A 54,011-nucleotide genomic window follows, 5' to 3' on the forward strand; every position below is an offset into this window, starting at 1 on the left:
GAGAATTTCCCGATCCTGAAGTCGCGGTTCGACGCCGCCGGCCTGCGTTATCAGGACATCACCGAGAACGAGATCCTGTCCAACCTGATCATCTGACGGTTGCCGAGCTGGAAGGCAAAGCCGGAGTGCCAACTCGACACTTTGGCTTTGACAGCTTTCGCCGTCGCGTCTAAGTCTTGCTCATGGCATCATTTTTCTCAAAACTGTTCGGCCGTTCCGGCTCTACCGAAAACGAAGCTCAAGGCGCGTCGGGAAAAACCGAAGCCTATGCGGAGTGCACGATCCGTGCGACGCCGATGCGCGAAGGCTCGCAGTTCCGCCTGGCAGGCAGCATCGAGAAGACTGTCGGCGAAGACGGCGTGCGCGTACGCAGCTTCATCCGCGCTGACCTGTTCACCTCCGAGCAGGATGCGATTGACGCGACGTTCCGCAAGGGGCGCCAGATCATCGACCAGACCGGACCGTCGCTTTTCGCCGACGACGCCTCTTCGCGACAGGTCTGATTCCAAGCTGTCGCCCGTTGGCCTTTCTTCCTGAGAATTGAAGACAATACAGTCTGTTGTCGCTGATAGATCATGTTGATCGTGAGCGTGACGGCTCATTGGCGCCGGATGGCCGTTCGCCGCTCCGGCTCGCCTGTTGACGCGTTCCGCCAACAGCGAAACGCCGATTTCGCGCTGGTGAGAATGTGCCCCCGTCTTGCGGGGGCACGATGGTTCAGAGCTTGATGCGGAAACGGGCAAACCCGTCGGCGGCTTCGCCGGCATCCTCGATCGTCACGCCCTTGACCTCCGACAGAAACTGCCGTGCCTTCGGGCCACTGTCGAAGGTGACGCTGGTATTGGCGAGCGGGACGAAGGTCCAGTTGGCATCTGCCGCCGGATTGATGGTTCCCTGGTCGATGATGTAGCGCACCACGACGTCGCGGTTGGTGTCCGGGGCCACGAAGACCACCTTGTCGGTTGCGATGTCGGGGAAATGGCCGCCGCCACCCGCACGGTAATTGTTTGTCGCAACGACAAATTTCTGCGCTGGGTCAATTGGTTGCCCGTTGAAGCTCAAGTTTTTGATGCGTTTGGCTGACGGGTTGATCGCATTACCGTCCTTGTCGAACTTCGGCGGCTCGGAAAGGTCAATCTGATAGGTGACGCCGTCGATGACATCGAAGTTATAGGATGGGAAGTCGCCGTTGATCAGGGCGACATCGGAGGCCCCGGCCTTGACCTGGTTGAAGATGCCTGCGGACATTTCCAGCCAGTTGCGCACCTGCTCGCCGGTGATGACGACGGCCTGGACCGTGTTGGGATAAAGATAGAGGTCGGCCACGTTCTTGATGGCAATGTCGCCCGCCGGAACGTCGGTGTAGTAGTCGGCACCGCCGCGGCCACCGGCCTTGAACGGCGCTGCCGCCGAAAGCACGGGCAGGTCCTTATGCTCCGTGTCCTTCAGCATGTCCTTGATGTACCAGGTCTGCGCCTGACTGACGACCTGGACCGACGGGTCGTCAGCGACCAGAGCGAAGTAGGAATAGAGCGGCACTGAACTTTTGCCGACGGGGGTGCGGACATAGGCAAGTGTTGCCTCGTGCTCCTTTTGCGCCGCCGCCAGAACTTCAGGCTTGTCGGCGACCTCGGCGATCACTTTCTTGTCTTCGCGCCGATAGATCGGGCGCGCTTCACTGGTGGAACTGACGACGCGCCAGGCGCCGCCTTCGCGCTCGATGAGCAGATCGATCAGCCCGAGATGCGAGCCCCAGAATCCGCCCATGACGCCGGGCTTGCCCGAGATCAATCCCTTGGCATTGTCGACGCCGGCAATCTTGTCGAACTTCGGACCGGGGAAGTCGAGATGGCTATGGCCAGTCACGATCGCGTCGATGCCCGCGACCGCAGCGAGCGGTACGGAGGCGTTTTCGAGATTCTCAGCGTAGTCCTGCTGGCCGATGCCGGAGTGGGAAAGCGCGATGACGATATCGGCACCTTCCTCGCGCATCTGCGGAACCCAGGCTTGTGCTGCCTTGACGATATCGCGGGCATTGGCCTTGCCCTCGAGGTGCTTGGTATCCCAGCTCATGATCTGCGGCGGCACGAAACCGATGAGCCCGACCCGGATCGCATGTTCAGTGCCTGCGCCGTCCTTCACCTTGCGGTCGAGAATGACATAGGGTTTGAGGAACAGTTCATCCTGGCGGGCATCGGCTGCGAGTGCGCCCTTCGTCAGGTTGGCGCACACGAGCGGGAAGTTGGCGCCGTTCAGCACCTTGAACATGAAGTCGAGGCCATAATTGAATTCGTGGTTGCCGAGCGTGCCGCAGTCATAGCCGAGCACGTTCATCGCCGCGATAACAGGGTGAATGTCTCCATCCTTCATGCCGCGCTGATAGGCGATATAGTCGCCCATCGGATTTCCCTGCAGGAAGTCACCGTTATCGACGAGGATGGAGTTGGTTGCTTCGGCCCGGATGGCGTCAACGATGGAAGCCGTGCGTGCAAGCCCCAGCGTGTCGTTCGGCTTATCGCCGTAGTAGTCGTAGGGGAAGACGTGAACGTGGAGGTCCGTCGTTTCCATTATGCGCAGGTGCGCCTGGTTGGCCGCTGCGCGCGCCGAGAAGGGGTGAAGCATCACGAGGGCCGAGGAGGCCACGACGCCCGACAGAAGCGAGCGGCGCGAGAGGTGGAACGGGGATGTCGTCGATTGCATGCTTGCCCTCCATTGATTGGATGTCATTGCAGTTCGGTTGATTGCAATCCGCGGTTTCGTCATTTGAAGGCGAACCACGGTGGGTTGGTCGCGACTATGCCGCAAAGGCAACACTTCGCAAAGCAGTTGATTCTCGCATGTCAATTCCGCGCCGCCGGCCGCCAAGGTAAAGTTTTCTTTAAGCTTTCCGCCTAACGGTTCGCGTGGCGAAACCGGAAATTTTCCTCACGAGCATGCCCAACGCCAATCTCATTCTTTTCGTCGGCGAAGCACTGGTCTACGTCACGGCGATGATCTGGCTGTTGCAGCTTCGTGCCCGGCTGGGTCTCGGAGTCTTCGTCGCTGCACTGGGTGTGATGCATTTCATCGAGACCTATCTGGCAGCGGTGTTTTACGTGCAGTTGCCCTTCGGGATTGTCTCGCCGGGATCGGTCGTGCTTTTCTCCGGAAAGCTCATGATCATCCTGCTGCTGTATGTGAAGGAGGATGCGGCGACCGTCCGGCAGCCGATCTACGGCCTGCTTGCCGGCAACTTCCTCACGGTTGCGCTCAGCCTTCTGCTGCGCCAGCACGAAACGGTTTCGATCGTCTCCGGCCGCTCGGCCGACATCGGCTTCATCGACGAAATGGGCGTGCTGATGGTGTGGGGGACGCTGATCCTGTACCTCGACACCCTGCTGATTATCCTGCTCTACGAGCGTCTCGGCAAATGGTTGCGCCGCTTCGTAACTGTCCGCTTCCTGATCTGCGGCCTTGTGATCCTCAGTTTCGATCAACTGGCGTTCTTTGCTGCCCTGCACTGGCTGAACGATGCGCCCACTGAAGTGCTTTGGGGCGGATGGATCGCCAAGATGCTGGCCGCGACGTTCTACGCCGTCGTGATCGGCGTTTACCTCAATGTGTCGCGCCATCCTTTCCTGGCAATGTCGGACCGGCCGCTCGGCGACATCTTCAACGATCTGACCTTCCGCGAACGCTACGAAGACCTGCTCTCCCGGTCTGGCCAGGACACGCTGACCGGATGTCTCGATCGCAGCCGTTTCGATATCGAAGGACCGCAGATGCTGCGCGCCGCTGTGGCCTCAAAGGCTCCGGTCAGCCTGTTGATCATCGACGTCGATCACTTCAAAGGCGTCAACGACCGCTTCGGCCACCAGGAAGGCGACCGCATCCTGCAGAAGCTGGTGGAGGTGATGAAGGCGAACCTGCGCGAGGGCGACCGGTTGTTTCGCTACGGCGGCGAGGAGTTCGTCGTCTTGTGTCCGGGATTGTCGCATGCCGACGCGTTGAAGCATGCCGAGACTATCCGGCTGGCCGTATCCGCCGGTGTGTTCACCCCCGACAATGCGCCTGTAACCGCCAGCATCGGCTTGTCCTCCACTCCTGACGATGGCGCAGCAATCGCACACCTTTTGTCCGAGGCCGATCTCCGGCTCTATGCGGCGAAGGGACGTGGCCGCGATTGTGTCGTCGGCCGCTAGCACAATCTTCGTGGGCTATATGCCGACATTCGGCCGGTCGATGATTTCCCGCAGGGAGAAGCTGGAATTGATCTTGACCACGTGGGGCAGGGCGGAGAGCCAGTCCCGATGGATGCGCTCGTAGTCCTGTAGATCCTTGGCCGCGACCCGGAGAATATAGTCGTATTCGCCCGACATCAGGTAACAGACGAGCACATTGGGACAGAGTTTCACCGCCGCCTCGAATTCGGTCAGCGTCTTGGCAAATTGTCCTGATAGCGAAATGTGCACGATGACCATGATCTGGTAGTCGAGCGCCTTGTGAGCGAGGCGGGCATGATAGCCGCTGATGGTGCCGGATTTTTCCAGGATATCGACCCGGCGCGAGCATGCCGATGGCGACAACCCGACCTTTGCGGCGAGATCGGCGTTCGAAATCCGGCCGTTCTGCTGAAGAATGCGCAGAATCGCATGATCGATGGCATCAAGTTCACTCATTCGCGTTTTCCATCACTATCCCGCGAGCAAACGCAATCTTCTTCGAAATTGATGCCTTCGCGGAGGCATCTTTGCAAGGACATTCGTTCCGCTGCGTGTTTTGCTGAGTGGGCGTCAATGAGGCGAAATTGCCCACAACAGGAGAGGAACGCTCGATGCGTGTCGGTTGCCCGAAGGAAATCAAAAACCATGAATACCGAGTCGGCCTGACCCCCGGGTCGGTACGTGAATATGTCGCTCACGGCCACGAGGTTATCGTTGAAACCAAGGCAGGAGCGGGGATCGGCGCGGATGACGATACCTACCGCGCCGCTGGCGCGAAGATCGTCGCGACGGCAAAGGACGTGTTCGAAAAATCGGACATGATCGTCAAGGTCAAGGAGCCGCAGCCATCCGAATGGGCGCAGCTGCGCGACGGCCAAATTCTTTACACCTATCTGCACCTCGCTCCGGATCCGGAACAGACCAAGGGTCTGATCAATTCCGGCGTCACCGCGATCGCCTATGAAACCGTCACGGACGAGCGCGGTGGTTTGCCGCTTCTGGCGCCGATGTCGGAAGTCGCCGGGCGCCTCGCCATTCAGGCCGGTGCAACATCGCTACAAAAAGCCAACGGCGGCCGCGGCATTCTGCTGGGCGGCGTGCCCGGCGTGCTTCCCGCCAAGGTCGCGATCATCGGCGGCGGCGTCGTTGGCCTGCACGCAGCCAGAATGGCGGCAGGGCTTGGTGCCGATGTCAGCATTCTCGATCGCTCCATCCCGCGCCTGCGGCAGCTCGACGATATCTTTGGCGGTCGCGTTCATACGCGTTTTTCCACGATCGATGCACTTGAGGACGAAGTGTTTTCCGCCGATCTGGTCATCGGTGCCGTCCTCATTCCGGGTGCTGCCGCACCGAAACTCGTGACGCGTGAAATGCTCACCGGCATGAAGAAGGGCGCGGTCATCGTCGATGTCGCGATCGACCAGGGCGGCTGCTTCGAGACATCGCACGCAACCACCCATTCCGATCCGACCTACGAGGTCGAAGGGATCGTGCACTACTGCGTGGCCAACATGCCCGGCGCTGTCCCGGTCACATCGGCGCATGCGCTCAACAATGCAACGCTGTATTACGGCCTGCAATTGGCAGATCGCGGCCTGAAGGCCATTGCAGAAGATCGCCACCTGCGTGCGGGCCTCAACATCCACCGCGGGCGGGTGACCAACGCGCCCGTTGCCGAGGCGCTCGGCTACGACGCCTACGCGCCGGAAGCGGTGCTCAACGTCGCCTGATAGCCTTCACGGCGTCGGTCCGGCTTCGGTCGGACCGACGCTTCAGGCGCTTTCGATCCTGCACTGATAACAATTGTTCCTCGCCGATCGCACGTGTACGCTCGCGACCTCAGGCATGGCGAGCAGCGCGTGGGCGCGGGATTCGAGCTGCTCAGTAGGAACCACTCCGCCAGTGCCATAGATGATACGCTCGTTGCTGCCATAGCCGCGCAGCAGATAGTCCTTGCTCGTTGTCAGGATAGGCGGTTGTGCCCGGTCGTGATAGGCGAGGCATGCGTCGGCGTGCATGAAAACCGGACCGGTCTCCGCGTAGGGTTGCAACGAAGTGAAAGGCCGCAGCGCAAAGATCAGATAGGCGTCACCCGCCTCCACGTTGCGAAGGCAATGCCGACAAGGAACACCATCGCCATCGGATATCTGCCGTTCCGGCAGGTTGCCATAGGCATCCGTTCCGCCTTGTCTCAGGCTTTCGGCCTGATCGGTTGGCATTGAAATATAGCGCAGGGACATGGTGCATCTCCAGATCGATTGGGATCATTCGATGCACAGAGTGCTCCGACCGAGGCGGCGGCGACACCCGAAACTTGCGGTTGGGTGGACTTCAAAGGTTCTTGGCGAAGGCCAGCAACTCTTCATCCGTCAGTGGCTCAATGGTCGCTTCGCGGGTCGCGACAGGCGAGAAGCCGAATTGCTGATAGAGCTGGAGCGCGCGCGGGTGATCGAGATTGTTCGTCGTCACCGTCACTTTGCTCGGATTCAAGGTCCAGGCGGCAAACAGCGTCTGCAGCAGAAACCATTTGCCGAGGCCAAGACCAAGTGCGTGCTCCATCAGCCCGAAATGGGTAAGCTCGACGACGTCGTCCTCGGCCTGGTGAAGCTCGAAGAAGCCGGCAGGCGCGCCGTTGACATAGAGCACGGTGACACTCGTGCGTTTGTCGGCAAGCAGTGCCGCCAGCTTGTCGTCGCTCATGCGGATGCGGTCGGCCCAGTGCCAGCGTTTGCCGACGCGCAGGTAGAGGAACCGATAGTAATTGAGCGGGATGTCCGACACGCGAAGGATCGCCGTCTGGATGTTGACCGGCATCGGCAAGCTCTGCTTGGGCGGTGCGGACATCTCCAGTTCGGTGACATGGGCGGTCAATGAAGCGAGCTTGGGAGGGCGCATGATATCACTCGCTGCCGGTCACTACTGTTGTATCCGCACGTCCGCCCCATTCCGACCAGGAGCCGTCGTAGAGGGTGTTGTCGGTATGACCAAGGGATTGTAACGCCAGCGTGATGATCGCCGCGGTGACACCCGAACCGCAGGTCGTCACCACGGGCCTGGAAAGGTCGACGCCCGCGTCGGCAAATGTCTTGCGCAGTGTGTCGAGATCCTTGAACTTGCCGTTCTCGGAAAACGTGGTGGACGGCAGGCTGCGGGCGCCCGGCATGTGCCCCGAGCGCATTCCCGCGCGCGGCTCGGCCTCGACGCCAAGGAAGCGTCCGGCGCCTCTCGCATCGGCAATCTGGATCGTGCCGGACTTGACGATGTCCTGCATGCGTTCGAATGAGGTGACTGCCGAAGGGGTGAAGGTGACGTTGAACGTAACGGGTCTAGGCGAGGGAACTTCTGTCGTGACCGGGCGCCCGTCCTTCTTCCAGCCGTCCATGCCACCATCGAGCACGTAGACGTCCTTTGCACCCATGATGCGCAGCATCCACCACACGCGCGGCGCGGTCATGATGCCGGGGCCGTCATAGACGACGATCGTATCGGTCTCGCTGACACCAAGGGCACCGACCGCCTTGGCGAAGGCTTCCGGCGTCGGCAGCGTGTGGGGCAGGCCGCTTGTATGATCGGCGATCGCATCCTGGTCGAAGAATACGGCACCGGGGATATGGCCCGCGTCGTATTCCGCTTTCGGGTTTCTGTTCTGCGCCGGCAGATACCAGGCGGCATCAAGGATGCGGACGGAGGGGGCCTCGAGGCGCTGTTGCAGCCAGTCCGGAGAAACGACGAAGGCGCTTTTGGTGTTGGTCATGGTCGTATCTCCTGTTCAGATTGCCTGGCGGTCGTCTGGTGTGCCGAATCGGATGCGAAAGCGGCGGTTTTCCTTGCCCTTCTTCTCGATCTTGGCGATGTGGATTGTGCCAACTTCCTGGGTTTCGGACACATGCGTTCCGCCGCAGGGCTGGCTGTCGACCGCCGAATTTGCGCCGATGCAGACAAGACTGACGCGGCCGAGGCCGATGGGCGGGCGCACGTTCTTCGATTTGACGATACCGGGGTTGGAAGCAAGCTCCTCGTCGGTGATCCACTGCAGATAGACCGGATGGTTCTCGTCTATGAGCTTCTTCAGCGCCGCCGTCACCTCGTCCTTGTCGATTGTTTCGCTCATGTCGAAATCGACGCGGCTCTCATCTTCGCCGACCGCAGCGCCGGTGATCGGGAAGGGGCAGACGACGGAAAGCAGATGGCAGGCCGTGTGCATGCGCATCAGCCGGTAACGGCGTGGCCAGTCGATATGCAGGACGAGCTTTTCGCCGACAACAGGCGCCGGCTGCCCTTCCGCCGGCATGTGGATGATGACGTCCTTGGTGGCGCCATGGCGGGCGACCGCAATGTCGATGCGGCTGCCGTCGCTGCGCTCCAGAAAACCGCTATCGCCCGGCTGCCCACCCGATGTGGCGTAAAAGCAGGTCTGATCAAGCTCGATCCCGCCATCCTCCAGAATTCCGGTGACACTTGCTTCGCAAGTCGAGAGATAGAAATCTTCGCGGAAGAGGGCAGTCACGGTCTTGGTCATCGCAAATCTTATCCGACTGATTCGTATGGAACGGTGATGCTTGAAGATCCCTTCAACCAGGCCGGGACAGGCAGGCCCTTCGAGGCCAGGAAGTCCGGGTTGAAGAGTTTCGATTGATAGCGGTTACCATAGTCGCAAAGGATCGTCACGATCGTATGTCCCGGACCGAGCTCCTTGGCGAGCCGGACGGCACCGGCAATGTTGATGCCGGTCGATCCCCCGACGCAGATGCCCTCGCGTTCAATGAGGTCGAAGACCAGAGGCACGGCTTCGGAATCGGGGATCTGATAGGAGAAATCGGGCGTAAAGCCTTCGAGATTGGCGGTAATGCGGCCCTGGCCGATACCTTCGGTGATGGAGCTTCCGCTCGCCTTCAACTCGCCATGTGCGTAGTAATTGTAGAGCGCGGCACCATCCGGATCGGCAAGGCCGATCTTGATGGCGGGGTTTTTCGCCCGCAGCCCCTGCGCCACGCCGGCAAGCGTGCCGCCGGAACCGACCGCGCAGATGAAGCCGTCGACCTTGCCGTCCGTATCCCGCCAGATTTCGGGTGCAGTCGTCGTGATGTGCGCGTCACGGTTGGCGACATTGTCGAACTGGTTGGCCCAGATCGCGCCGTTCGGCTCGGTCTTGGCGAGCTCGGCGGCGAGGCGCCCGGAGATCTTCACGTAATTGTTCGGGTTCTTGTAGGGCACTGCCGGCACTTCGACGAGTTCGGCACCAAGAAGGCGCAGGGCATCCTTCTTCTCCTGGCTCTGGGTTTCCGGAATGACGATGACGGTCCGGTAGCCAAGCGCCTGGGCGACGAGCGCCAGGCCGATGCCGGTATTGCCAGCTGTGCCTTCGACGATGACGCCGCCCGGCTTCAATTGCCCTGCCTTCTCCGCCTCACGGATGATCCAGAGTGCAGCGCGATCCTTCACCGACTGTCCCGGGTTGAGAAACTCCGCCTTGCCGAGGATGGTGCAGCCGGTCGCGTCGGAAACGGTCTTCAGCCGGATCAGGGGCGTGTTGCCGATTGCTTCAAGGACGGACGGAAGAATGGCCATTTGCAGAACCTCGTGCTTGAGAACGGCCGCCGAAGCGGGCCGCGTTACCGAAGAAAAACGCCGAGTGGCCGGCGAACATTGAGAACGACGCCGGATCGCCGAAATATTGGCGTGTTTTCGGCTCAGCCTGCTTCCCAGGCAAGAAATAGCGTTTCACCGCTGCCCTGTCCCGAACAAAAAACGTCTTCAAGGGGAAAGCTTAGGGTTGAGGCAGCTCTGGGTGCGCGCCGGATATCGGAGGGGGTTGGTCTGGGCCGGGGTGTCAGGTTTCTCGGCCCCTTGAGTTGAGCGTGCACCGGGTGGGTGCGTGCCGAGGTATGGGCAATGAGTATGCACAAGATGAATTCCGAGCATGGGTTGGCCTGGGTAACGGGCGCGAGTTCGGGAATAGGCCGGGCGCTGGCTCTGCGTCTGGTTCGCGGCGGCTATTCGGTGGTCGTCACGTCAAGAAATCACGCCAAACTGGTTGCCTTGCAACAGGAGGCTGCTCCTGACGGTCGCATCATCGTTCTCGACGGCGATGTCACCGACCCGCAGGACATGGAGCGTGTGCTCGCATCGATCGAATACGACCACGGCGATCTGTCGCTGGCTGTATTTACTGCGGATGTGACGCTGCCCGTGCGAGGTGACGACCTGCATCGTGAGGCATTCGAGCGTAGCTTCGCGGTCAACGTCAACGGTGTCGTCAACTGTCTGTTGCCGGCCGTGGCCCACATGAAGGCGAGGGGGCATGGCCAAATCGCCATCATGTCGGGAGCGGCCGGTTACGGCGGCCTGCCGGGCAACGCCGCCTATGGTGCGACGAAGGCGGCTCTCATCAACATGGCGGAGAGCCTGAAGTTGGACCTGGACCGGATCGGTATTCGCCTGCAAGTCATCAGCCTGGGGCTTGTCGAGGCGAGCGGATCGACCCGTCCTTGGCTTGCAGCCTCCGACTTGGCCAGCGCTGACGAGGCCGCCGAGCATATCGTTGCAGGCTTGAAGTCGACACATTTCGAAATCAACGTGTCGAAACGCGCGAACGCCGTGGCAAGACTGTCACGATGGCTGCCCTACAGTGCATACTTCGCGCTGGTCGACCGGTTGACTCGCCAAGGTTCGGCGCCGGCGGTGGCGACAACGAAACACGCCAGTACCGAGAATCAGCCGCATCAGGCCGTGTGAAGCACCAGCACTGCGCCGAAGATGAGCGCGAGGCCGACCCAGCCGATCGGCTTGAGCTTCTGGCCGAAAAGCAGGCGACCGCAAATGGCTGTGCCGAAAATCCCGGTTGCGCCGAGAACGGCATAGGCAATCGCAAGCTCCATGCCCTTGACGGCTTCCGCAAGGAAGGCAAAGGCGGCAAGCACGAGAACGATGGAAAGTGCTCCCCAGCCTCGGCGCGCAAAGCCATCGGATTTAGTCGAGGCCAGATTGGCGGCGATGTCGAGAATGCCCGCGATGACGGCAAAGATGAAGTAGATGCTAGGCGCGCTCATCGAGGGCTCCTTCGGTGGCCGGTACTTCCTCTTCTCGGTGTTCGCCGGCGTTGACGAGCAGGATGCCGGCGACCGCCATCGAAAGGCCAAGCATTTCCCGGCCGGTCAGAACGTGGCCGAATACGAACACCGAAACGAGCGTGATGATCGCGACACCTGATCCCTCCCAGATGGCATAGGCGACACCGACGGAGATGGTCTTCACGGCCTTCGCCAGGAAGACGTAGGAAAGCGCGATGGAGACGTACATCACCACGTGGCCGACGTAGGAGCCACTGGCCGATGCGGCCTTCATCGCCGTCAGGCCCGCCACTTCGGTTGCGATGGCGAGCGCCAGGAAAAACCATGCAAGACGCATGAGGAACCTTCAAGAAGAGATCTGGATCGGTTGCCTCATAGGCGTTGTCGCGCGAACGGTAAAGCCTGCAGGTGGACCGGTTTACTCGAAGACGATCTGCCGGACATCGATGTTTCGCGCGCGGAAGCCCGCTTCGCAGTAGTAGAAGTAGAATTCCCACAGCCGCTTGAAGCGCAGATCGAAGCCCAGCGGCTCGATCTTGCCCCAGACAGACCAGAAGCGTTGCCGCCATTCACTGAGCGTGCGGGCATAGTCGCTACCGAACCCGAAATCGTTGATCATGCGCAGGCCGACATTGCGCCCGAGGTCGACCAGATGGTCGCGTGTCGGTAGCATCCCCCCTGGGAACACGTATTTCTGAATGAAGTCCGGATTGGATCGGTATTCCTCATAGGCTTCGGGCTTGATCGTGATGATCTGGAGTCCCGCTTTGCCGCCAGGTTTCAGGCACCGCTTCAGTTGAGAAAAATAGGTCGACCAGAATTTTTCGCCGACGGCCTCGAACATCTCGATCGACACGATCCGGTCATATCGTCCGGTTTCCTCCCGATAGTCCTGGAACTTCAGCTCGACCCGATCGGCAATTCCGGCCTTGTGCATGCGCTCGCGGGCAAAGGCGAGCTGTTCGCGGCTGATGGTCAGGCCGGTGACCTTGCAGCCGATCTCGGTTGCGGCAAATTCTGCAAAACCGCCCCAGCCGCACCCGATCTCGAGCACGTGGTCGCCCGGGCGCAGATTTGTGGCTTCGGCCAAGGCTCGGTACTTGGCGGCCTGAGCGGCCTGCAGATCGTTTGCGCCACCGGCGTAAAGCGCCGAAGAATAGGTCATGCTCGGGTCGAGCCATTCACGGTAGAAGGCGTTGCCGAGGTCGTAATGGGCGGAGATGTTGCGCTCGGCACCCGTCTTGGTGTTGGCATTGCGCCAATGGAGGAACTTTTCGACCAGCCGCATCAGGCCGCGCGCGCGATTCGGGAAGCGGTTGCCGATATCGGCATTGACAAGGAATAGCTCGAGAAAGGCGCCGACATCTGGGCTGTCCCAGTCACCGTCGATATAGCTTTCCGCAGCGCCGATCGTGCCGCCGGTAATGGCCCGGTGCGGGAGGTTCCAATTGTGCAGGGTCACAGTGGCGCATGGCCCCGGCACCTTTCCCTTGACCACCAGTCGGCGGCCATTGGGCAGAGCGAGTGCCAGTGCGCCCGCCTCAAGGTGAACGAGGCCGCGAAGGACCATCTGGGCCTTGAGCGGAAAGTCCTTCAGCACCCGTGAGAGATTGTCATTCGAAAGCAGCTCGGCGTTGTCGAAATCGGCAAAGCAGGCTTCAGTATCATGCATAAACCACCCTCCGGCAATCGTTGCATCCGTAAGGTGAGCCTAGCGACAATCCTGTCAGAGGCCAACTACGGATTTGTACCGGCGGTGGTGCAGTTGTAGCGATTTTTAACTGGCGTTTCTGATTTCCTGAAACGCGGCCAGCGCGCGGTCGCGCGCAAAGGCATGATCGATGACAGGGGCAGGGTAGGTCAGCCCCAGCGTAATGCCGGCAGCAGCAAGTGCGGGTTGGGGCGCCGAGAACGGGCGATGAATGTAGCGTGCGTCGAGATCGGCCAGTTCGGGAACGAAGCGCTTCACATAGTCCCCGTTCGGATCGAATTTCTCCCCCTGAAGCACGGGATTGAAGATACGGAAGAATGGCGAAGCGTCGGCGCCGGAGCCGGCCACCCACTGCCAGCTGGCGGCGTTCGAAGCTGGGTCAGCATCCACCAGCGTGTCCCGAAACCACGCCTCTCCGCGGCGCCAGTCGATCAGCAGGTCCTTGATCAGGAAGGAGGCGGCGATCATCCTGACGCGATTGTGCATATAGCCGTGGCGCCAGAGTTGCCGCATGCCGGCGTCGACGATCGGGTAGCCTGTGTGGCCCATTGTCCAGCGCTCGAAGTGGTCGTCGTTGTCGAGCCAGCGAAAACCGTCAAAGCGACGATCGAGATTCCGACGCCCCAGGTCGGGATTGTGAAACAGGAGATTGTAGGAAAATTCGCGCCACGCGAGTTCCTTGCGGAATGTGACGATATCGTCGACCGGAGTCTCCGTCAGGCCGCGCGTGGCGTGCCAGATCTGCGTCGGCGAGATCTCGCCGAAGGCAAGGTGCGGCGAGAGCAGGGATGTGCCCGCATCGGCCGGGACATCTCTGGCGGTCTTGTAGCCGTCGAGCGTGTCTTCGATGAATGTCTGCAAGCGGTCCGCCGCCCCGACCTCACCCGGTGTCCAGATTTCGGTGAAGCGCGATGCCCAGTTCGGTTGCGTCGGCAGCAGGTTCCACCGATCAGGGTCTTCGGACGCAGGCCAGCGCTCAGGCGCGACAAGTCTTTCGGGCGGATCGATCGGTGCCGGCGGCTCGCCGCTTGCTTCGAGCGCGCGCCAGAATGGCGTAAACACGCGATAGGGGCCACCGGTCTTGTTGAACAGGCGGGTTGGTTCGTGAAGCAACTGGCCGGCAAAGCTGTTGACGGTAAAGCCGCGATCCACGAGCGCCTTCTTCAACGGCGCATCCGTCGCCGTTCCGTTCGGATCATAGCGCCGATTCCAGAAGATGGTGGCGCTGCCGGCTTCTCGCGAAATATCGGCGATGACATCGAGCGGATCGCCGGAGCGAAAAACAAGATCCGATCCGATCCGTTGCAGCGATTCCCGAAACGCCGACAGTGAGTAATGCAGCCACCATCGCTGCGCATCGCCGAGCGGCCCGTTGCCGCTGTCGGCCGGCTCACGAATGTAGAGAGGAATCACCGCTGCGCCATCGGCCGCAGCGGCTGCAAGCGCATGGTGGTCGCCAAGCCTGAGGTCTTTGCGAAACCAGACTAGAATGGGCGACGACGATTTCAAGCGCATGACATCCCGGGGTGAGGGTAAGGTGGTTTACTCGCCACCATAGCCGCAAAATGAAAAAGAGCCACTCCGGCGCCTGTGGTCCGAAAAGTAGCCAAAATGTAACCAAAGAAGCGAGGTGGGAGGGCGAACGGCAAAGGGCGGTGCACCCATATGTCTGGAGAAGCCTCTGATATCCCTAAATGAAAAGGGCCGCTCCTTTCGGAACGACCCTTTAGAAACTGGCTCCCCGGGCCGGATTCGAACCGGCGACCTGTCGATTAACAGTCGAATGCTCTACCGCTGAGCTACCAGGGATCATCTGCAGTTTTTTCTGCAGAAGTTCTGCGCGGTTTGTGTCCTGCAGAAGTGAGGCTGCTAATACAAATGCTTTTCCGATTTGCCAAGCGGTTTTTTCAAAAAAAGTGAGAAGATTTGTTGCGAGCCTGTGGAGAAGTCCCCAATTGTGGGAAACGCAGGCGGATAGGGAATGATGAATAAAAACAGAAAACAGACGCATTTCGGCATCGACCCCCACACCCGGCAGATCGTGCTGGGCAAATGGCGCCTGGCGCTTCCGGAATCACCGTTGCTGCGCATGCTTGTCGGCGGCTTGCTGATTTTCGGCGGGTTTCTCGGCTTCCTGCCGGTGCTCGGCTTCTGGATGGTGCCCCTGGGGTTGCTCATCCTCTCGCACGACATTCCCGCGGTTCGCCGTCGCCGTCGCCGGTTCGCCGTCTGGTGGGCACGCCGCCGCGGCCGTGCGGGCTCTTCAAGGGAGTCGTGAGCCTTCGAGGCTACCGCTGAAAGTTCGAGCCAGTGCAAAAATCCTGCATGACCGATTCCTAGGGCTTTGGCGGCAGGTGAGATATCTGGTCGACTGATTCTGAAAATCTTCCGCCAGCAATGTCTGCCTCTGTCCGAACTGGGCGCGGTATCCGGTTGCGGCGAGCGGGACAGGCGAGGTCGCGCATGCCGCCGATGAATCCCAGGCCCATTGCTGGTGAACCTCCGCAATCAAGTGGCCGCTGAAAACCATTCGGCAACGGATCGCCAGCATAATGCCGGCCGGATCAAGGATGAGGCGGAATGGGTAAAGCCACAACAAGCCGTGGGCGTCGCCGCGGCAGCCGGACAAAGAAGCAGGGCGGCATGCTGCCGTGGTATCTCGCCGCTGTGCTGACGGTCGGTGGCGTGGTTGCCTACGATCACCGCGGAGAGTTGCGCGACCTGCCGGCCATTTCGGATATGTTCGCATCGGCCCCCAAGGCCACATCGACATCCAGGGCCGAGGATCGGCCGAAGGTGGCAGTGCGTGCGGCCGTACCGCCCGCTGCAAACAGGACGAAGGCCGTTGATGGTCCAATCCCCGCGGTCAACGTCGGATTGGCCGCGCCGACCGCGGTCGAACGGCCTGTGGTGCAGCCGGCCGCGCTCCAGCCTCAGGCGAATCAGTTTTATTTCTGCGGTATCCGCAACGACAACTGCGTCATCGACGGCGCGACTTTCCGTTATCACGGCGAACTGGTCCGGGTCGCCGATATCGACGCGCCGAGAACCAAGCAGGCAGCCTGCGATGGCGAACGCGCGCGCGGCTTCTACGCCAAGCAGAGATTGCGCGAACTGTTGAACGCCGGAGATTTCAAGCTGATCGAAGCGATCGGCAGGGATGACGACAAGGCCAGCGAGAAGCTGCGCGTCGTGATGCGCGACGGCCGTTCGCTCGGAAACATTCTCGTCTCGGAAGGGCTTGTGCGGCCATGGAAGGGACGATCGACGCCTTGGTGCTAGGCGGATGGAAAAATCCGCGGATATGACCGCGGCGTGGGTCGGCACCAGGTTTCAAGCCGGCGGTGACCCAATCGACTCAACACGTCGGGCGAGCGGGGTATCGCCGTCATCGCGCGATGGTCGCCAAAGGTGGGCAATTCTTCCTGTCGAGTAATTGCCTCTGAGACGTCATTTCCTTCTATGTGAGCGCCGCGTGGCGCTTGATGCAGGCTCATCGATCCCAAGCGTCTAAAAGTCGGTCGACCGCTCATCCGCCGCCTTGTTTCGCTAATGTGGGGTGAGGCTCGTTTGTTCTATGCGTTGCTCCTCAAAGAGAGGGCAGCGCAGGGGCATGCAGCATCCATCCACAGAACGGAATGGAAACACTCGTTCAAAATGAAAAAAGGAACGCATTCAGAATGAACCCTCTTGCACTCTTTCTATATTCATTCTAAACGCTCGCCACGACTTGATAATCTAAGTCGGTGAGGCCTCGTGGCGGAGTGGTGACGCAGAGGACTGCAAATCCTTGTACCCCGGTTCAATTCCGGGCGAGGCCTCCAAAATTCCACATAACGAATTGATTTCGCGACGAAATTCGTCGTCACGGGATGCCAAGCTTTCCACATTGGCATGGCGATTCCTTGCCGTTTTCCCCTTCTGTATCTTCCTCCGCAGCCAACTGAAGATCACCGATTCCGTCGCATTTGATCCGGGCCACGCTCTTCCGTGCCTAGCCTCCAGGACCTTTGACCACGAAAGCACTTAAGCCAGCAACACTTGATGATCGTCGTCTATGCAGTAGGGGGCGTGGTTACGTCTCGTTTTGGTAGGGCTCGGTCAGTGTCGCTTCATGCAGAGACTGGCTGAACGGAAAACCTATCAGCGCCGCACTGGCCATGCGATCGGCGACTATACATTCACAAAAGAAGCCGGGAGTTCCGAGCCTCTCGCAGTATGCCCGCGGGCTGTCGAGCAGATGGACCCCGCTATCAGAGCCGCGAATTAGGATTGCGGTGGAGCCGTTCTTGTTTGCGCCCATTGGCGGAATCACGGCAAGTCCCGGCTCTGCCCACCATAATACGGGGGCTAAGAGAAGGATTATAAGCGTGGCCCAGCGCGCTAAAGTAATCACGGTTGCTCCAGGTCGTTGCTCGCCTGGGTTTAATCATTCGGAGTAACGACATCAATGTGTACGCGCGGAAGTAGTTAATTTCGCATACTTCAAGTCGGCGTAGAGCAATCTCGCCGGCCTCATAAGCTGGAGTGTGTCGCAACCCACGCTTTCTTGGGCGTTGGGAGAATGTCAACGTACCGAAGCCTCGGCACTGATTTCTCGGCTTCGCCAACCGTCGCCTGTCAGGGCGGACGGCAGCAGTGGTGCCGCGACGGTGCCGTTATCATCTAGCGCATACTTGCCGCATGGTTCCGCTGCTGCCTTGAACGCGTCAGTCATTCCGCCGGAATGAATTTCAGCGTTCCCGCGAGCCTTGGTCCGCTCAAATCCTTGGTGTCCAGTGGGTGATTGATGCCGTCGTTGACAGGCAGTTCTACGAAATCGAACGGGCTGACGCCCTGGAGGCATGCGGCGTTGACGCCGTAGAAGTCCGGGTTCGCGCGCGGTTTGTGGAACGTATAGATCCCGCATTTCGAGCAGAAGTAATGTTCTGCGGCCTTTGTGTTGAACTGGTATTTGGTGAGAGCCTCGCCTCCGGAAAGAACCGTGATCCCGTCCTTGGCAGCGGAGACGGCAACCGCACCCTTCAGCTGACAATAGGAGCAGGTGCAGCGGCGAGCGGTATGAAGACCGTTTTTCAGTTTTACATTGAAACGAACCGTTCCGCAGTGGCAGGCTCCGTCGAGGTCCTGAACGTCGAGATTCATGCAACCATCCATCTGATTTTGAAGCACATTTGCACGTCTTCAATATGGGGCGGATTGCGCATGCTCAAGCGTATTCGTACGCTGAGGCATTCTTGAGGATGATCTTGCCATCCGGGTGGCTCTGCGCGTCGGCCACCTCGGCCAGGCGCGTCGCGCGTCGCAAGGTCTGTGAAGCCCGCGAGCTTCCACACCACATGCCACCGTCCCATCGGCGCGACGGTCGACGACTTGCGGTGGAGGCTATCTGCGAAGAGAAAGCGCTTGATTGAGCATCGGGCGCCCACTCCACGCTGAGGGTGGGCCCAATGCATGGCTTGGGCAATCATGCCGTGGGGCTCTAGGGGCTCAAATTGCCGGTGCAGCAAATTTCAGCCGTTGCTAGCCCCACCTGAGCAACCAGGGATCTGGAGGTGCCGACAACGCGACGCGCTGCCGCCGATCAGAAACAGCCGCTCGTTGCCGCGTTGGGAAAATGTGCGGCCTGCTCAATTCTCCTGAACGGAAACGCCGCCCTCGCCAATCTTGATCTCGACACCGGCAGGTTTCGTTTCCTCACGATAAGCATAGACGCCGAGACCGATGACGGCGACAGCGAGCACGGCGATGACGAGATAGAGGCTATTACGGTTCATTCAGCAGTTCCTCACTTGATTACGCGAATGGGTAACTAGGCTGCCATCGTCGAAAGGCAACGGTGCGATCGTCGGGTGCGTTGGGCTCAAGGGATCCATGGTTCGGAGGAAGATCAGATTCGGTTTCCGTGCGTAGGCAGCGTATCCCTTTTCCCTCGCACCCTTTGTGCCTGACGCGCTGACCCGCGCCCTCGGTGGGCGAGTGACAATCGCCGCAAGTGCGATGCATGATTGAGCCACCGACTCATTCTACTTTGCTCCTCATGCCGCGACGTCACTCATCTGTGGGCTATCGCCTTTGCAGGCATGCCCGGCTTCGCGGGCTGCCAAGATTCGGGGCACACCTGGCGCAGCAGTGGCGATGTCAGCCTGTTCCTTCTTCTCCGCCGATGACAGTTATTCTTCATGGGCGATCCGACGTGCGCGCGTGCGCTTCACGCGTTTGCGCCGCGAATAGGCATGCGCGGATCTGGCTTGCCGGCGACCTGCCCCGAAATGGTGATTCTGCCCGTATTGTCAGTGCAAAGATTATTGTCTCTAGACGACATCAGGAATGAATATTCCAGCGATGCGACCCGTATAGGTAGCGTCAAACAAAACCGACAATGGAGGAAATGACATAAAATGAAATGTAAGATCGCCCTGACTGCTCTTGCCATATTTGCCGCAACGACGGCCACCGCAAGCGCTGAGGATCTCGTCTTTCAGCTGAAGAACAAGACGAAAGCCGTTCTGACGAACTTCTATACCTCGCCGGTTGGCGTCGATCAGTGGGAAGACGATGTCTTCGGGCGGCAGGTGCTTAATCCGGGCGAGAGCATGGAAATTACCATCGCCGACGGACGCGATGTCTGCAAATACGACATGCGCTTCGAATTCGAGGAAGGCTCCGGTCTCGACACGACCGAAGACATGCAGGACCTCTGTGAGTTGGGCGAGTACTCCATTCACGAATGAAAATTGTCGAGCGCGTAAAACGCTCAACCTGACCACTTCCGTCTCGCTACCTCTTGGGTGGCGAGACGTTCAAGCACAAGAAGGCCTGTCCAGCAGAAAGACAGCCATCATCATCTGGCTTAGTGATAGCGACGGATCAAGCCAACGAGCTTGCCCTGTATCTTGACGCGGTCCGGGCCGAAGATGCGCGTCTCGTAGGCCGGATTGGCCGCCTCGAGTGCAATCGATGCGCCTTTGCGCCGGAAGCGCTTCAACGTCGCTTCCTCGTCATCGACAAGTGCGACGATGATGTCGCCGGGGTTTGCCGTCGTGGCATTGCGGATGATCACCGTGTCGCCGTCGAAGATGCCGGCCTCGATCATCGAATCACCCTTCACTTCAAGGGCGTAGTGCTCGCCGCTGCCGATCATATCGAGCGGCACGGTAATATCGTGCGTGTTGTTCTGTATTGCCGAGATCGGTACGCCGGCGGCAATGCGGCCCATGACCGGAACCGAGACGGAGCTGTTGTCTGCCACCGGCGGCGCTTTTGCGGTAACCGGGGCAGGGGCGGGAGGTTTGCCGAGACTTCCCTCGATGACGCTTGGTGAAAACCCGCGACGCGGCTGAGCGCTTCCCGCGTAAGCTTCCGGCAGCTTGATGACCTCAAGCGCCCGGGCGCGGTTGGGAAGGCGTCGAATGAAACCGCGTTCCTCGAGCGCCGTAATCAGCCGGTGAATGCCCGACTTCGATGCCAGGTCGAGTGCATCCTTCATCTCGTCGAAGGACGGCGGAACACCGGACTCCTTCATGCGTTCGTGGATGAAAAGAAGCAATTCCTGTTGCTTGCGGGTCAGCATGGCAAGTCGCTCCAGAGGCGTGAAACAAATCAAGAACAGACACTATCTGTTCCATATGTGTTCCGCAAGTGCCTAAAATTCCGTGAATGTTGTATCAATCGTGCGCCTATCCGCTGCCTCGATGCTGGGTATGCCATGCGGAGCTGCCATGCCTCGCGCTTTTCACCGAATGAGGATGCAATGAAAACGCTGATTCGGATCCTGTCGACGATCGTTATCGCAGCGACCGCCGTCCTCGGGTTTCGCTGGTATCAATATGTCGACAACAGGCAGAGCCCGTTCGATGAAGTCGGCATCGCATTGAATGCGATGATGCCGGGGCGGGTCCGCCAGTGGGGTTGTGACCGGTTAAAGTTCACCTTTGGCAAAGGATTGCCACCACGAGGGTGTGCCACGAGCGATGGTAAAGAATGGAAGTAGCGCCGAGATAAGCGGTTGGGACAGCGGGCATGTCGAGGAGAGGGCGTTTCAAGCCGGCTGCGTTGCCGAACAGGCGTCCTCGAACTCCTTCACGGTCTCGGCAGAGTTGTCCTCCGGCAGCACGGCATCTGCCGCGTCGGTCGCCACCGGCGTGTCGCCTTGGTAGACGAATGACTGGATATAATAGGCGATCGAGCCTTTCCAGACATTCCGACCGTCGATCTGCTGGCAGGGGATGGCCGATTCGAAGTCCGTTTGCAGGTCGTCGACCGTGGCCGCGCTAAGGGCGATGTGGGGCGATGCGATAATCGAGGCGATAAGCAAGGCTGCAAGCACGATGGACGTCCGCTAGGTCAGAAGTGGTGCCGATAGATTGGTTAACGATGTGAACCGTGCTTTCGTTCCGGAGTCCAGCAAGCAGGCCGCGTACCCATGCCGTGTTCAACAGTTCTTTGCGAAAGGCGACGATCGCTCTTCAAGCTGTGGCAGCGAAGACACGAAGATTGTTTGGAAGAGCGAGTGTTTCGGGGCGTTTGTTGCTTCTCCGGCATTGGCCCCGAGCGGCATGGCTGGCGGCAGATCGGCCTTGGGGGTCGCGACGGGAGACGACTGGCAAGCGCCGCCGGCAGTGTTTCCTGTGTCTGCGGGAAGGTTCACGCGCCGGTCGGGTGTGCTGCGGAGCCGGCATCATTGCTGGTTTCTTGTCGCGGGACCAGTCGCCCTTGATGTGCGGAGACGTGCACATCCGGTCCGACTGGCCACTGATAAACCCTAAAGGCGTATTTGATTTTCGAGGTTGGAGCGGCTGCCTTACTTTTTGTCTTTCTTGCCCAAAGAGAAGCTGCTGCCTGCAAGCTTCACCTGGGAGCCTTCTGGCGTAACGGCGGCTTTGACGGCCTTGTCCTTCTTGGGCTTTCTAACCTCGCGGTTGCTTCGCACTTGACCTTTTGCCATGTTCGTCTCCTTGGAAAGGCGTGCCGGGGAGCCCATGTGGGCGCCGAATGACCGGCGGACTAGCGTGCATTGATACGGCCGGAAGTCAATGACGGCGCTCGGTGTGCATTGGTTCGGGCGGGCGCCATGGCCTGAAATGAGGTCAATGTTCCGCTGGCGTGATTATAACACCGACTCGGTTATTTGCCGCGCCCCTGAGAGGCTGTCGTGGGCCCAATCACGGCGGCGACCTCGGTGATCTTGTTGGCCGGAAATCCGCCTCGTTCGGCATGTTCGCGAATAACGTCGGCGCTTGGCGCCTCGTGGACGCAGTAGATCTTGTCGCCGGCGACATAGCTGGTGATCCATGTGTAGGGGACGCCGAGATCTGCAACGACTGCGTTGGATTTCGCCGATAGCGCGCAGAGGTCGTCCTGACTAAGCTTGTCGGCTCCGGGTACTTCGCGCTCTATGATGAAGGTGGGCATCGCTCAGTTCCTCAACTGTTGGATGACCACATATGAAGGCGCCCGAATGAAGCGGGAGTCAACGTTTTCGGTTGCCATAAGCTGTTTCACGGCGAATTCGCCGAATGTATCCCGATCCGGTCGAAGGCCGCGTTCCGGCCAGATTTGAAGCAAGCCGCATCAAACGGCCAGAGGATTCAGAACCCTCGTCCTATCGAGATTGCTGTGGTGCCGGATCGTGTTCGATAGCCCCAGCGCGACGCTTTCGCACCTTGGCCCAATAATTGGCGGTCGCACGGACGAGCTGTCGCTCTCCGTGGCAAAAAAGACAGCGCCTCAGTAGCTGAGGCGGAAGCCGCCGGGGCTGGCTGCCGATGGATCTGGTTCCGGCGAAGGCCCTTGCCATTGGGCGTAGGTCGTGTTGGCGTCGCCAGTGCTTGCGCAGCCCGACAGCGTCAGAACAGCAAAAAAAGCGGCTGTCGTCAGATATTTAAGAGGCATGGTTTTCTCCAGTTGTGGGAGATTGCCCAGGCCTCGAAGGGCCGGAATCAGACTTTCACCCAATTCCTCCGGGATGGCAAGCGGACCTGACGCCCGCCTTCCAAATGCATGCCTGAATACCGGCGCGACGGCAGCATGTGCGCGCCAAAGGGGCAATCGGAAACCGCTCGAACACTCGCGGTTTCGATCGAGCTCGACGTCGAATGGCAAGAAATGAGACAGTGGATGGCGGAGGAGGTGGGATTCGAACCCACGGTACGCTTTCACGCACGCCGGTTTTCAAGACCGGTGCCTTAAACCGCTCGGCCACTCCTCCGGGCAGGGCGTTATTGCGCGAAGGCTTGTCACTTTGCAAGATTTAACATGCGTCGGCGGCAAGATTTTCTGAACGCGTCAGCTTGTCCATCTGCCTTGGTAACCATTCGTAAACCATAACCGGAGATTTCGGGCGCTCGGCTGTCCGCCGGTTCGCATTTTTGCCTTGTTGCTGTCATGATTAATCGACTGTTCCGTTTCGGGACGCCGAGATTTCTGCTTGGGGGCAAGAGTGGAAGGTTTCGAGTACGGCTTGTTCGAATGATGTTGTGGGACAGATGACATCCAGTAAAAATGCGGCATATCTGATCAAGGGACTGCGCCTTGCGGCGGTTCCCGTGCTTTGCGCAACGCTTGCGGCGTGCGGATCGACGTCCAGTATCAAGAAGAGCAAGCCGAGGAGCAAAGAATACTTTGCTGAGTCGGTTTATGGCGTGAAGGCGAGCCCCCGTGTCGCCACCGGCAAGAACATCCCGAAGGGCGGTGGCCGGTTCCAGGTCGGGAAAGCTTATCAGGTCAAGGGCAAGTGGTATCAGCCGAAGGAAGATTTCGGCTACAACAAGACAGGTGTCGCGTCCTGGTATGGTTCGGCTTTCCATGGACGCCTGACCGCCAATGGCGAGGTCTACGACAAGCTCCATCTTTCGGCGGCCCATCCGACATTCCCGTTGCCGAGCTATGCGCGCGTCACCAACACCGAAAACGGCACCTCCGTCATCGTTCGGGTGAATGATCGCGGCCCCTATGAATATGGCCGGATTATCGACGTATCCTCGAAGACGGCGGATCTGCTCGACATCAAGCAGAAGGGCAGCGCCAAGGTTCGGGTGCAATATGTCGGTCGCGCACCGCTCGAAGGCAATGACATGCCCTACCTCATGGCGTCCTACGTCAAGAAGGGCGACCGGAGCCCGGGCGTCATGCCGGAAGGGCAGATCGCCACAGGCGTGATGGTTGCCTCGAATGAGCCCATGCGCAATCAGCTCGGCACGCTGACCATTCCGTCCAAATCGTCTCTTGATGAAAGCAGCCCGGTGACAGCCCTTGCGGCACCCGTTCCGCAGTTTTCCGCACCGCAGTCGCTGGAAGAATTCGTGATGCTGCCGGAGATCGGGCCGATCCCGCGCGAGCGGCCGGAATACATTCCGATGCCGGACGGCAATATGGCCTATGCGGCTGCATATGTGGAAGTGCGGGTGAGCGATGCCAAGTCGCCGTTTGAAGCGATCATGGTCGAGACCAATCCGCTTACGCCCGAATCCATCGTTGCCCATGCCAAGCGTGAAGGCAGAACCGGCTCGATCCGGTAGATCGGGACGTTGTGCCATTCTGACGACGCTGCTATGCCCAATGGGAAACCGGAGTTTCCCATGCGCTTGAAGATGCTTTCGGTCGTGTTTGGTTGCGCGGCGTTGCTTGCGGGCGCTGCTGCGGCTCAGACGCCACCGGTGGCGTTTGACACCAAGGCCAAACAGATCCTGTTGGTGGACGCCGAAACCGGCACCGTCCTGTTCTCCCGCGCCGAGAACGACCCCGTTCCACCCGCCTCGCTTGCGAAGTTGATGACGATGGAAGTCGTCGCCGAGGCGATCGCCAAGGGTGAACTGTCGGCCGAAACTGTCTTCGAGGTTTCGGAACACGCCTGGCGCACCGGCGGCGCACCGTCCGGCACTTCGACGATGTTCGCGGCGTTGAAGTCACGCATCCGCGTGGCCGATCTGCTGCAAGGGGTGGCCGTTCAGCTTGCCAATGATGCCTGTATCATCCTTGGCGAGGGGATGGCCGGCAGTGAGGCTGCCTTTGCCGAAAAGATGACGGCCCGTGCCCGCGTGCTCGGTATGCCGATCGCCACCTTCCGCAATGCAACCGGTCTACCGGATCCGCAGAACCAGATCACCATGAGCGAACTGGTGGCTTTGACCCGTCATCTGCACGAGGCGCACCCCGATCTCTATCGGCTCTACGCGCAGCCTGAGTTCGAGTGGAACAAGATCCTTCAACGCAACAAGAACCCGTTGATTGCGGCCAATGTCGGGGTCGACGGGGTGGCGACGGGGTTTGCGGAAGGCTACGGCTTTTCGCTGGCGGCCTCGATGCAGCGCGGCGATCGCCGTGTCTACCTCGCGATGGGCGGCCTTGAGACCGATAAGGAACGCACCGAGGAAAGCCGAAAGGTGCTCGATTGGGCAATGACGGCATTTGAAAAGCGGCGGATCTTTGCCGATGGCGAAGCGATCGGTGAAGCCAGCATCTACGGTGGTGCTGCCCCGCATGTGGCGCTTGTCGCCGGCGGGCCGGTCGACGTGCTGTTGCCGGTCAACAACCCGGAACGCCTGACGGCCCGCGTCGTCTACAAGTGGCCGCTGCGCGCTCCCGTCGAAGCGGGGGCCGAAGTCGGCGTCGTGCGACTTTGGAACGGCGAAAAGCTGTTGCGCGAGGTGCCCGTCAAGACCGCCGAGGCTGTTGGCCAGGGCACCTTGGCAAGCCGCGCTCTCGACGCACTCCAGGAACTGCTCTTCTTCTGGCTGTAACAAAACCGATCCCAGTGGTTTCATCGTTTGGGCCAATCGGCTAAACAGGGCAAAATTGCATGCCGATATAGGAAAGCACCGTGCCGCTGGCAAAAGGTCTGTTTGTAACATTCGAGGGCGGGGAAGGGGCTGGCAAGTCGACCCAATTGCGCCTGCTCGCCGAATCGCTACGTTCGCTGGGCCATGAAGTGCTGACGACGCGCGAGCCGGGCGGATCTGTCGGGGCCGAGGCGGTGCGCCACGTGTTGCTTTCGGGGGCTGCCGAAGCCTTTGGCGTGCGGATGGAGGCCATCCTGTTTGCTGCGGCGCGCAGCGATCATGTCGAAGAGGTCATCCGCCCCGCGCTTTCCAGGGGAACGATCGTGCTTTGCGACCGCTTCATGGATTCGTCGCGCGTCTACCAGGGCATCACCGGCAATCTGGAGCCGGCCTTTGTCGAGACGCTTGAGCGGGTAGCGATCAACGGTGTCGTGCCTGATCGAACGGTTATCTTTGATCTGCCGGCGACTATCGGTCTCGACCGTGCCCAGCGCCGCGCCGGCGATGACAGCCCGGATCGGTTTGAGAAGGAAAAGCTGGAGACGCACGAAAAGCGCCGCGAGGCTTTCCTCGATATAGCAAAGGCCGATCCGGACAGATGCCGCATCATCGACGCCACTCAATCCGCCGAGGCGATTGCCGCCGAGGTGCTTGGTCTCCTTGAAAACCTGCTCGCAGACGCCGACATGTCCGAGCCTACATCCACAGGGTCCGCACCATGACGACGGAGACGCCCGGTGTGCTCGAAGGGGCGATTGCCCCGGTCCAGAACGACCGGCTGTTTGGCCATGAGCAGGCGGAAGCGTTTCTGGCGCAGAGCTACCGATCGGGCAAGGGGCACCATGCCATCCTGATCGAAGGACCGGAGGGGATCGGTAAGGCAACGCTTGCGTTTCGCTTCGCCAGCCATATCCTCAATCACCCGGATCCGCCGACCGCGCCTGAAAGTCTTGGGGATCCCGACCCCGCTTCGATCGTCGGCCGGCAGCTGGCCTCGGGCGCATCGCATAATCTCCTCCATCTGACACGGCCGGTCGACGAGAAGACGGGTAGGGTGAAGGGCGCGATCACGGTTGACGAAGTGCGAAGGGCTGGCAAGTTCTTCGCTCAGACATCGGGCACCGGCAATTGGCGCATCGTCATCATAGACCCGGCCGATGATCTAAACCGCAACGCCGCCAACGCCATTCTGAAAATTCTCGAAGAGCCGCCGCGTCGGTCGTTGTTCCTGGTGCTGACGCATGCGCCAGGTAAGCTGCTGCCGACGATCCGTTCGCGTTGCCTGCCGCTACGGCTGAAACCGCTGGAGCCGCCGGCGCTGCGCCAGGCGCTCGACCATCTTGGCTTTGATCTCCAGAGCGAGAATGCCGACCGCATTCTGGCCTCGGCCAACGGCAGCGTTGCGGAGGCGCTGAAGCTGATCAACTACGGTGGCCTTGAGATCGCCGCGACCTTTGAGGGGATCCTCCAAGGGCAGGGGCCGGCAATTCGCAAGGACATGCACAAGCTTGCCGACGTTCTCTCGGCAAAGGACAGCGAAACGATTTTCGACTTCTTCACATCGCTGCTGACCGGGCGGCTCATGCGCGAGGCCCGCGATGCGGCCGTTGCCGGCGATATCATGCGCGCCGAACGCTTCGCCCGGCTTTCGGCCACGACCGGTGAACGTCTCACCGTCAGCGACGCCTATAATCTCGATCGCAAGCAGACCATTCTTTCGTTGCTGGATGACGTCAAGGCAGCATTATAGCTCGATCTCAAACTTCCACTTTCGTTTGATTGCCGCGACGAGATCGAGATCGTGATGATGGGCGAAAAGCAGCACGTGACCCAGCAGATCTGCAGCTTCGTCGGCCATGTCTGCCTGCAAATCGTCCTCTGATTTACCATGCCGTCTGCCGCGGCCGGTGCGCTTGTTCCAGGCCTGGGTCAGTTCGCCGATTTCTTCCTGCATCTTCAGGATAAACCAGTCGATATCCCGCTCGATGCCGTTGTCCTCGGCGTAGCGGGCAGACGCTGCTTCAAATTGACGTTCAAGACGGCGCAGCATGGCGATTCCTTTATGTTTGTTTCTGTTTTGTTCTATTGTTTCGTTCGCGTCGGCACAAGCAGGCGTGGCGTCCGGCCATTGCTTTCCATGCGGGCTTTTCTCCCATCTCCCGGTTCCTTCCTTGCGGCGTATGCGCTAAGAGCGTCGGTAGCTTCATCCGAGATAGATTGAATCCGCCTATGAGAGACACGTCCCCCTTTTACATCACCACTGCGATTTCCTACCCGAACGGCAAGCCGCATATCGGCCACGCCTATGAGTTGATCGCCACGGATGCAATGGCGCGCTATCAGCGCCTGGACGGACGGGATGTCTTCTTTCTGACGGGCACGGACGAACACGGTCAGAAGATGCAGCAGACGGCGCGCCGCGAAGGGGTGACGCCACAGGAGCTTGCCGATCGGAACTCCTCGGAATTCCAGAAGATGGCGGTGCTCCTCAACGCATCGAATGACGATTTCATCCGCACTACCGAGAAGCGCCACCACGAGGCGTCGCAGGACATATGGGTCCGGATGGGGGAGGCGGGCGACCTCTACAAGGATTCCTATGCCGGCTGGTACTCGGTGCGTGACGAAGCCTACTACCAGGAAAACGAGACGGAGTTGCGCGCCGATGGCGTGCGCTATGGTCCGCAGGGCACGCCGGTCGAATGGGTCGAGGAGCAGAGCTATTTCTTCAAGCTGTCGGAATACCAGGACAAGCTGCTGAAGCTCTATGAAGAGAACCCGGATTTCATCGGTCCGGCCGAGCGCCGCAACGAGGTGATCTCCTTCGTGAAATCAGGACTCAAGGATCTGTCGGTTTCGCGCACCACCTTCGATTGGGGCATCAAGGTGCCGAACGATCCCAGCCACGTCATGTATGTCTGGGTCGACGCACTGACCAACTACATCACCGCGACCGGCTATCTCGACAACCCGCAGGGACCACGTGCGAAATTCTGGCCCGCGAACATTCATATCATCGGCAAGGACATCATCCGCTTCCACGCGGTCTATTGGCCCGCATTCCTGATGTCGGCCGGCCTGCCGCTGCCCAAGCGCGTTTTCGCGCACGGCTTCCTGCTCAACAAGGGCGAGAAGATGTCGAAGTCGCTCGGCAACGTCGTCGATCCCTTCAACCTCGTCGAGCATTTCGGCCTCGACCAGATCCGCTACTTCTTCCTGCGCGAGGTTTCCTTCGGCCAGGACGGAAGCTACAGCGAGGAGGGGATCGCCACCCGCATCAACTCCGACCTTGCCAATGGCATCGGCAACCTGGCGAGCCGTTCGCTGTCGATGATCGTCAAGAACTGCGATGGCCAGATTCCGGTCTGCGGTGCGTTGACCGACGAAGACAAGGCGATGTTGGCGGCCGCCGACGCTCTGCTCGAGATTACCCGTGACGAAATGGGCAAGCAGATGATCCACCGCGCGCTTGCGGCAATCATTGCCGTGGTTTCGGAGACCGATCGTTACTTCGCCGGCCAGGAACCCTGGGCGTTGAAGAAGACCGATCCGGCGCGGATGGCAACCGTGCTCTATGTCACCGCAGAGGTTGTGCGCCAGATCGCCATCCTCCTGCAGCCGTTCATGCCGGAATCCTCCGGGAAGCTGCTCGATCTCGTGGCGGCCCCGGCCGACAAGCGCGATTTTGCGGCATTGGGCGAGGCGGGCCGCCTCGTCTCCGGCACGCCGCTCGAAGCGCCGAAGCCGGTCTTCCCGCGTTACGTCGCGCCGGAAGCGCAATAAGGCACGATCGGCATGCTCATCGATACCCATTGCCATCTGGATTTCCCCGACTTCGAGGCCGAGCGCGACGCCATCATCGAGCGCGCGCGCGCGGCCGGCGTCGGCCAGATGATCACGATCTCCACCCGCGTGAAGCGCTTCGATACGATCCTTGCGATCGCCGAAGCCTATCCGAACGTCTTCTGTTCCGTCGGCACGCACCCGCACAATGCTGATGAGGAGCTCGATATTACCGCGGACGATCTCGTCCGGCTTTCGGCGCATCCGAAAGTGGTGGCGATCGGCGAGGCGGGTCTCGACTACTTCTACGACAACGCGCCGCGCGATGCGCAAGTCGAAGGTCTGCGCCGGCACATAGCGGCGGCACGCGAAACCGGGCTGCCGCTCGTTATCCACAGCCGCTCGGCAGACGACGATATGGCGGCGATCCTGACCGAGGAGACGGAGAAGGGCGCATTCCCCTTCCTTCTGCACTGCTTCTCCTCCGGGCCGGAGCTGGCGCGCATCGGCGTCGAGCTCGGCGGCTATGTCTCGTTCTCTGGTATCCTGACGTTTCCGAAATCGGAGGAGTTGCGCGAGATTGCCAAGACGGTTCCGCATGACAGGATGATCGTCGAAACCGACGCGCCTTACCTTGCGCCTAAGCCGTTTCGCGGCAAGCGCAACGAGCCGGCTTATGTGGCGCACACCGCCGAGGTGCTGGCCGATACGATCGGCGTGTCAAAGGACGAAGTTGCGGCGCTCACGACCGAAAACGCATTCCGCATCTTCTCCAAGATGCCGAGGCTCTAAGGTGGCATTCAGGCGCGCCTTCACCATTCTCGGCTGCGGTTCTTCGCCCGGCGTGCCGCGCATCACCGGTGACTGGGGTGCCTGCGATCCCGGCAATCCGAAGAACCGTCGCATGCGAGCCGCTTTGCTGGTCGAACAGATCGCGCCGGATGGTGGCAAGACGACCGTGGTCGTAGACACCGGTCCTGATTTTCGAGCCCAGATGGTTGCGACCAACATCCGCCACATCGACGCTGTGCTCTACACGCATTCGCATGCGGATCATCTGCACGGGATCGATGACTTGCGCGGTTTTGTCATTGAAAACAAGAAGCGCATACCGATCTGGGCCGATGCCTTTACGATGGGCCGGATCCGCGAAGGGTTTCATTATTGCCTGGAATCGCCGCCTGGAAGCGGCTACCCGCCGATCGTAGACGGCCACATTATCGCTGACGATCTGTCGCCGGTTGTCATCAGCGGAGCCGGCGGACCGATCGCCTTTCAGCCGCTGATGCAGTTTCACGGCAATACTCATTCGCTCGGATTTCGTGTCGGCGATTTTGCCTATTGCAGCGACGTCAGCGACTTTCCGCCGGAAACGGTCGGCCGGCTGGGCGACCTGGACCTTCTGGTGCTCGATACGCTGCAGTACAAGTTTCACCCGAGCCACCTGTCGCTGGTGCAGTCGCTCGGCTGGATCGAGCGGCTTCGCCCGAAGCGCGCCGTGCTGACGCATATGCATGTGCCGCTCGATTACGACACCGTCCAGGGCGAAACTCCTGACCATGTGGAGCCGGCATATGACTTGATGCGGCTCGAGTTTGAGGTTGACGTCACGGTACTCGGCGACGCCTGAATTTCGCTGTGTTCGAAATTTCTAATATATAGACTTACTTCGAAAAATAGGGCGCCAGGTTCTTGCGAATGCGCTCCAGTACCGTGCCGCCCGATAGGTTCGGAACGAACGTCCGTCCGGTGATCTTCTCGTAGGCTTCGATGTAGACGGCGGATGTCTGCTCGACGAGTTCCTGAGGGATTGCCGGAACGGGATCCTTGTAGGGGTCGCAGCGCTCGGTCACCCAGGCGCGTACGAAATCCTTGTCGAAGCTCTTCGGCCGTTCGCCGGCTTCAAAGCTCTGCTGATAGCTGTCGGCGATCCAGTACCGGCTACTGTCGGGCGTATGGATCTCGTCGGCGAGGATGATGGTGCCATCCTTGTCGGTGCCGAATTCATACTTTGTGTCGACCAGGATGAGGCCGCGCTCGGCGGCACGCGCCTGGCCGCGGGCAAATAGCGACAGCGCGTAGCTCCATACGGTATCGAGTTGCTCTCTCGTCAGCAGGCCTTGCTCGAGAATCTCGTCTGTGGAAAGCGGCTCATCATGGCCGCCGTCGAAAGCCTTGCTGGTCGGCGTTATGATCGCCTGCGGAAGTTTCTGATTGTCGCGCAGACCGTCAGGCAGACGGATACCGTACATGTCACGTTCGCCGTTGCGGTACTTCGTCAGAATGGAGGTGCTGGTGGTTCCGGCGAGATAGCCGCGCACGACGATTTCGACCGGCAGGATATCGAGCCGCTTGCCGATGACGACATTCGGGTCAGGATAACTGATCACATGGTTCGGGCAGATGTCGGCCGTTTCTTCGAACCAGTAGCGTGCTGTCTGCGTGAGCACATGGCCCTTGTGCGGAATGGACGTCAGGATGATGTCGAAGGCGCTGAGCCGGTCTGTTGCGATGATGATGCGCTCGCCACCGGGAAGATCATAGTTTTCACGCACCTTGCCATTGTAGCGGTTTGGCAGTTCCGGAATGAAAGCATCTGAAAGAACGCGCAATTCGCTCATCGCATAGGGCCTTGCAAAACGAGGTTTCGTGATGAACGACTAATCAGTCGGCAACGGTTGGGTCAAGCCAAGAGTGGGTGCAATATGCCCGAAAACCAGCATTCTGGTTCATCGCTATGTTCCATAATCTATCTTATCTGATATTTGTATGTAGCCGCAAAGTTAGAATGTCCTGATCCTGCAAAGTTGGAATGTCACTCTCCACGGGGCTGAACGATGCCTGGGAGATTGCGGATCGGCATACGATCAAGCTCGGCGGCATCTGCCGAAGCACCGCCCAAGACCTCGGCCGCGTCATGGCCGGCGGGACGCAATCCGGCAGAGACGATCACCCTAAAACGATGTTCGGCGGATCACGCGCCCATCGCTACCATCGATCAGGATCTCGTAACGAGCGCCAGCTCTGACAAATCTATATGTGTAGACCTGATTTTGGCAGCTTACAGTTTCGACCTCTCGAAGACCCAGGTCCTCAAGATAACGCTTGCCGTCATCGCAGGAAACAGGCTGCGTCCCCGCTAGATAGCTTCCCACCCTAAGCTCGATATCGGCCGTGTCGTGAGTTTGGGATGCTGCCGGACTGCCAAAAGCCGCGAGCATAACAAGCCAGATTACCTTCCTCGTCATCTGCAAAGCGCGGCCTCCACTCCAGGTTACCAATATTGGACCAATGGATTTCCGTCGTAAAAATATGCTCGAAATCTCGGCGTTCGGTGGGAGAAACCGACGCTGCCCCGAGCATCTTACTTTCCAGAAGAGATGTCCAGAACGGCAAGCTCTCCAAATATGGCGATCCTCTCGTCCGGAGTATCTCTTCGAAGCCCTTCGTCCCAACGCTCAGACTTGCTTCTCCTAGGACTTGAGATCAAAATCTGAACGCCGATACGGCTAACTCCAGACAAACTACCTCACGTTTCCTATGCAATACCAGAATTGCTTCAGCAATCTCAGCGCACTCGCCTTTTTTGGCGGCGACGAGTGAACTCATTCATTTGGGAAGACAACTGGGAGGAGTATTTGAATGGCAATTTCGCGAAAACAAGAGGAGCGACTGCTCACTGAGGACGAGTGGCATCTGGTGCGCCAATCACACCATCCCGCGATACAGGGCGTTTCCGACGAAGATCTGCTGAAGCTCGTGAAGCAAGTGCGCGAAAGGCGCGACAGGTCACAAGCCGAAGCTCATCGCCAACGACGTGAGATCCGAGGGAAGTCCGCCCCGAAAGGCGTGGAACCCACTCGAAAGGATATCGGCACAAGGGCCAAGCTCGAAATACTGGCCATGAGCATGCGCCGGCTCAACGGAGAGCATGCAAGGCGTCGTAAAATGCACGGAAAAGCCCAGTTGGTCTCCAACATGCGCGCGGCGCTTGCGGCCAAGCACGCATCCAAGACAGAACGGGATGAAACGTACAATTCGCGTCATGCGCTGGAAGGAATGCAATCCATAGAAAGTGCGAGGCGCAAAAGCCTCATGCGGCCCATGGAACGAGGACGGCTGAGAAAGGCCGGTGCGGTCGCCCAGGCGAAGCGAGATTCACGGTAACATCATCGCTGGCGGGGCGCGGAATGTGACCTGCGGGAAAGCTTGCACGGAACGTTTCCCAGTCCCGCTCAGCAGTGCTCGGCGACGAGGCGCGACGCCGAGTTTGACAAGCCCCATCTCCCCTGCCGCCCATGCGCAAGTCCGCTGAAGGCGGAGCCGGAATTTCGGGGACGAGCACATCTCGGTGTGAATTGATCAGAAACCCAAAGACGCCTCAGCAAGCTGGCAGTGAAGAAGGATCTCAGGTCCCGGAGCAGCCACAGGAAGCAGGAGTGATAGCAGCTATGGATTGCGTTCGCTTGCGCGTGATGAACCGGATGATTTCAGAACGCGCCGCCGCCCGCGGCATCGATCGTGATCGCCGTAATGTGCTCTCGAGGCTCAATTGCGAATATCACCAAGTTATGATGTTTAAAGTCGTTTGTATGGAAGCACGAACTAACACATTGAATGGACGTGGTTTGGGACCCTAGAGACCAAATGGAAATGCATTCGGCGGCCGTTCGCCCCATTTCCAGAGCCCACAAACGTCCTATGCTTTCTGAGGTCGGCAGAAAACGTCTGGCGGAGATCGATCATGATCAGGACATTTGCCATTGCCCTCGGTGTCGCAGTGCAACTAGCAAGTGCGGGCTTGTGCCGGGCCGACGAACCTGTCGATACGGCGCGCTCGATCATCCAGGACCAGATCGCGGCTTTCCTGAATGACGATGCCGACGCCGCCTACTCCTTTGCTTCACCGGCGATACGCGGCAAGTTTCCTGACAAGACCGTGTTTTTCGACATGGTCAGGCGCGGTTACCAGCCGGTCTATCGACCGGGCAATTTTGCCTTCGGTCGCTCCAAGGCGGTGGGCGACCAGGTCATTCAGGAGGTGCTGATCTCGGCACCAGATGGCAAGGACTGGACGGCGGTCTACCAGCTGATGAAGCAGCCTGACGGCAGCTACAAGATCAATGGCGTGATGATGCTGCAGGCGGTGCCAGGGCCGGAGATCTGAACTGTCCGGGGCCTCAAAGAGGTGCCAAGTCCCCTCGCCGCCAGGTTTCCTGGGTCTCGGCCATGAAGTCTGCAAAGCGGCCCTCTTCGATCGCCAGCCGAATGCCCGCCATCAGTTCCTGGTAATATGCCAGATTGTTCCAGCTGAGCAGCATGCCGCCGAGCGATTCGTTCGAGCGGATCAGGTGATGAAGATAGGCGCGCGAATAGTCGCGCGTCGCAGGGCAAGACGATTGTTCGTCCAGCGGCCGCATGTCCTCGGCGTGGCGGGCGTTGCGTAGATTTATGCGACCATGGCGGGTAAATGCTAGGCCGTGGCGTCCGGATCTGGTCGGCATGACGCAGTCGAACATGTCGATGCCTTGGGCGACCGATCTCAGGATATCGTCGGGGGTGCCGACGCCCATGAGATAACGCGGCTTTTCCACCGGCAGCTCGGGGCATGTGATGTCGAGCATTCTCAGCATCACCTCCTGCGGTTCGCCGACCGCAAGCCCGCCAACGGCATAACCCTTGAGGTCAAGGCCCTTGAGCGCCTCTGCCGAACGCACGCGCAATTCAGGAATGTCGCCACCCTGAACGATGCCGAACATCGCCTTGCCCGGCTGGTCGCCGAAGGCGACCTTGCAGCGCTCGGCCCAGCGCAGCGACATTTCCATCGCTCGCTCGATTTCCTTGGGCTCGGCCGGCAGCGCCACGCACTCGTCGAGCTGCATCTGGATATCGCTGTCGAGCAAGCCTTGAATCTCGATCGACCGTTCCGGCGACATGTGGAAGAGTGCGCCGTCGACATGGCTCTTGAAGGTAACGCCCTGCTCATCGAGCTTGCGCAGGCCGGCAAGCGACATCACCTGGAAACCGCCGCTGTCGGTGAGGATCGGGCCTTGCCAGCGGATGAGATTGTGCAGGCCGCCAAGTCGCGCCACCCGTTCGGCGCCGGGGCGCAGCATCAGGTGGTAGGTGTTGCCGAGGATGATGTCGGCGCCGAGATCCTTGACCTGGTCGAGATACATCGCCTTGACCGTGCCGACGGTGCCAACCGGCATGAAGGCGGGCGTGCGGATCGTGCCGCGCGGCATGGAAACCTCGCCGCGGCGCGCCTTGCCGTCGGTTGCGTGCAGCTTGAACTGGAAGGTTTCGGTCATCTAGTCTTTCCGGAAAAGCAGGCTGGAATCGCCATAGGAATAGAAGCGGTAGCCGGTCTCGATCGCATGGGCATAGGCTGCTCGCATCGTCTCCAGGCCGCAGAAGGCCGAAACCAGCATGAACAGCGTCGATTTCGGCAGATGGAAATTGGTCATCAGCATATCGACAGCGCGGAAGCGGTAGCCGGGCGTGATGAAGATACCTGTCGGCCCGGACCAGGGATGGATCGTGCCGTTTTCGTCGGCAGCACTTTCGATCAGCCGCAGCGACGTCGTGCCGACGCAGACGATCCTGCCACCCCTCGCCTTGACGGCATTGAGGCGCTCCGCGGTTGCCGCGTCGACGTGGCCGATTTCCTGGTGCATCACGTGATCGTCGGTATCGTCTGCCTTGACGGGCAGGAATGTCCCTGCTCCGACATGCAGGGTCACGAAATGGCGCTCGATGCCGAGGTCGTTCAGTTTCGCGAACAGCCGCTCGGTGAAATGCAGGCCGGCTGTCGGCGCAGCAACGGCGCCCTCCTCGCGGGCATAAACAGTCTGGTAGTCGGTACGATCCTGCGCATCCTCGGCGCGCTTCGAGGCGATGTAAGGCGGCAGCGGAATGTGGCCGGTCGCCATGATCGCTTCGTCGAGCAGCGGCCCGGAGAGATCGAAGCGCAGCGTGACTTCGCCAGCGTCGCCCTTTTCCTCGACGGTCGCGTCGAGCGTGCCGAGCATGCAACTGTTACCGCCATGGCCAAAGGCGACGCGGTCGCCAACTTTAAGGCGGCGCGCCGGCCGAGCGAAAGCCTTCCAGCGGTCGGGAGCGACCCGCATGTGCAGCGTCAGCGAGACCGGCGTCGTGATCTCCTCGCCGCGACGGCGAATGCCTTCGAGCTGCGCCGGGATGACCTTGGTGTCGTTGAACACCAACGCGTCGCCGGGACGCAGGAAGGAAGTCAGGTCAAGGACGCCGTGATCCGTCAGGCATTGCGGCGCCTTGGGGTCGACGACGAGCATGCGGGCGCTGTCGCGCGGGCTGACGGGCCTGAGCGCAATGGAGGTATCCGGAAGGTCAAAGTCGAACAGGTCTACGCGCATGATCGTTTCTGAAAGAAAAAAGCAAAACCCGCCCCGGGGCCATCAGGCGCGGCCGGGACGGGTTTGTGCATTAGCGCAAATCAGGCGTCGGCGGCAACCCGCAGCGACACGATGGTATCGGGATCACGCACCGGCTCGCCGCGCTTGATCTTGTCGATGTTGTCCATGCCCTCGATGACCTGGCCCCAGACGGAGTACTGCTTGTTCAGCCACGGGGCATCGGTGAAGCAGATGAAGAACTGCGAATTGGCCGAGTTCGGCGCCTGGCTGCGAGCCATCGAGCACGTGCCGCGGATGTGGCTGACGTTCGAGAATTCGGCGTTCAGGTCCGGCTTGGACGAACCGCCCATGCCGGCGCGCGACGGGTTGAAGTGCTCGCCGCCGGTCTTGCCGTATTGGACGTCGCCGGTCTGTGCCATGAAGTCCTCGATCACGCGGTGAAACACCACGCCGTCATAGGCGCCTTCGCGTGCCAGTTCCTTGATTCGGGCGACATGACCCGGAGCCACATCAGGCCGAAGCTCGATGATGACCTGGCCCTTGGTGGTCTCCATGATGATGGTGTTTTCCGGATCTTTGATCTCGGCCATGGGTTTTCTCCTTGTGTTTAACTTTACTTGCCGACCTTGACGCTGATCATGCGGTCGGGATCGGTGACGGAGCCGTTGTTGGCATCGTCGCCGAGTTTGATCTTGTCGACGTTCTCCATGCCGGAGATGACCTTGCCGACGACCGTGTATTGGCCGTTGAGGAAGTCGCCCGGGGCAAACATGATGAAGAACTGCGAGTTGGCGCTGTTGGGATCCTGCGAACGCGCCATGCCGACCGTGCCGCGCTCGAACGGTACGTCCGAGAATTCGGCCGGCAGGTCCGGCTTGGAGGAGCCGCCCGTGCCAGCAGCCTGCGGCTGGAAGCCCTCTTCCATGTCGCCGTACTGCACGTCGCCGGTCTGCGCCATGAAGCCCTTGATGACGCGGTGGAAGGCGACGTTGTTGTATTCGCCGGCGGTTGCCAGCGCCTTGATCTGTTCGACGTGCTTAGGTGCGATATCAGGGCGAAGCTCGACGACGACAGGGCCGTCCTTCAACGTGATGGTGAGGAAGTTGTCAGCCGACTGCGCAAATGCGGTTCCCGCATAGGAAGCAAGCGTGAGGGCACCGGCGAAAGCGAGGTGGAGGATTTTCATGGTTTCTCCCTGAGTGGTGAATGGAGTGTGGCGGCTCTAGGCCTTGCGTTTGGCCTGCAGCGCCGCGTGGACCGCCTTGGGCACGAACGCGCTGACGTCACCGCCCATGGCCGCGATCTGGCGGACCAATGTGGCCGTAATGGGCCGCGATGCGGTGCCTGCCGGCAGAAACAGGGTCTGAACGTCAGGCGCCATTTGACGATTCATGCCCGCCATCTGCATCTCGTAGTCGAGGTCCGTGCCGTCGCGAAGACCACGCACAAGCAGCTTTGCGCCGCTTTGCCGCGCGGCATCGACCACGAGGTTGTCGAAGGAGACAACATCGATGTCGGCGGCGCGTTCGGGCAGAAATTCGAGCAGCGACTCGCGAATAAGTTCCGCGCGCTGGTCGAACGAAAAGAGCGGTGCCTTGCCCGGATGGATACCGATCGCCACGATAACTTTGCGCGCCACGTTCAGCGCCTGCACAAGTACGTCGAGATGCCCGTTCGTCATCGGATCGAAAGAGCCGGGGTAGAATGCCGTCGTCATCGCACCTGTTTCCGTTTGGTGAAGCCTTTTGTCACGGACGGCGACGGATCGCAAGAGTTGTGCAGGGGAGCAACCCTGTTCCCTGGGAAACAGCGGCACCAAAGAAATGAATGCTAGATGAATGCCATGTTCAAGAGCGTTTCACATCGCAGACTGTAATGTGAAGCAAGAAAGAACGGAACCTTTTTGAAGATACTGCCGTTTAACACCTGAAAGGATGACGGCTATGGGACTTGCTCTGTTTTCGATGACGATGTTTTTCGCAATGATCTTTGCGACGATACATGCACTCCGGGACGAATCCCGTGAGCAGCGCGACCGTTCAGGCAACCGTAAGATCTTCGGCTAAAGGTAAAATGTTATGGCGACAGTCTTTATGACCGCCGCGGCGGTAATCAGTTTCGTCTTTCTCGTCGACTTTGCCCGCACGATACGCGACCTCCAGCGCGATCGACTGGGCTCCAGCGAGACCGGCGGCTTCAACGTTTAGTAATCTGCAGAAACTTTCCTCCAGAAGTTTCAAAATGAGCGCCCGCCATTCTTCCCCTGAAGCGGTCGCTTTCTAAAGCCGGACGGCATCCCCTGCCCGTCCGGCTTTTTCTTTGTCCGGAATTTGAAGCTCCCTAAGCCGCCGACACCTTATGCGTCCGGATCATGCGGAAGAACCGCCAGTTCAGGAGCAGCGCTGCGGCGGCAAGGCCGAGCACGAATCCGAACCAGACACCTGTTCCGCCGAAGTTGAGCGGAAACGCGAAGGCCCAGGCGCAAACGAAACCGATCGGCCAGTAGGAAATCATCGCCAGGATCATCGGCACCTTTGTGTCCTTGAGGCCGCGAAGCATGCCGGCGGCAATCGCCTGCAACCCGTCGACCAGCTGGAATGCGCCGGCAATCACGATGAGCGGAGCGGCAAAGGCTAACACCTGGGCTGCATCCGGCCTGCTGGTGTCCAGGTAAAGTGCTGCCAGCTGGCTTGGGAAGAGTGCGAAGATCGCGCTGCCGATGGTCGCGAAGACGGATCCGAGCACCAGTGCCGAAATGGCTGCGCGCCGGACGCCGAGCATGTCGCCGCGGCCGTAGGAAAGGCCGACGCGCACTGTTGCCGCCTGGGCAATTCCAAGCGGGATCATGAAGGCGAGCGAAGCGAACTGCAGCGCGATGCCATGCGCGGCTAGTTCGATCGTACCGATTGTTCCCATCAACAACGAGGCGACGGTGAACAGGCTGACTTCAGCAAGTATGGTCAGCGAGATCGGTATTCCGAGATAAACCACTTCCCTGAACGCCGGCCAGTCCGGGCGCCAGAAACGCACGAACAGCTCATACTGGTTCAGTTCCGGTTTGCTCTTGATATAGGCGACCGTCAGCACCGTGCCGAGGACCGCCACGCCAAGGGCGGCGACGGCTGCACCGAAGATGCCCAGTTGCGGGAAGCCGAAATGGCCGTAGATCAGCACGTAGCAAAGGGCTGCATTGAGGACGAGCGTTGCCAGGGTGACATAGAGAATGATCCCTGCCCGCTCCAGGCCGCTCAGGAACGCACGCAGCACCATGAAGATCAGCCCCGGGAAGATCGCCCATTGTGCAATGTGCAGATACTCGGCGGCAAGGGCCGCCACCTCCGGCTGCTGGCCGGCAAGCAGCAGGATCGGCTCGGCAAGCCAGAGTACAGGCGCCGTCAGTACGCCGTAACAAAGCACAACCCAGAGCCCCATGCGCACGGAGCGGCGGACCGAAACCTTGTCGCCCCTGCCCTGTGCTTGCGCAGCCATCGGCACCACGGCGTTGGCGAAGCCGCTGCCGAAGATGTAGACGGTGAAGTACATCTGCGTTGCCAGAATGATCGCGGCGAGCTGGGTGGCACCGAGCTTGCCCACCATCAACACGTCGGTCGTGTTGATCGCAAGTTGTGCGAGCTGCGCGCCGATGAAGGGTACGCCGAGATAGAGGCTTGCCCGATAATGGGTGCGCCATGAATTGTCGGTTTGCACCGGGGTCGGGCTCGCATTGGCGGTCAGCATGACGGATTCCTGGATGTCGACGCGGCCGAGATACCGCAGGTCAGAACGGAGGGAAGGATGACGGAAATAGAACACGGCCGTCGAAAGAACCAGTGACAAAGCTTCGGCTGCTCAATTTTTCATCGAAGGATCAAGAAAATTGATCAATTTCGTTGCATGGCGCCGTGGTCGGCATAGCGCGGTTCTACCGACGGCTCCGCAGGCTCGACATCTTCGGCCGCAACGGCGAGCCGCTTCGGTACCTTGAACCAGAAGACAAGGAGCGCGCCCACCACGAAACAACTGGCAAGTGCATAGGGTGCACCGGCGAAAGTGATTTTGGCGGTTGGCGCTGTGAAATAGGCAAAGATTTGGGTGAAGATCAGCGGGCCGATGATCGTCGTGATGCTGCCGATGCTGGTGAGCGCGCCCTGCAGCTCGCCTTGGGCCGACGGAGGCACATGACCTGCGGCGATGCTGCGCAGAGGCGGATCGGCGAGGCTCTCGAGTGCGGTGGCGATAATCACGGCATAGATCATCCATCCCTGCCATGCAGCGGCATAGCCGACGGCACCGAGTGCCGTGAAAGTCAGGCCAAGGACGGCCGTTCTCCATTCGCCGAGCCGTGGCACGACGCGCGGCAGCACGAACGCCATCACCAGGGCGCCACCGATGCCGAAGATGCCGAGCGAAAGACCGATTTCGCCCTCGCTCCAACCGTACCGGTAGGAAGAGACGAACGACCAGACGGACGGATAGACTGCATGCGCCATCCAGAACAGGAAGAAGACCAGCCCGACCCAGCCGATGCCGGGATAGTTGCGCATCTGCCGGAGCGCACCGAGCGGATTGGCGCGCTTCCATTCGAAGCGGCGACGGTTCGCCCTGTCCAGCGTTTCCGGCAGCAGGAAAACACCCAGCACGAAGTTGATGAAAGATAGGGCCGCGGCACCATAGAACGGTACGCGCGGTCCCAGTTCGCCCAGCAGCCCGCCAATGACGGGCCCCAACGCAAAGCCGGATCCGAACGCGATGCCGATCAGGCCGAAATTCTTGGCGCGGTTTCCATCGTTGCTGATGTCGGCAATGTAGGCTGAGGCAGTGCCGAAGCTGGCGCCGCTGATGCCGGCGAGAACGCGGCCGACGAACAACATCCAGTAGCTGGTCGCTAGCGCGCAGATCAGATTGTCGATGGCGAAGGTGAGCACCGAGGCAAGCAGGATCGGCCGGCGCCCAAAACGGTCGCTGAGATTGCCCATGAAGGGCGCAAAGAGGAACTGCATCGCAGCGTAGACCAGCAGCAGCCACCCGCCGTCGATGGCCGCATCGCTCACATTGGCGCCGGTCAATTCTTCCAGATAGGTCGGCAGCACCGGCACGATGATCGCGATACCGATGATGTCGAGAAACAGGATGAGGAAGACGAGGAACAGGCCACGTCGCACGAACTTCTCGTCGAGCATCAAACTCTCCCCGCGCTATCCGTCGCCAGCGCGGAGACAGAACGTGAACAACGTTACCAATTTAGGTGTAACGCATGATTTCAATCGAAACAATACGTGAACATCTCAAAGTTTTTTATGGAAACGATCGCGTTCGTTGATCCATTGCTTTGCGGAAACGCGGCCCGTCTGGGCAACGGTGTCCGTTGCTCCGCCTTGAGAAAGTCGACGAAAGCTCGAAGCGGCGTCGGCAGGGGAAAGAACACGGATGCAAAGCGTGCCCCTCGAAGCAGAATGAGTATGGAGCAGGTTTCACTCGGAAAGGCAGGCCCGACTGTGTCGTGCTTCGCGTCGATGCACGCCGGCGCGACCGGTTTGGTGAGCGCCACTAAAGTAAAAAACGACAAAAGGGGCCGGCAGAATGAGCCGACCCCTTCTGATCTTTGGTTATGCAGTCTCTGGATCAGACCTGACCGGAGAATGTGTCGCAGGCGGACATCTTGCCACTGTCGAAGCCGCGCTTGAACCAGCGCATGCGTTGTTCTGATGTGCCATGGTTGAAGCTTTCCGGAACGACATAGCCCTGCATGCGTTTCTGCAGCGTGTCGTCGCCGATCTGGGTGGCGGCATTCAGCGCCTCTTCCAGGTCGCCTTGTTCCAGCAGACCCTTCTGTTGCGTGTACTTGCCCCAGACTCCGGCAAAGCAATCGGCTTGAAGCTCGACGCGTACCGACATCTGGTTGGCTTCGGTCTCGCTCATCGACTGGCGCATCTGATTGAACTTCGGCAGCACGCCGATCAAGTTCTGCACATGGTGGCCGACTTCGTGGGCAACGACGTAGGCCTGCGCGAAGTCGCCGGACGCGCCGAACTTCTGTTCAAGCTCGTCGAAGAAGCTCATGTCGAGATAGACCTTGCGGTCACCGGGGCAATAGAACGGGCCGGATGCCGCAGAGGCGAAGCCGCAAGCCGAGCGTACGGAGCCGCTGAACAGCACCATCTTCGGCTCCTGATATTGTTCACCGCTCGCCTGGAAGATGCCGTTCCAGGTGTCCTCGGTTTCGGCCAGCACCGTCGACATGAAGGCTTTCATCTCTTCTTCCTGCGCCGATCCACGCGGTGCGGGCGAACCGTCGCTCTGCTCGAAGCCCGGCTGCGCGACCGGGCCGCCGCCGCCCAGGACTTGCAGCATATCAATACCCATCGCCCTCAGGATGAAGTAGAGGACGACGAGGAAGATGATGGTGCCAAAGCTCATGCCGCCGCCGGCGCCACGCATGCCTCCGCCCCCTCCGGGCATGCGAAACCCGCCCCCCCGACCGAATGGATTACCGCCCAGACCGCCTCCGGGGCTTGCCCCGCGCTGGTCTTCAACGTTTCCGGATTGGCGGCGGCCTTTCCATTCCATGATCTGTCCTCCCGGCGTGGGTCGATACGCAATATCGGTCAGATCATTTATATGTCGGGCCGAATGCAGTTGTAAAACGCAATCGGGCCCGCAAGGTTGCGATCATGCCAATCTTTTCGAGGACTTGCCGACACCAAAAAGGTGGCCCTGTCGGATCGCCAGGGCGGTTGCGGTCACCAGAAACGCAGCCAACACCACTGACGCCGCTGTTGCCTGCCAGTTCGAAAGCCCCGAAAACAGGCTTGCATGCATCAGCCGTCCCGGCAGCAGCGTAAAGAGGCCGGCAACGACGATGCCGCCGAGATACATGCCGGCGACATGGCCGCGATGCGCGGCGATGTCGTGCCGCCGGGCAGCCGCAATCGCTTGCCAGCTTCCAAAGAGCACGTAGATCGACAGCAGGTGAATGGGGCTGAAACAGCCAACCAGTCTGATTTCATGAATGAAGAACGTGGAGGATGCGGTCACGACCATGAGTACGATCCAGATCTTGCCGAGCATCCTGTGCCCGCGCGTGCCTTTCGGACGGGCAAGCAGAAAAGCGCCAAGGATCGCCGCCGGAATGACGGTCGCGACGTGCAACTGGATTGCGAACGGTGCGTGGAGAAGGGGTGCAAATGTCATCGCGGATTTCTATGCTGTTGATTTCCCCGAACGTGCGGCAGTCTCCTTGCTGCATTCAAATGCTTTGACTGGAACTGACGGAAAACTTCGTGAAACGCCCATTTCTGCAATCCACGCTTCGTGAACTGCATCTTGTCCTGAAGGCGCCGCGCCTCTGGGCAACCTTTGCAGCAGTTGTGCTGATCTTTTGGGTCACGGGGCCATACGGCACCGCTGAGCGCCTTGCCCTGGTACCGCGTCTCGGGTTCTGGCTGGTGTTGCACGCCCTCACCTGGGCGATCGCCATCGTTTCGGCTGTGTTTGCCAATGGCATCCTGCGCGAAAGGGTCACCTCCGGCTTCGTTCGCATGATGATCGGTGCTGCCGTCGCCAGCATTCCGATCGGTCTCGTGACCACCGCAATCGGTTCGGTGACCTTTTCTGTTGCACCAACTGCGGAAGGTGTCCTCACTGACATCGCCACCGGCCTGCTCCTGTCGCTCTCTTTCTGTGCCTTGACCTGGATGACGATAAATGGGGACGCCGCGTCGGAGTTGGACGACACCGGCACCTTTGCAGCGACGCCCGACACGCGCGGGCATCAGGCTTCCATTGGGCCGACGACGTTCCAGGAGAATACGGGCCAGGTACCGCTGCTGTTGCGGCTGAAACACGCCAATCGCGGCGTGCCGCTACATCTGACGGTCAGCGACCACTACACGGAAGTCACGACTACCGCTGGGCGCGAACTCATTCTGTTGCGCTTCGCCGATGCACTCGGTGAACTCGGTCCGGTCCAGGGCTTGCAGGTGCACCGTTCCCACTGGGTGGCGGACGCGCACGTCGCGCGGCTCGTACGGGATAACGGCCGCATGACGATCCAGCTTGGGGACGGAACCGAGGTGCCGGTCAGTCGCACCTATGCCGCGGCCGTGCGCCAACGGTGGGGTTGACCGGCTGCTGATCGGGTCCTTGACCGTGTCCCGCTTTGACGATCCTATTCGCCCCAGGGAAACTGGCGGGGGAGGCATGGTCATGAAGGCGTTGCGGCTGGAGGCTATCGGCGACCTTTTCGTGCGCGAGGTGGACACGCCCTCGCCCGGCCCCGGTGACCTGCTGGTCCGCGTCGAAGCTTGCGGCATCTGCGGTACGGACAGGCACCTCCTGCATGGCGAGTTTCCGTCGATGCCGCCTGTCACGCTCGGCCACGAATTCTGTGGTATCGTCGAAGCGGTCGGCAAGGATGTGAGCGATATCGCCATCGGCGCGCGCATCACCGGCGACCCGAACATTTCCTGTGGTCGTTGCCCGCAATGCCGTGCCGGGCGGGTCAACCTTTGTCCCGCCTTGCGCGCGATCGGTATCCACCGCGACGGCGGTTTTGCCGATTATGTGATCGTTCCGCGAATACAGGCGCATGAAATCCCGCTCAGTCTCGATCCGGTGCATGGCGCCTTCTGCGAGCCCCTCGCCTGCTGCCTGCATGGCATCGACCTCTCCGGCATCCGTGCCGGATCGTCCGTCGTCGTTCTCGGCGGTGGGGTGATCGGCCTTCTGACGGTGCAGCTTGCGCGGTTGGCGGGTGCGACGACCGTTATCCTCTCGACGCGGCAGGCGGTCAAACGCAGGCTCGCCGAAGACGTTGGCGCAACGGCGACCGTCGATCCCTCCGCGAGCGACATCATCGAAGCCATTGCCGGTCCGGCAGGCCTTGTGCCCGGCGGCGTCGATGTGGTGATCGAATGCGCGGGTGTTGCCGAGACCGTGCGCCAGTCGACGCGGCTCGCCAGATCGGGCGGCACCGTCGTCATTCTCGGCGTCATGCCGCAGGGAGAGAAGGTCGAAATCGAACCGTTCGACATTCTCTTCAGGGAACTGCGCGTGCTTGGATCCTTCATCAATCCGTTCGTTCACCGCCGCGCCGCAGACCTCGTCGCCTCGGGGGCAATCGAGATCGACAAGTTGATCTCGCGGCGTGTCTCGCTCGATGAGGCGGTCAGCGTCATTGCACATCCGCCTGCTGCCGGCGAGGTCAAGGTTCTGGTGGTGCCGGACCAGGCTTGATGCTTTCGATACGGCTTTCAGGCGGCCATCTAACCCCTTGCGAAAGCGGATGCCGAAATATGTCGGGTTTCCTGTCGATTCCGGAATTTTCGGGGTTTCGCTTGCGGATACATTTGCCTATAAGCCGCTTCTAGCCTGAAAAGACCATCAATGCGTGCCCGGCCGGTGACCTCCCACCTTGGCCGGTTTTTCGCGCAGCTAGAAACGGATGACCGACCATGCCGAAGCGCCAAGATATCAAATCGATCCTCATCATCGGCGCGGGGCCGATCGTCATCGGTCAGGCATGCGAATTCGATTATTCTGGGACACAGGCCTGCAAGGCGCTGAAGGAGGAAGGCTACCGCGTCATCCTCGTCAACTCCAACCCGGCAACGATCATGACCGACCCGGGCCTGGCGGACGCGACCTACGTTGAGCCGATCACACCAGAAGTCGTCGCCAAGATCATCGCCAAGGAGCGCCCCGACGCGCTGTTGCCGACCATGGGCGGCCAGACCGCGCTCAACACCGCGCTGTCGCTGCGCCGCATGGGCGTTCTCGACCGCTACAATGTCGAGATGATCGGCGCCAAGCCGGATGCGATCGACAAGGCGGAAGACCGCGCGCTCTTCCGCGAGGCGATGGCGAAGATCGGCCTGGAGACGCCGAAGTCGCGGCTCGCCAACGCCACCGACATCAAGGATCACGACCGCAAGGTTCATGAGGCCGAGCGCGCCGAACTGAAGAGCCGCCTTTCCGGCCCGGATCTCGACAAGGCACTCGACGAACTGGAAAACCAGTGGAACCTCGGCGAAGGCGACCGCAAGCAGCGCTACATGAACCACGCGATGGCGATCGCCGCGCAGGCGCTTGATGACGTCGGCCTACCGGCCATCATCCGCCCGTCCTTCACGCTCGGCGGCACCGGCGGCGGCATCGCCTACAACCGCACCGAATTCTTCGACATCGTCGGCAGCGGCCTAGATGCCTCGCCGACCACAGAAGTGCTGATCGAAGAATCGGTTCTCGGCTGGAAGGAATACGAGATGGAAGTGGTCCGCGACACGGCGGACAACTGCATCATCATCTGCTCGATCGAAAACATCGACCCGATGGGCGTGCACACGGGCGATTCGATCACCGTTGCTCCGGCGCTTACGCTGACGGACAAGGAATACCAGATCATGCGCAACGCCTCGATCGCGGTTCTGCGCGAGATCGGCGTTGAGACCGGCGGCTCGAACGTGCAGTTCGCCGTCAACCCGAAGGACGGCCGTCTGGTCGTCATCGAAATGAACCCGCGCGTCTCGCGCTCCTCGGCGCTTGCCTCCAAGGCAACGGGCTTCCCGATTGCCAAGATCGCGGCGAAGCTTGCGATCGGCTACACGCTGGACGAGCTTGAAAACGACATCACCGGCGGTGCGACGCCGGCATCCTTCGAGCCTTCGATCGACTACGTCGTTACCAAGATCCCGCGTTTTGCCTTCGAGAAATTCCCGGGCGCCTCGCCGGTCCTCACGACCGCGATGAAGTCGGTCGGCGAAGTCATGGCGATCGGCCGCACATTTGCCGAATCGCTGCAGAAGGCACTGCGCGGCATGGAGACCGGCCTCACCGGTCTCGACGAAATCGAAATTCCCGACATGGACGAGAACGGCGATGGCCGCAACGCCATTCGCGCCGCAATCGGTACTCCGACCCCGGACCGTCTGCGCATGGTCGCCCAGGCGCTGCGCCTCGGCATGAGCGAAGCCGAAGTTCATGAGGCGAGCAAGATCGATCCTTGGTTCATCGCCCAGTTCAAGGCGATCGTCGACATGGAAGCGCGCGTCCGCGAGCACGGTCTGCCGCAGGATGCGGAAAACCTGCGCATGCTGAAGGCCATGGGCTTCTCCGACGCCCGGCTTGCGACCCTCGGCGGCAAGCGCCCGAAGGAAGTGGCCGAACTGCGCAACGCGCTGAATGTCCGCCCCGTCTACAAGCGCATCGATACCTGCGCGGCCGAGTTCGCCTCGCCGACGGCCTACATGTACTCGACCTACGAGACGCCCTTCGTTGGCGCTGCCCGTTCCGAAGCCGATGTCTCCGACCGCAAGAAGGTCGTCATTCTCGGCGGCGGCCCGAACCGCATCGGTCAGGGCATCGAGTTCGACTATTGCTGCTGCCATGCCGCCTTCGCACTGAAGGACGCCGGTTATGAAGCGATCATGATCAACTGCAACCCCGAGACTGTTTCGACCGACTACGACACCTCTGACCGTCTCTATTTCGAGTCGCTCACGGCAGAAGATGTGATCGAGATCATGCGCGCCGAACAGGAAAAAGGTGAACTGGTCGGTGTCATCGTGCAGTTTGGTGGCCAGACGCCGCTGAAGCTGGCCGAAGCGCTGGAAAAGAACGGCATCCCGATCCTAGGCACCGCCCCCGACATGATCGACCTTGCCGAGGATCGTGACCGCTTCCAGAAGCTTCTGATGAAGCTCGACCTCAACCAGCCGAACAACGGCATCGCCTACTCGGTCGAGCAGGCGCGCCTCGTTGCCGCCGAAATCGGCTTCCCGCTGGTCGTGCGTCCGTCCTACGTTCTCGGTGGCCGGGCGATGCAGATCATCCATTCGGAAAGCATGCTGCAGACCTACCTGCTCGATACGGTTCCGGGCCTCGTTCCGGAAGACATCAAGCAGCGCTACCCGAACGACAAGACCGGTCAGATCAACACGCTGCTCGGCAAGAACCCGCTGCTGTTCGACAGCTACCTGACCAACGCCACGGAAGTGGACGTCGATTGCCTCTGCGACGGCAAGGACGTGTTTGTCTCCGGCATCATGGAGCACATCGAGGAAGCCGGCATTCACTCCGGCGACAGCGCCTGCTCCCTGCCGGTTCACACGCTCGACTCGGCGATGGTCGATGAACTGGAGCGCCAGACGACGGCGTTGGCCAAGGCGCTCAATGTCGGCGGCCTGATGAACGTCCAGTTCGCGATCAAGGATGGCACGATCTACGTGCTCGAAGTCAACCCGCGCGCCTCGCGCACGGTGCCCTTCGTCGCCAAGACCATCGGCGCGCCGATCGCCAAGATCGCCGCCCGCGTCATGGCCGGTGAAGCGCTGGATGCGGCGATTGCCGCCTATGGCGAAAAGCCGGATCCGCGCAACCTGAAGCACATTGCCGTCAAGGAAGCGGTCTTCCCGTTTGCCCGCTTCCCCGGTGTCGACACGCTGCTCGGCCCGGAAATGCGCTCGACCGGTGAAGTCATCGGCCTTGACACCGATTACGCACTGGCCTTCGCCAAGTCACAGCTCGGCGCTGGCGTCGACCTGCCGCGCGACGGAACGGTGTTCGTATCGGTCCGCGACGAGGACAAGACCCGCGTTCTGCCGGCAATCCGCATTCTCGTCGATATCGGCTTCAAGGTAATGGCGACAGGCGGCACCGCCCGGTTCCTCGGTGAAAACGGCATTGCCGCGATCAAGGTCAACAAGGTCCAGGAAGGCCGTCCGCATGTCGAGGACGCGATCCGCAACCGCCAGGTCCAGCTCGTCATCAACACCACTGATGGCAACAAGGCGATCTCGGACTCCAAGTCGCTTCGCCGTGCAACGCTGATGCAGAAGGTGCCCTACTACACCACCATGTCGGGCGCTGAGGCAGCAGCACGCGCCATCAAGGCGCTGAAGGCCGGCAACCTCGAGGTTCGCCCGCTTCAGAGCTACTTCAAGTCCTGATCGAACAACGACTGCGCGCATGTCTGTATGCGCGCAGTCCCGGCCTTTGGCCGATGGGCCGAACACAGCCCCCCGAAATGCGTCAACACGCGTGCCGACATGTGCTCCCGTCGAAGTCGCGTCGAGCGCGCAATATCCCCTTCATGGTTGTGAACGCCACGTGAATGCCGGGTTCAGCCTGCATTCGGTCGGCAGATGGTTAGATGTGCACATGCGCTCCCAAGCCGGAAACATCCGGCACTGCGCATGGGACGGGGCAACATCGTGCAGATCTACTTCTTCGATTTGTATTGGGGCGACGAGCGCTTTGTCGACGAGGATGGCATAAGCCATTTCGATGAAGGTTCCGCGTTGTATTACGGCCAGAGAATTGCCGACAAGATTGGCCGCGATGCCGATTACGGATCTCTGAAGGTTCATGTGCGCTCGGGAAACGGCGCGTTGCTGGCGGTGATCGCGCCGTCCGATGGCCGTCGCCGTGAACAGGACGCTCTGATCGGTCGCCACGGGCTGGGCAAGTTGCGCCGCCCCGTCGAAGCCGTCGTCGCCCTGTCCACGGCCTGGTGATCAGTCAGCTGCCACGGGCCGTCGTGTCCGGACCTTTGAACGCTCTGACCTTCGGCTGCGCGCAAGCCGGACGGTCCTGATCCCGAAGAACAGCGATGCGACCGAAATCACGCAAGCGATGACGAAGACCGCCAGCAGCGCCTCGCGCATGACTGCCACACGTGCACCTTCATCGAAGCCACGCAGGTTGGCCGCCAGTCCGAAGACGGCCGCACCGATTGCATAGCCAGCCGATTGCAGCGTCGGCAGCAGCGCCGATGTTTTGTCTCTTTCAGCCGTTGGCGAAACGTCCATCAGCAATTGGCTGAGTGTGCCCCAGCAGACGCCGAAACCAGCTCCGATGGCAATCTGCCCTGCAAAGACCAGCCGAGGTTCGCCTGTTGCGATCGCCACAGTTAGCCCGATGAGGCCGAGGCAAAGAAGGAGGGGGCCCGCCGAGATCAGTCGCACACGCGCTTCATGCGAGCGGAGGCTGGCAACCAGGATTGCTGTCAAGCTCCACGACATCGCCATCAACGCGCTGGAAAAGCCGGCTGCCGTTGGGCTGAAGTCCCACAGGTGCTGCAGGCCGTAAACAAGGTAGACGGAACCGGAAGCCTGCGCCAACGGCATCAGCAGGATGATCCAGAGGCCGGTGCCGAGCGGACGTCCGATCGCAAAGGCCCCAAGCGGCAGGATTGAATGTTCGGAGCGACGGTCGAGGTGGACGGTGTTGATGAGAATAGCGATCGCCACGACCAGCAAGGCGGCCATGGCAAATCCGTTCTGAAGCATGTTCGAGACCGAGATCAGCAAAATGCCGAGCCCGAATGCCATCAGTCGAAAAAGGGGAATAGATTGTGCGCTGCGCACTGAAGTCGACTGCCTCGGCACGATGGCGACGACGAGTGCGATGAAGATGGCGGCAGCGGGAATATTCACGAAGAACGCCGCGCGCCACGACCAATGTTCGGTGAGAAATCCTGAAATGAGCGGGCCGCTAAATGCCGCACTTGCCCAGACGATCGCTTCGGCGCCGAAGACTTTCGGGACGAGCCTCGGCGGAAAGAGTTCAGGGATCAACGCATAGCAAATGGCGGCGATGACGCCCTCGCCCAACCCCTGAAACAACCGTCCGGCCAGGACTTGCGGCATGCTCGTTGCCAGCGTTGCCAGCACGGTGCCAAAGACGAAGATTAGTGCTGCGGCGATCAGCGTGTTACGGGCGCCGAAGCGCGCCTTGAGGTTGGCCGCCAATGCACCGCCGATGATCGCAAAGACAAGATAGAGCGTGAACGCCCAGGAGAGCAGTGCCGCTCCGCCAAACTCCTCGACCGCCGTTGGCAGCGCGGTCGAGATGAAGAACTCGTTGAAGGCAAAGAGCGCGACACCGAGGCAAAGCGTCACGGTTGCCGCCAGATGGTTGGGTTGCAACAGCTCGCCCCAACGCCCCTCCGCTTCTGAATGCGGGCCGGATTGTCCGGCGTCGCGGCCATCCTTTGTCGTGCTCATCCTGTCATTTCCGTCTGTTCGTCGTTTCGGAAATGGAACTGTTACGACCTCAACCGCGGTTGAGGTAAAGCCCGTTTCTTGACGATGACGATTTTTAAGGAGCGTCTACAGGTTGCGTCCTGCGCGAAGGGGGCGGTGGATCATGGCGAAAAATCTGGCATTGGCTGTTTCCTTTCTGCTATAAGAACGGTTCGGATATTTCGGACGGTTCCGGCGCTTGCGTGCCGGAGACCGTTTTCTTTTGCGTTGGCGCCGCCCCCAAGCGGCGCCTCGTTCTTGATGAAGGACATTGAAATGGTCGACAAAGTGCCGATGACACAGGGTGGATTCGTCAACCTGCAGGAGGAGCTGCGCTGGCGCCAGCAGGAAGAGCGACCACGAATCATCGAGGCCATCGCCGAAGCGCGCGCACACGGTGACCTGTCGGAAAATGCGGAATACCACGCGGCCAAGGAAGCGCAGAGCCACAACGAGGGTCGCGTCGGCGAACTCGAGGACCTGATCGCGCGCGCCGAGGTCATCGATCTCTCGAAGATGTCCGGCTCGAAGATCAAGTTCGGCGCCAAGGTGAAGCTCGTCGACGAGGACACCGAGGAAGAAAAGACGTACCAGATCGTTGGCGATCAGGAAGCCGACGTGAAGGCAGGGCGCATCTCGATTTCGTCGCCGATCGCACGCGCGCTGATCGGCAAGGAAGTCGGTGATTCCATCGAAGTGAACGCGCCGGGTGGTTCAAAGGCATACGAAATCCTCGCGGTAAACTGGGGCTGACGGCCCCTTGGGGCGACGGTTCCGCCTCGCCCCAATCCGCTTCTTTCAAGACATTGTTCGTCGAATGCCCAAGGAGAGCGCTTCCGTGGCCGATATCCGGGACGTCGAGGTCATCGCTCCCAATTTCAAGCGGCGCCTCTCGGGCGTTACCTCGACCATCATCCAGCTGATTCCGATCCAGCGCGCGCTGGGTCAGAAGATTGCGGTGCTCGGCCCGGGCCTTCCCGAGAGCCTGCCGTCGATCCGGTTTCTCGATCTCCTGCATCTCTGGAAAGCGCCACAGGGCCGGCGTTATCGCGTCTGGCACGCGCGCCGCAATGTGGAGATGTTGCCGGCGATCATCCTGCGTGATCTGTTGCGCATGAAGTTGAAGATCGCCTTCACCTCGGCATCGCAACGCCGCCACACGGGCTGGAGCAAGTTTCTGATCGGACGGATGGACGCGGTGATCGCGACCAGCGGCAAGACCGCCGCCTATCTCGAAGTGCCGAACGACGTCATCCTCCACGGCATAGATACCAAACGGTTCCACCCTGCGGTCGATCCGGCTCAAGCAAAAGCGGCGCGTGGCGTCGACCCGGCCCAGAAGTTCGTCGGCTGCTTCGGGCGGGTGCGTCGTCAAAAGGGCACGGATCTTTTCGTCGACAGCATGATTGCCCTCCTGCCCTGCCGCCCAGGCTGGAGCGCGATCGTTGCCGGCCGTGCCACTGGGCCGCACGTGGCGTTTGAAAACGAGCTCAAGGAGCGCGTCGCGAAAGCCGGGCTTGCCGAGCGTATCCTGTTCGTCGGTGAGCACACCAACATTCCGGACTGGTACCGGGCGCTTGATCTTTTCGTTGCGCCGCAGCGCTGGGAGGGTTTCGGCCTGACGCCGCTTGAGGCGATGGCAACGGGTGTTCCCGTCGTCGCGACGGATGTCGGCGCATTTTCCGAGCTGGTCGAGAGCGGCGCCATGCAAACCGGCACGATCGTGCCGGCCGACAACCTTCAGGCCATGGTCGAGGCGACGGCCGCGTTCATGGACGATGACCGGCGGCGCACAGCGGCGGGCGTGAATGGCCTTGCGCGCACCGCCGCCTCGTTTGCGATCGAAGGTGAAGCCGGCGCCATCAACCGGGTGTACGAACGGCTGATGCGCTGACCGCCGGAGTGGTCAGGCGGCTATTTCCTTGAGGCGAACAGCTTCATATACGCGTCGGTGATTGCCTGCTTCGAGAACTGATTCATCAGCGTTTCGTGGCCGCATTCTGCCAGGCGCAAGCCGAGTTGACGGTCGTTTGCTATGCGCTCGATGGCGCG

At 60.4% G+C, this 54,011-nt stretch carries 57 protein-coding genes and 3 tRNA genes (2 of these 60 running past the window's edge); 27 read left to right on the forward strand and 33 right to left on the reverse strand.

Annotated elements, in window-relative coordinates:
* Positions 1 to 96, forward strand: the final stretch of a protein-coding gene (ilvA, locus tag LPJGGPFB_RS11045) for a threonine ammonia-lyase (RefSeq protein WP_173419949.1). It extends 1,155 nt beyond the left edge of the window; 96 of the gene's 1,251 nt are visible here — the last part of the coding sequence; the start codon falls outside the window, past its left edge; its stop codon occupies positions 94 to 96.
* Between the two features lie 86 nt (positions 97 to 182).
* On the forward strand, positions 183 to 503 hold the full coding sequence (locus LPJGGPFB_RS11050; protein ID WP_173419950.1) for an HlyU family transcriptional regulator: 321 nt from the start codon (positions 183 to 185) through the stop codon (positions 501 to 503).
* A gap of 214 nt (positions 504 to 717) precedes the next feature.
* Here LPJGGPFB_RS11050 and LPJGGPFB_RS11055 read toward each other — a convergent pair whose 3' ends face one another.
* Positions 718 to 2,700 (reverse strand): bifunctional 2',3'-cyclic-nucleotide 2'-phosphodiesterase/3'-nucleotidase, encoded by a 1,983-nt coding sequence (locus LPJGGPFB_RS11055; protein WP_173419951.1) that lies wholly within the window; start codon positions 2,698 to 2,700, stop codon positions 718 to 720.
* Between the two features lie 233 nt (positions 2,701 to 2,933).
* Here LPJGGPFB_RS11055 and LPJGGPFB_RS11060 point away from each other — a divergent pair, with 233 nt between their 5' ends.
* Entirely contained in the window at positions 2,934 to 4,181 is a 1,248-nt protein-coding gene (locus LPJGGPFB_RS11060) for a GGDEF domain-containing protein (protein WP_173419952.1), read from the forward strand.
* Between the two features lie 15 nt (positions 4,182 to 4,196).
* Here LPJGGPFB_RS11060 and LPJGGPFB_RS11065 read toward each other — a convergent pair whose 3' ends face one another.
* The gene (locus LPJGGPFB_RS11065; RefSeq protein ID WP_173419953.1) at positions 4,197 to 4,658 is read right to left on the reverse strand and encodes an Lrp/AsnC family transcriptional regulator; all 462 of its coding nucleotides are present in this window, start codon (positions 4,656 to 4,658) and stop codon (positions 4,197 to 4,199) included.
* 155 nt (positions 4,659 to 4,813) lie between these two features.
* On the opposite strand from LPJGGPFB_RS11065, the gene ald reads away from it, so the two are divergent.
* The gene (gene ald, locus LPJGGPFB_RS11070; RefSeq protein ID WP_173421013.1) at positions 4,814 to 5,932 is read left to right on the forward strand and encodes an alanine dehydrogenase; all 1,119 of its coding nucleotides are present in this window, start codon (positions 4,814 to 4,816) and stop codon (positions 5,930 to 5,932) included.
* A gap of 42 nt (positions 5,933 to 5,974) precedes the next feature.
* On the opposite strand, the gene LPJGGPFB_RS11075 is transcribed toward ald, so the two are convergent.
* The 5 genes from LPJGGPFB_RS11075 to LPJGGPFB_RS11095 form a co-directional block, all read right to left on the reverse strand.
* Positions 5,975 to 6,442, reverse strand: coding sequence for a DUF1203 domain-containing protein (locus tag LPJGGPFB_RS11075; protein ID WP_173419954.1), 468 nt, complete (start codon positions 6,440 to 6,442; stop codon positions 5,975 to 5,977).
* A 91-nt stretch (positions 6,443 to 6,533) separates the two neighbouring features.
* Positions 6,534 to 7,097 (reverse strand): GNAT family N-acetyltransferase, encoded by a 564-nt coding sequence (locus LPJGGPFB_RS11080; protein ID WP_173419955.1) that lies wholly within the window; start codon positions 7,095 to 7,097, stop codon positions 6,534 to 6,536.
* A gap of 4 nt (positions 7,098 to 7,101) precedes the next feature.
* The gene (gene sseA, locus LPJGGPFB_RS11085; RefSeq protein ID WP_173419956.1) at positions 7,102 to 7,956 is read right to left on the reverse strand and encodes a 3-mercaptopyruvate sulfurtransferase; all 855 of its coding nucleotides are present in this window, start codon (positions 7,954 to 7,956) and stop codon (positions 7,102 to 7,104) included.
* 15 nt (positions 7,957 to 7,971) lie between these two features.
* Positions 7,972 to 8,721, reverse strand: coding sequence for an alanyl-tRNA editing protein (locus LPJGGPFB_RS11090; RefSeq protein ID WP_173419957.1), 750 nt, complete (start codon positions 8,719 to 8,721; stop codon positions 7,972 to 7,974).
* Between the two features lie 8 nt (positions 8,722 to 8,729).
* Positions 8,730 to 9,770, reverse strand: coding sequence for a cysteine synthase A (locus LPJGGPFB_RS11095; RefSeq protein WP_173419958.1), 1,041 nt, complete (start codon positions 9,768 to 9,770; stop codon positions 8,730 to 8,732).
* A 324-nt stretch (positions 9,771 to 10,094) separates the two neighbouring features.
* Between LPJGGPFB_RS11095 and LPJGGPFB_RS11100 the strand changes: the two genes are divergently transcribed.
* Positions 10,095 to 10,937, forward strand: coding sequence for an SDR family NAD(P)-dependent oxidoreductase (locus LPJGGPFB_RS11100; RefSeq protein WP_173421014.1), 843 nt, complete (start codon positions 10,095 to 10,097; stop codon positions 10,935 to 10,937).
* On the opposite strand, the gene LPJGGPFB_RS11105 is transcribed toward LPJGGPFB_RS11100, so the two are convergent.
* From LPJGGPFB_RS11105 to LPJGGPFB_RS11125, 5 genes are all read right to left on the reverse strand, one after another.
* Complete coding sequence (locus tag LPJGGPFB_RS11105; RefSeq protein WP_173419959.1) at positions 10,925 to 11,251, reverse strand: SMR family transporter; 327 nt, start codon at positions 11,249 to 11,251, stop codon at positions 10,925 to 10,927. The two genes, LPJGGPFB_RS11100 and LPJGGPFB_RS11105, sit on opposite strands and share 13 nt — an antisense overlap.
* Positions 11,238 to 11,609, reverse strand: a complete 372-nt coding sequence (locus LPJGGPFB_RS11110; RefSeq protein ID WP_173419960.1) for an SMR family transporter — start codon at positions 11,607 to 11,609, stop codon at positions 11,238 to 11,240. Before LPJGGPFB_RS11110 ends, LPJGGPFB_RS11105 begins: the two co-directional genes overlap by 14 nt.
* Before the next feature lie 81 nt (positions 11,610 to 11,690).
* Positions 11,691 to 12,944, reverse strand: a complete 1,254-nt coding sequence (locus LPJGGPFB_RS11115) for an SAM-dependent methyltransferase (RefSeq protein ID WP_173419961.1) — start codon at positions 12,942 to 12,944, stop codon at positions 11,691 to 11,693.
* A 105-nt stretch (positions 12,945 to 13,049) separates the two neighbouring features.
* Positions 13,050 to 14,498, reverse strand: a complete 1,449-nt coding sequence (locus LPJGGPFB_RS11120) for a cryptochrome/photolyase family protein (RefSeq protein ID WP_173419962.1) — start codon at positions 14,496 to 14,498, stop codon at positions 13,050 to 13,052.
* Positions 14,499 to 14,717: 219 nt separating this feature from the next.
* Positions 14,718 to 14,792: transfer RNA gene (locus LPJGGPFB_RS11125), tRNA-Asn, on the reverse strand.
* 172 nt (positions 14,793 to 14,964) lie between these two features.
* On the opposite strand from LPJGGPFB_RS11125, the gene LPJGGPFB_RS11130 reads away from it, so the two are divergent.
* The 3 genes from LPJGGPFB_RS11130 (at position 14,965) to LPJGGPFB_RS11140 (ending at position 16,807) form a co-directional block, all read left to right on the forward strand.
* Positions 14,965 to 15,261: a hypothetical protein gene (locus tag LPJGGPFB_RS11130; RefSeq protein WP_427857905.1), complete on the forward strand. Its 297-nt coding sequence runs from the start codon at positions 14,965 to 14,967 to the stop codon at positions 15,259 to 15,261.
* A 302-nt stretch (positions 15,262 to 15,563) separates the two neighbouring features.
* A complete protein-coding gene (locus LPJGGPFB_RS11135) occupies positions 15,564 to 16,265 on the forward strand; it encodes a thermonuclease family protein (protein WP_173419964.1) in 702 nt (233 codons plus the stop codon).
* 468 nt (positions 16,266 to 16,733) lie between these two features.
* Positions 16,734 to 16,807: transfer RNA gene (locus LPJGGPFB_RS11140), tRNA-Cys, on the forward strand.
* A gap of 889 nt (positions 16,808 to 17,696) precedes the next feature.
* Here the strand turns inward: LPJGGPFB_RS11140 and LPJGGPFB_RS11145 are convergent.
* Positions 17,697 to 18,128, reverse strand: coding sequence for a GFA family protein (locus LPJGGPFB_RS11145; protein ID WP_173419965.1), 432 nt, complete (start codon positions 18,126 to 18,128; stop codon positions 17,697 to 17,699).
* 485 nt (positions 18,129 to 18,613) lie between these two features.
* Entirely contained in the window at positions 18,614 to 18,760 is a 147-nt protein-coding gene (locus LPJGGPFB_RS11150; RefSeq protein ID WP_173419966.1) for a hypothetical protein, read from the reverse strand.
* A gap of 624 nt (positions 18,761 to 19,384) precedes the next feature.
* On the opposite strand from LPJGGPFB_RS11150, the gene LPJGGPFB_RS11155 reads away from it, so the two are divergent.
* On the forward strand, positions 19,385 to 19,717 hold the full coding sequence (locus tag LPJGGPFB_RS11155) for a hypothetical protein (protein ID WP_173419967.1): 333 nt from the start codon (positions 19,385 to 19,387) through the stop codon (positions 19,715 to 19,717).
* A gap of 119 nt (positions 19,718 to 19,836) precedes the next feature.
* Here LPJGGPFB_RS11155 and lexA read toward each other — a convergent pair whose 3' ends face one another.
* Positions 19,837 to 20,556: a transcriptional repressor LexA gene (gene lexA / locus LPJGGPFB_RS11160; protein WP_173419968.1), complete on the reverse strand. Its 720-nt coding sequence runs from the start codon at positions 20,554 to 20,556 to the stop codon at positions 19,837 to 19,839.
* Positions 20,557 to 20,736: 180 nt separating this feature from the next.
* Between lexA and LPJGGPFB_RS11165 the strand changes: the two genes are divergently transcribed.
* A complete protein-coding gene (locus tag LPJGGPFB_RS11165) occupies positions 20,737 to 20,976 on the forward strand; it encodes a hypothetical protein (RefSeq protein ID WP_173419969.1) in 240 nt (79 codons plus the stop codon).
* Positions 20,977 to 21,024: 48 nt separating this feature from the next.
* On the opposite strand, the gene LPJGGPFB_RS11170 is transcribed toward LPJGGPFB_RS11165, so the two are convergent.
* The 5 genes from LPJGGPFB_RS11170 to LPJGGPFB_RS11190 form a co-directional block, all read right to left on the reverse strand.
* Positions 21,025 to 21,312, reverse strand: a complete 288-nt coding sequence (locus LPJGGPFB_RS11170; RefSeq protein ID WP_173419970.1) for a hypothetical protein — start codon at positions 21,310 to 21,312, stop codon at positions 21,025 to 21,027.
* 474 nt (positions 21,313 to 21,786) lie between these two features.
* Entirely contained in the window at positions 21,787 to 21,930 is a 144-nt protein-coding gene (locus LPJGGPFB_RS11175; RefSeq protein ID WP_173419971.1) for a hypothetical protein, read from the reverse strand.
* Between the two features lie 179 nt (positions 21,931 to 22,109).
* On the reverse strand, positions 22,110 to 22,397 hold the full coding sequence (locus tag LPJGGPFB_RS11180) for a DUF4242 domain-containing protein (protein ID WP_173419972.1): 288 nt from the start codon (positions 22,395 to 22,397) through the stop codon (positions 22,110 to 22,112).
* A 315-nt stretch (positions 22,398 to 22,712) separates the two neighbouring features.
* On the reverse strand, positions 22,713 to 22,877 hold the full coding sequence (locus LPJGGPFB_RS11185) for a hypothetical protein (RefSeq protein ID WP_173419973.1): 165 nt from the start codon (positions 22,875 to 22,877) through the stop codon (positions 22,713 to 22,715).
* A 226-nt stretch (positions 22,878 to 23,103) separates the two neighbouring features.
* Positions 23,104 to 23,193: transfer RNA gene (locus LPJGGPFB_RS11190), tRNA-Ser, on the reverse strand.
* 277 nt (positions 23,194 to 23,470) lie between these two features.
* Between LPJGGPFB_RS11190 and LPJGGPFB_RS11195 the strand changes: the two genes are divergently transcribed.
* From LPJGGPFB_RS11195 to LPJGGPFB_RS11210, 4 genes are all read left to right on the forward strand, one after another.
* Positions 23,471 to 24,502, forward strand: coding sequence for a septal ring lytic transglycosylase RlpA family protein (locus LPJGGPFB_RS11195; RefSeq protein WP_173419974.1), 1,032 nt, complete (start codon positions 23,471 to 23,473; stop codon positions 24,500 to 24,502).
* Between the two features lie 60 nt (positions 24,503 to 24,562).
* A complete protein-coding gene (locus LPJGGPFB_RS11200) occupies positions 24,563 to 25,723 on the forward strand; it encodes a D-alanyl-D-alanine carboxypeptidase family protein (RefSeq protein WP_173419975.1) in 1,161 nt (386 codons plus the stop codon).
* Positions 25,724 to 25,803: 80 nt separating this feature from the next.
* Positions 25,804 to 26,484, forward strand: a complete 681-nt coding sequence (tmk, locus tag LPJGGPFB_RS11205; protein ID WP_327795890.1) for a dTMP kinase — start codon at positions 25,804 to 25,806, stop codon at positions 26,482 to 26,484.
* Positions 26,481 to 27,512: a DNA polymerase III subunit delta' gene (locus LPJGGPFB_RS11210; protein ID WP_173419976.1), complete on the forward strand. Its 1,032-nt coding sequence runs from the start codon at positions 26,481 to 26,483 to the stop codon at positions 27,510 to 27,512. Before tmk ends, LPJGGPFB_RS11210 begins: the two co-directional genes overlap by 4 nt.
* Here LPJGGPFB_RS11210 and LPJGGPFB_RS11215 read toward each other — a convergent pair.
* Complete coding sequence (locus tag LPJGGPFB_RS11215) at positions 27,507 to 27,812, reverse strand: pyrophosphohydrolase domain-containing protein (RefSeq protein WP_173419977.1); 306 nt, start codon at positions 27,810 to 27,812, stop codon at positions 27,507 to 27,509. The genes LPJGGPFB_RS11210 and LPJGGPFB_RS11215 overlap by 6 nt on opposite strands.
* Before the next feature lie 179 nt (positions 27,813 to 27,991).
* Between LPJGGPFB_RS11215 and metG the strand changes: the two genes are divergently transcribed.
* The 3 genes from metG to LPJGGPFB_RS11230 are packed head-to-tail and all read left to right on the forward strand — an operon-like array spanning position 27,992 to position 31,175.
* Positions 27,992 to 29,545, forward strand: a complete 1,554-nt coding sequence (gene metG / locus LPJGGPFB_RS11220) for a methionine--tRNA ligase (protein ID WP_173419978.1) — start codon at positions 27,992 to 27,994, stop codon at positions 29,543 to 29,545.
* A gap of 12 nt (positions 29,546 to 29,557) precedes the next feature.
* A complete protein-coding gene (locus LPJGGPFB_RS11225) occupies positions 29,558 to 30,337 on the forward strand; it encodes a TatD family hydrolase (RefSeq protein WP_173419979.1) in 780 nt (259 codons plus the stop codon).
* Position 30,338: 1 nt separating this feature from the next.
* Positions 30,339 to 31,175, forward strand: a complete 837-nt coding sequence (locus LPJGGPFB_RS11230; RefSeq protein WP_173419980.1) for an MBL fold metallo-hydrolase — start codon at positions 30,339 to 30,341, stop codon at positions 31,173 to 31,175.
* Positions 31,176 to 31,209: 34 nt separating this feature from the next.
* Here LPJGGPFB_RS11230 and LPJGGPFB_RS11235 read toward each other — a convergent pair whose 3' ends face one another.
* A complete protein-coding gene (locus tag LPJGGPFB_RS11235) occupies positions 31,210 to 32,157 on the reverse strand; it encodes a phosphoribosylaminoimidazolesuccinocarboxamide synthase (RefSeq protein ID WP_173421016.1) in 948 nt (315 codons plus the stop codon).
* A gap of 200 nt (positions 32,158 to 32,357) precedes the next feature.
* Here LPJGGPFB_RS11235 and LPJGGPFB_RS11240 point away from each other — a divergent pair, with 200 nt between their 5' ends.
* From LPJGGPFB_RS11240 to LPJGGPFB_RS11250, 3 genes are all read left to right on the forward strand, one after another.
* Positions 32,358 to 32,573: a hypothetical protein gene (locus tag LPJGGPFB_RS11240; protein ID WP_173419981.1), complete on the forward strand. Its 216-nt coding sequence runs from the start codon at positions 32,358 to 32,360 to the stop codon at positions 32,571 to 32,573.
* A 614-nt stretch (positions 32,574 to 33,187) separates the two neighbouring features.
* Entirely contained in the window at positions 33,188 to 33,712 is a 525-nt protein-coding gene (locus LPJGGPFB_RS11245; RefSeq protein WP_173419982.1) for a hypothetical protein, read from the forward strand.
* 577 nt (positions 33,713 to 34,289) lie between these two features.
* Positions 34,290 to 34,712, forward strand: coding sequence for a DUF4864 domain-containing protein (locus LPJGGPFB_RS11250; RefSeq protein WP_173419983.1), 423 nt, complete (start codon positions 34,290 to 34,292; stop codon positions 34,710 to 34,712).
* A 13-nt stretch (positions 34,713 to 34,725) separates the two neighbouring features.
* Here LPJGGPFB_RS11250 and tgt read toward each other — a convergent pair whose 3' ends face one another.
* The 5 genes from tgt to coaD all read right to left on the reverse strand — a co-directional run bounded on the left by tgt (position 34,726) and on the right by coaD (position 38,656).
* Positions 34,726 to 35,856 carry a tRNA guanosine(34) transglycosylase Tgt gene (tgt, locus tag LPJGGPFB_RS11255; RefSeq protein ID WP_173419984.1) on the reverse strand — a complete coding sequence of 377 codons (1,131 nt, stop codon included), beginning with the start codon at positions 35,854 to 35,856 and terminating at the stop codon, positions 34,726 to 34,728.
* Positions 35,857 to 36,939 (reverse strand): tRNA preQ1(34) S-adenosylmethionine ribosyltransferase-isomerase QueA, encoded by a 1,083-nt coding sequence (queA, locus tag LPJGGPFB_RS11260; RefSeq protein WP_173419985.1) that lies wholly within the window; start codon positions 36,937 to 36,939, stop codon positions 35,857 to 35,859.
* Between the two features lie 80 nt (positions 36,940 to 37,019).
* On the reverse strand, positions 37,020 to 37,529 hold the full coding sequence (locus LPJGGPFB_RS11265) for a peptidylprolyl isomerase (protein WP_173419986.1): 510 nt from the start codon (positions 37,527 to 37,529) through the stop codon (positions 37,020 to 37,022).
* Between the two features lie 23 nt (positions 37,530 to 37,552).
* Positions 37,553 to 38,125 carry a peptidylprolyl isomerase gene (locus LPJGGPFB_RS11270; RefSeq protein WP_173419987.1) on the reverse strand — a complete coding sequence of 191 codons (573 nt, stop codon included), beginning with the start codon at positions 38,123 to 38,125 and terminating at the stop codon, positions 37,553 to 37,555.
* A 36-nt stretch (positions 38,126 to 38,161) separates the two neighbouring features.
* The gene (coaD, locus tag LPJGGPFB_RS11275; protein WP_173421017.1) at positions 38,162 to 38,656 is read right to left on the reverse strand and encodes a pantetheine-phosphate adenylyltransferase; all 495 of its coding nucleotides are present in this window, start codon (positions 38,654 to 38,656) and stop codon (positions 38,162 to 38,164) included.
* Positions 38,657 to 39,017: 361 nt separating this feature from the next.
* On the opposite strand from coaD, the gene LPJGGPFB_RS33440 reads away from it, so the two are divergent.
* Positions 39,018 to 39,146 carry a hypothetical protein gene (locus tag LPJGGPFB_RS33440; RefSeq protein ID WP_277996356.1) on the forward strand — a complete coding sequence of 43 codons (129 nt, stop codon included), beginning with the start codon at positions 39,018 to 39,020 and terminating at the stop codon, positions 39,144 to 39,146.
* 133 nt (positions 39,147 to 39,279) lie between these two features.
* On the opposite strand, the gene LPJGGPFB_RS11280 is transcribed toward LPJGGPFB_RS33440, so the two are convergent.
* The 4 genes from LPJGGPFB_RS11280 to LPJGGPFB_RS11295 all read right to left on the reverse strand — a co-directional run bounded on the left by LPJGGPFB_RS11280 (position 39,280) and on the right by LPJGGPFB_RS11295 (position 44,130).
* A complete protein-coding gene (locus LPJGGPFB_RS11280; protein ID WP_173419988.1) occupies positions 39,280 to 40,677 on the reverse strand; it encodes an MATE family efflux transporter in 1,398 nt (465 codons plus the stop codon).
* A gap of 143 nt (positions 40,678 to 40,820) precedes the next feature.
* Positions 40,821 to 42,119 carry a TCR/Tet family MFS transporter gene (locus tag LPJGGPFB_RS11285; RefSeq protein ID WP_173419989.1) on the reverse strand — a complete coding sequence of 433 codons (1,299 nt, stop codon included), beginning with the start codon at positions 42,117 to 42,119 and terminating at the stop codon, positions 40,821 to 40,823.
* 442 nt (positions 42,120 to 42,561) lie between these two features.
* On the reverse strand, positions 42,562 to 43,506 hold the full coding sequence (gene ypfJ, locus LPJGGPFB_RS11290; RefSeq protein ID WP_173419990.1) for a KPN_02809 family neutral zinc metallopeptidase: 945 nt from the start codon (positions 43,504 to 43,506) through the stop codon (positions 42,562 to 42,564).
* A gap of 102 nt (positions 43,507 to 43,608) precedes the next feature.
* Positions 43,609 to 44,130 (reverse strand): DUF2306 domain-containing protein, encoded by a 522-nt coding sequence (locus tag LPJGGPFB_RS11295; RefSeq protein WP_173419991.1) that lies wholly within the window; start codon positions 44,128 to 44,130, stop codon positions 43,609 to 43,611.
* Positions 44,131 to 44,219: 89 nt separating this feature from the next.
* On the opposite strand from LPJGGPFB_RS11295, the gene LPJGGPFB_RS11300 reads away from it, so the two are divergent.
* From LPJGGPFB_RS11300 to LPJGGPFB_RS11315, 4 genes are all read left to right on the forward strand, one after another.
* Entirely contained in the window at positions 44,220 to 45,062 is an 843-nt protein-coding gene (locus tag LPJGGPFB_RS11300) for a LytTR family transcriptional regulator DNA-binding domain-containing protein (RefSeq protein ID WP_173419992.1), read from the forward strand.
* A gap of 82 nt (positions 45,063 to 45,144) precedes the next feature.
* Positions 45,145 to 46,173 carry a zinc-dependent alcohol dehydrogenase family protein gene (locus LPJGGPFB_RS11305; protein WP_173419993.1) on the forward strand — a complete coding sequence of 343 codons (1,029 nt, stop codon included), beginning with the start codon at positions 45,145 to 45,147 and terminating at the stop codon, positions 46,171 to 46,173.
* 218 nt (positions 46,174 to 46,391) lie between these two features.
* The gene (gene carB, locus LPJGGPFB_RS11310; protein ID WP_173419994.1) at positions 46,392 to 49,883 is read left to right on the forward strand and encodes a carbamoyl-phosphate synthase large subunit; all 3,492 of its coding nucleotides are present in this window, start codon (positions 46,392 to 46,394) and stop codon (positions 49,881 to 49,883) included.
* A gap of 264 nt (positions 49,884 to 50,147) precedes the next feature.
* Complete coding sequence (locus LPJGGPFB_RS11315) at positions 50,148 to 50,450, forward strand: hypothetical protein (protein WP_427857916.1); 303 nt, start codon at positions 50,148 to 50,150, stop codon at positions 50,448 to 50,450.
* Here the strand turns inward: LPJGGPFB_RS11315 and LPJGGPFB_RS11320 are convergent, their stop codons facing one another.
* A complete protein-coding gene (locus LPJGGPFB_RS11320) occupies positions 50,451 to 51,941 on the reverse strand; it encodes an MFS transporter (protein ID WP_173419996.1) in 1,491 nt (496 codons plus the stop codon).
* 294 nt (positions 51,942 to 52,235) lie between these two features.
* On the opposite strand from LPJGGPFB_RS11320, the gene greA reads away from it, so the two are divergent.
* Together greA and LPJGGPFB_RS11330 are read left to right on the forward strand one after the other, a co-directional pair.
* Positions 52,236 to 52,712: a transcription elongation factor GreA gene (greA, locus tag LPJGGPFB_RS11325; RefSeq protein ID WP_025427081.1), complete on the forward strand. Its 477-nt coding sequence runs from the start codon at positions 52,236 to 52,238 to the stop codon at positions 52,710 to 52,712.
* A gap of 85 nt (positions 52,713 to 52,797) precedes the next feature.
* Positions 52,798 to 53,853: a glycosyltransferase gene (locus LPJGGPFB_RS11330; protein WP_173419997.1), complete on the forward strand. Its 1,056-nt coding sequence runs from the start codon at positions 52,798 to 52,800 to the stop codon at positions 53,851 to 53,853.
* A 20-nt stretch (positions 53,854 to 53,873) separates the two neighbouring features.
* Here the strand turns inward: LPJGGPFB_RS11330 and LPJGGPFB_RS11335 are convergent, their stop codons facing one another.
* Positions 53,874 to 54,011, reverse strand: partial view of a glycosyltransferase gene (locus LPJGGPFB_RS11335; RefSeq protein ID WP_173419998.1) — the 3' portion only. Its footprint extends 885 nt past the window's final position; 138 of the gene's 1,023 nt are visible here — the last part of the coding sequence; the start codon falls outside the window, past its right edge — the gene reads right to left on this strand; the stop codon is at positions 53,874 to 53,876.

It is taken from the genome of Ensifer adhaerens, from assembly GCF_013283195.1.
Lineage (GTDB): Bacteria > Pseudomonadota > Alphaproteobacteria > Rhizobiales > Rhizobiaceae > Ensifer > Ensifer adhaerens_G.

What these genes read in the sequence shown, in the direction of transcription:
- LPJGGPFB_RS11240 (WP_173419981.1), top strand. Translation starts at nt 32,358, where the DNA reads ATGTCACTCTCCACGGGGCTGAACGATGCCTGGGAGATTGCGGATCGG.
- LPJGGPFB_RS11080 (WP_173419955.1), bottom strand. Translation starts at nt 7,097, where the DNA reads ATGCGCCCTCCCAAGCTCGCTTCATTGACCGCCCATGTCACCGAACTG.
- LPJGGPFB_RS11285 (WP_173419989.1), bottom strand. Translation starts at nt 42,119, where the DNA reads ATGCTCGACGAGAAGTTCGTGCGACGTGGCCTGTTCCTCGTCTTCCTC.
- tgt (WP_173419984.1), bottom strand. Translation starts at nt 35,856, where the DNA reads ATGACCGAAACCTTCCAGTTCAAGCTGCACGCAACCGACGGCAAGGCG.
- carB (WP_173419994.1), top strand. Translation starts at nt 46,392, where the DNA reads ATGCCGAAGCGCCAAGATATCAAATCGATCCTCATCATCGGCGCGGGG.
- LPJGGPFB_RS11280 (WP_173419988.1), bottom strand. Translation starts at nt 40,677, where the DNA reads ATGCTGACCGCCAATGCGAGCCCGACCCCGGTGCAAACCGACAATTCA.
- LPJGGPFB_RS11250 (WP_173419983.1), top strand. Translation starts at nt 34,290, where the DNA reads ATGATCAGGACATTTGCCATTGCCCTCGGTGTCGCAGTGCAACTAGCA.
- LPJGGPFB_RS11180 (WP_173419972.1), bottom strand. Translation starts at nt 22,397, where the DNA reads ATGCCCACCTTCATCATAGAGCGCGAAGTACCCGGAGCCGACAAGCTT.
- metG (WP_173419978.1), top strand. Translation starts at nt 27,992, where the DNA reads ATGAGAGACACGTCCCCCTTTTACATCACCACTGCGATTTCCTACCCG.
- LPJGGPFB_RS11135 (WP_173419964.1), top strand. Translation starts at nt 15,564, where the DNA reads ATGGGTAAAGCCACAACAAGCCGTGGGCGTCGCCGCGGCAGCCGGACA.
- LPJGGPFB_RS11145 (WP_173419965.1), bottom strand. Translation starts at nt 18,128, where the DNA reads ATGAATCTCGACGTTCAGGACCTCGACGGAGCCTGCCACTGCGGAACG.
- LPJGGPFB_RS11200 (WP_173419975.1), top strand. Translation starts at nt 24,563, where the DNA reads ATGCGCTTGAAGATGCTTTCGGTCGTGTTTGGTTGCGCGGCGTTGCTT.
- LPJGGPFB_RS11305 (WP_173419993.1), top strand. Translation starts at nt 45,145, where the DNA reads ATGAAGGCGTTGCGGCTGGAGGCTATCGGCGACCTTTTCGTGCGCGAG.
- LPJGGPFB_RS11065 (WP_173419953.1), bottom strand. Translation starts at nt 4,658, where the DNA reads ATGAGTGAACTTGATGCCATCGATCATGCGATTCTGCGCATTCTTCAG.
- LPJGGPFB_RS11105 (WP_173419959.1), bottom strand. Translation starts at nt 11,251, where the DNA reads ATGAGCGCGCCTAGCATCTACTTCATCTTTGCCGTCATCGCGGGCATT.
- LPJGGPFB_RS11185 (WP_173419973.1), bottom strand. Translation starts at nt 22,877, where the DNA reads ATGCCTCTTAAATATCTGACGACAGCCGCTTTTTTTGCTGTTCTGACG.
- sseA (WP_173419956.1), bottom strand. Translation starts at nt 7,956, where the DNA reads ATGACCAACACCAAAAGCGCCTTCGTCGTTTCTCCGGACTGGCTGCAA.
- LPJGGPFB_RS11165 (WP_173419969.1), top strand. Translation starts at nt 20,737, where the DNA reads ATGAAAACGCTGATTCGGATCCTGTCGACGATCGTTATCGCAGCGACC.
- LPJGGPFB_RS11120 (WP_173419962.1), bottom strand. Translation starts at nt 14,498, where the DNA reads ATGCGCTTGAAATCGTCGTCGCCCATTCTAGTCTGGTTTCGCAAAGAC.
- LPJGGPFB_RS11115 (WP_173419961.1), bottom strand. Translation starts at nt 12,944, where the DNA reads ATGCATGATACTGAAGCCTGCTTTGCCGATTTCGACAACGCCGAGCTG.
- greA (WP_025427081.1), top strand. Translation starts at nt 52,236, where the DNA reads ATGGTCGACAAAGTGCCGATGACACAGGGTGGATTCGTCAACCTGCAG.
- LPJGGPFB_RS11060 (WP_173419952.1), top strand. Translation starts at nt 2,934, where the DNA reads ATGCCCAACGCCAATCTCATTCTTTTCGTCGGCGAAGCACTGGTCTAC.
- LPJGGPFB_RS11265 (WP_173419986.1), bottom strand. Translation starts at nt 37,529, where the DNA reads ATGGCCGAGATCAAAGATCCGGAAAACACCATCATCATGGAGACCACC.
- LPJGGPFB_RS11110 (WP_173419960.1), bottom strand. Translation starts at nt 11,609, where the DNA reads ATGCGTCTTGCATGGTTTTTCCTGGCGCTCGCCATCGCAACCGAAGTG.
- LPJGGPFB_RS11055 (WP_173419951.1), bottom strand. Translation starts at nt 2,700, where the DNA reads ATGCAATCGACGACATCCCCGTTCCACCTCTCGCGCCGCTCGCTTCTG.
- LPJGGPFB_RS11210 (WP_173419976.1), top strand. Translation starts at nt 26,481, where the DNA reads ATGACGACGGAGACGCCCGGTGTGCTCGAAGGGGCGATTGCCCCGGTC.
- LPJGGPFB_RS11225 (WP_173419979.1), top strand. Translation starts at nt 29,558, where the DNA reads ATGCTCATCGATACCCATTGCCATCTGGATTTCCCCGACTTCGAGGCC.
- LPJGGPFB_RS11130 (WP_427857905.1), top strand. Translation starts at nt 14,965, where the DNA reads ATGATGAATAAAAACAGAAAACAGACGCATTTCGGCATCGACCCCCAC.
- LPJGGPFB_RS11075 (WP_173419954.1), bottom strand. Translation starts at nt 6,442, where the DNA reads ATGTCCCTGCGCTATATTTCAATGCCAACCGATCAGGCCGAAAGCCTG.
- ald (WP_173421013.1), top strand. Translation starts at nt 4,814, where the DNA reads ATGCGTGTCGGTTGCCCGAAGGAAATCAAAAACCATGAATACCGAGTC.
- LPJGGPFB_RS11090 (WP_173419957.1), bottom strand. Translation starts at nt 8,721, where the DNA reads ATGACCAAGACCGTGACTGCCCTCTTCCGCGAAGATTTCTATCTCTCG.
- LPJGGPFB_RS11215 (WP_173419977.1), bottom strand. Translation starts at nt 27,812, where the DNA reads ATGCTGCGCCGTCTTGAACGTCAATTTGAAGCAGCGTCTGCCCGCTAC.
- queA (WP_173419985.1), bottom strand. Translation starts at nt 36,939, where the DNA reads ATGCGCGTAGACCTGTTCGACTTTGACCTTCCGGATACCTCCATTGCG.
- LPJGGPFB_RS11320 (WP_173419996.1), bottom strand. Translation starts at nt 51,941, where the DNA reads ATGAGCACGACAAAGGATGGCCGCGACGCCGGACAATCCGGCCCGCAT.
- ypfJ (WP_173419990.1), bottom strand. Translation starts at nt 43,506, where the DNA reads ATGGAATGGAAAGGCCGCCGCCAATCCGGAAACGTTGAAGACCAGCGC.
- LPJGGPFB_RS11245 (WP_173419982.1), top strand. Translation starts at nt 33,188, where the DNA reads ATGGCAATTTCGCGAAAACAAGAGGAGCGACTGCTCACTGAGGACGAG.
- LPJGGPFB_RS11175 (WP_173419971.1), bottom strand. Translation starts at nt 21,930, where the DNA reads ATGGCAAAAGGTCAAGTGCGAAGCAACCGCGAGGTTAGAAAGCCCAAG.
- LPJGGPFB_RS11095 (WP_173419958.1), bottom strand. Translation starts at nt 9,770, where the DNA reads ATGGCCATTCTTCCGTCCGTCCTTGAAGCAATCGGCAACACGCCCCTG.
- LPJGGPFB_RS11050 (WP_173419950.1), top strand. Translation starts at nt 183, where the DNA reads ATGGCATCATTTTTCTCAAAACTGTTCGGCCGTTCCGGCTCTACCGAA.
- LPJGGPFB_RS11155 (WP_173419967.1), top strand. Translation starts at nt 19,385, where the DNA reads ATGAAATGTAAGATCGCCCTGACTGCTCTTGCCATATTTGCCGCAACG.
- coaD (WP_173421017.1), bottom strand. Translation starts at nt 38,656, where the DNA reads ATGACGACGGCATTCTACCCCGGCTCTTTCGATCCGATGACGAACGGG.
- LPJGGPFB_RS11295 (WP_173419991.1), bottom strand. Translation starts at nt 44,130, where the DNA reads ATGACATTTGCACCCCTTCTCCACGCACCGTTCGCAATCCAGTTGCAC.
- lexA (WP_173419968.1), bottom strand. Translation starts at nt 20,556, where the DNA reads ATGCTGACCCGCAAGCAACAGGAATTGCTTCTTTTCATCCACGAACGC.
- LPJGGPFB_RS11270 (WP_173419987.1), bottom strand. Translation starts at nt 38,125, where the DNA reads ATGAAAATCCTCCACCTCGCTTTCGCCGGTGCCCTCACGCTTGCTTCC.
- LPJGGPFB_RS11100 (WP_173421014.1), top strand. Translation starts at nt 10,095, where the DNA reads ATGAGTATGCACAAGATGAATTCCGAGCATGGGTTGGCCTGGGTAACG.
- LPJGGPFB_RS11150 (WP_173419966.1), bottom strand. Translation starts at nt 18,760, where the DNA reads ATGAACCGTAATAGCCTCTATCTCGTCATCGCCGTGCTCGCTGTCGCC.
- LPJGGPFB_RS11195 (WP_173419974.1), top strand. Translation starts at nt 23,471, where the DNA reads ATGACATCCAGTAAAAATGCGGCATATCTGATCAAGGGACTGCGCCTT.
- LPJGGPFB_RS33440 (WP_277996356.1), top strand. Translation starts at nt 39,018, where the DNA reads ATGGCGACAGTCTTTATGACCGCCGCGGCGGTAATCAGTTTCGTCTTT.